Annotated in this window: 52 protein-coding genes (2 of these 52 running past the window's edge); 45 read left to right on the top strand and 7 right to left on the bottom strand. The window is 37.1% G+C overall.

Going from position 1 to position 57,671, the window contains the following annotated elements; genetic code table 11:
* From CLV94_RS12250 to CLV94_RS12240, 3 genes are all read right to left on the bottom strand, one after another.
* Positions 1-1,602, bottom strand: partial view of a lectin-like domain-containing protein gene (locus tag CLV94_RS12250; RefSeq protein ID WP_121376790.1) — the beginning only. It extends 6,288 nt beyond the left edge of the window; the window shows 1,602 of its 7,890 coding nt (coding positions 1-1,602); the start codon lies at positions 1,600-1,602; the stop codon falls past the left edge of the window.
* Between the two features lie 3 nt (positions 1,603-1,605).
* Positions 1,606-2,034, bottom strand: a complete 429-nt coding sequence (locus CLV94_RS12245; protein ID WP_147406624.1) for a hypothetical protein — start codon at positions 2,032-2,034, stop codon at positions 1,606-1,608.
* Between the two features lie 700 nt (positions 2,035-2,734).
* Positions 2,735-4,576: a tetratricopeptide repeat protein gene (locus CLV94_RS12240; RefSeq protein ID WP_121376788.1), complete on the bottom strand. Its 1,842-nt coding sequence runs from the start codon at positions 4,574-4,576 to the stop codon at positions 2,735-2,737.
* 400 nt (positions 4,577-4,976) lie between these two features.
* Here CLV94_RS12240 and CLV94_RS12235 point away from each other — a divergent pair, with 400 nt between their 5' ends.
* The 20 genes from CLV94_RS12235 to CLV94_RS12140 all read left to right on the top strand — a co-directional run bounded on the left by CLV94_RS12235 (position 4,977) and on the right by CLV94_RS12140 (position 28,742).
* Positions 4,977-6,368: a UDP-glucose 6-dehydrogenase gene (locus CLV94_RS12235; protein WP_121376787.1), complete on the top strand. Its 1,392-nt coding sequence runs from the start codon at positions 4,977-4,979 to the stop codon at positions 6,366-6,368.
* Positions 6,369-6,378: 10 nt separating this feature from the next.
* Positions 6,379-7,425, top strand: coding sequence for a dTDP-glucose 4,6-dehydratase (gene rfbB, locus CLV94_RS12230; RefSeq protein WP_121376786.1), 1,047 nt, complete (start codon positions 6,379-6,381; stop codon positions 7,423-7,425).
* Between the two features lie 34 nt (positions 7,426-7,459).
* Positions 7,460-7,999 carry a dTDP-4-dehydrorhamnose 3,5-epimerase gene (rfbC, locus tag CLV94_RS12225; protein ID WP_121376785.1) on the top strand — a complete coding sequence of 180 codons (540 nt, stop codon included), beginning with the start codon at positions 7,460-7,462 and terminating at the stop codon, positions 7,997-7,999.
* A 10-nt stretch (positions 8,000-8,009) separates the two neighbouring features.
* Entirely contained in the window at positions 8,010-8,879 is an 870-nt protein-coding gene (rfbD, locus tag CLV94_RS12220) for a dTDP-4-dehydrorhamnose reductase (protein ID WP_121376784.1), read from the top strand.
* Between the two features lie 27 nt (positions 8,880-8,906).
* Complete coding sequence (rfbA, locus tag CLV94_RS12215) at positions 8,907-9,794, top strand: glucose-1-phosphate thymidylyltransferase RfbA (protein WP_121376783.1); 888 nt, start codon at positions 8,907-8,909, stop codon at positions 9,792-9,794.
* A gap of 62 nt (positions 9,795-9,856) precedes the next feature.
* Complete coding sequence (locus tag CLV94_RS12210) at positions 9,857-10,825, top strand: SDR family oxidoreductase (protein WP_121376782.1); 969 nt, start codon at positions 9,857-9,859, stop codon at positions 10,823-10,825.
* Positions 10,826-10,910: 85 nt separating this feature from the next.
* A complete protein-coding gene (locus CLV94_RS12205) occupies positions 10,911-12,194 on the top strand; it encodes a nucleotide sugar dehydrogenase (RefSeq protein ID WP_121376781.1) in 1,284 nt (427 codons plus the stop codon).
* A gap of 53 nt (positions 12,195-12,247) precedes the next feature.
* Positions 12,248-13,711: a lipopolysaccharide biosynthesis protein gene (locus CLV94_RS12200; protein WP_121376780.1), complete on the top strand. Its 1,464-nt coding sequence runs from the start codon at positions 12,248-12,250 to the stop codon at positions 13,709-13,711.
* Positions 13,708-14,574, top strand: a complete 867-nt coding sequence (locus tag CLV94_RS12195) for a glycosyltransferase family 2 protein (RefSeq protein ID WP_121376779.1) — start codon at positions 13,708-13,710, stop codon at positions 14,572-14,574. Before CLV94_RS12200 ends, CLV94_RS12195 begins: the two co-directional genes overlap by 4 nt.
* 1 nt (position 14,575) lies before the next feature.
* Entirely contained in the window at positions 14,576-16,390 is a 1,815-nt protein-coding gene (gene asnB / locus CLV94_RS12190) for an asparagine synthase (glutamine-hydrolyzing) (protein WP_121376778.1), read from the top strand.
* Positions 16,391-16,392: 2 nt separating this feature from the next.
* The gene (locus CLV94_RS12185) at positions 16,393-17,589 is read left to right on the top strand and encodes an EpsG family protein (protein WP_121376777.1); all 1,197 of its coding nucleotides are present in this window, start codon (positions 16,393-16,395) and stop codon (positions 17,587-17,589) included.
* Positions 17,590-17,591: 2 nt separating this feature from the next.
* Complete coding sequence (locus tag CLV94_RS12180; RefSeq protein WP_121376776.1) at positions 17,592-18,686, top strand: glycosyltransferase; 1,095 nt, start codon at positions 17,592-17,594, stop codon at positions 18,684-18,686.
* Positions 18,686-19,864: a glycosyltransferase gene (locus CLV94_RS12175; protein ID WP_121376775.1), complete on the top strand. Its 1,179-nt coding sequence runs from the start codon at positions 18,686-18,688 to the stop codon at positions 19,862-19,864. Before CLV94_RS12180 ends, CLV94_RS12175 begins: the two co-directional genes overlap by 1 nt.
* Positions 19,851-20,993, top strand: a complete 1,143-nt coding sequence (locus CLV94_RS12170) for a glycosyltransferase family 4 protein (protein WP_121376774.1) — start codon at positions 19,851-19,853, stop codon at positions 20,991-20,993. The genes CLV94_RS12175 and CLV94_RS12170 overlap by 14 nt, the downstream gene beginning before the upstream one ends.
* A 2-nt stretch (positions 20,994-20,995) precedes the next feature.
* Complete coding sequence (locus tag CLV94_RS12165) at positions 20,996-21,598, top strand: sugar transferase (protein ID WP_121376943.1); 603 nt, start codon at positions 20,996-20,998, stop codon at positions 21,596-21,598.
* Complete coding sequence (locus CLV94_RS12160; protein WP_317125117.1) at positions 21,555-22,202, top strand: acetyltransferase; 648 nt, start codon at positions 21,555-21,557, stop codon at positions 22,200-22,202. The genes CLV94_RS12165 and CLV94_RS12160 overlap by 44 nt, the downstream gene beginning before the upstream one ends.
* A 7-nt stretch (positions 22,203-22,209) precedes the next feature.
* A complete protein-coding gene (locus tag CLV94_RS12155; RefSeq protein ID WP_121376772.1) occupies positions 22,210-23,358 on the top strand; it encodes a DegT/DnrJ/EryC1/StrS family aminotransferase in 1,149 nt (382 codons plus the stop codon).
* 228 nt (positions 23,359-23,586) lie between these two features.
* The gene (locus CLV94_RS12150; RefSeq protein ID WP_121376942.1) at positions 23,587-25,536 is read left to right on the top strand and encodes a polysaccharide biosynthesis protein; all 1,950 of its coding nucleotides are present in this window, start codon (positions 23,587-23,589) and stop codon (positions 25,534-25,536) included.
* Positions 25,537-25,590: 54 nt separating this feature from the next.
* Positions 25,591-26,370 (top strand): polysaccharide biosynthesis/export family protein, encoded by a 780-nt coding sequence (locus tag CLV94_RS12145; protein WP_121376771.1) that lies wholly within the window; start codon positions 25,591-25,593, stop codon positions 26,368-26,370.
* Between the two features lie 5 nt (positions 26,371-26,375).
* A complete protein-coding gene (locus tag CLV94_RS12140; RefSeq protein ID WP_121376770.1) occupies positions 26,376-28,742 on the top strand; it encodes a GumC family protein in 2,367 nt (788 codons plus the stop codon).
* A 45-nt stretch (positions 28,743-28,787) separates the two neighbouring features.
* Here the strand turns inward: CLV94_RS12140 and CLV94_RS12135 are convergent, their stop codons facing one another.
* The gene (locus CLV94_RS12135) at positions 28,788-29,522 is read right to left on the bottom strand and encodes a tyrosine-protein phosphatase (protein ID WP_121376769.1); all 735 of its coding nucleotides are present in this window, start codon (positions 29,520-29,522) and stop codon (positions 28,788-28,790) included.
* A gap of 206 nt (positions 29,523-29,728) precedes the next feature.
* Here CLV94_RS12135 and CLV94_RS12130 point away from each other — a divergent pair, with 206 nt between their 5' ends.
* From CLV94_RS12130 to CLV94_RS12015, 24 genes are all read left to right on the top strand, one after another.
* Entirely contained in the window at positions 29,729-31,012 is a 1,284-nt protein-coding gene (locus CLV94_RS12130) for an ABC transporter ATP-binding protein (protein WP_121376768.1), read from the top strand.
* Between the two features lie 7 nt (positions 31,013-31,019).
* Positions 31,020-31,826 (top strand): class I SAM-dependent methyltransferase, encoded by an 807-nt coding sequence (locus CLV94_RS12125; RefSeq protein WP_121376767.1) that lies wholly within the window; start codon positions 31,020-31,022, stop codon positions 31,824-31,826.
* A 12-nt stretch (positions 31,827-31,838) separates the two neighbouring features.
* A complete protein-coding gene (locus CLV94_RS12120) occupies positions 31,839-32,765 on the top strand; it encodes a glycosyltransferase family 2 protein (protein ID WP_121376766.1) in 927 nt (308 codons plus the stop codon).
* A gap of 29 nt (positions 32,766-32,794) precedes the next feature.
* The gene (locus tag CLV94_RS12115) at positions 32,795-33,619 is read left to right on the top strand and encodes a hypothetical protein (protein WP_121376765.1); all 825 of its coding nucleotides are present in this window, start codon (positions 32,795-32,797) and stop codon (positions 33,617-33,619) included.
* A 27-nt stretch (positions 33,620-33,646) separates the two neighbouring features.
* Positions 33,647-34,543: a glycosyltransferase family 2 protein gene (locus CLV94_RS12110; RefSeq protein WP_121376764.1), complete on the top strand. Its 897-nt coding sequence runs from the start codon at positions 33,647-33,649 to the stop codon at positions 34,541-34,543.
* A 12-nt stretch (positions 34,544-34,555) separates the two neighbouring features.
* Positions 34,556-35,578 carry a glycosyltransferase family A protein gene (locus tag CLV94_RS12105; RefSeq protein WP_121376763.1) on the top strand — a complete coding sequence of 341 codons (1,023 nt, stop codon included), beginning with the start codon at positions 34,556-34,558 and terminating at the stop codon, positions 35,576-35,578.
* The gene (locus CLV94_RS12100) at positions 35,575-36,648 is read left to right on the top strand and encodes a glycosyltransferase family 2 protein (protein WP_121376762.1); all 1,074 of its coding nucleotides are present in this window, start codon (positions 35,575-35,577) and stop codon (positions 36,646-36,648) included. Before CLV94_RS12105 ends, CLV94_RS12100 begins: the two co-directional genes overlap by 4 nt.
* 19 nt (positions 36,649-36,667) lie before the next feature.
* The gene (locus CLV94_RS12095) at positions 36,668-37,486 is read left to right on the top strand and encodes a polysaccharide pyruvyl transferase family protein (RefSeq protein WP_121376761.1); all 819 of its coding nucleotides are present in this window, start codon (positions 36,668-36,670) and stop codon (positions 37,484-37,486) included.
* Between the two features lie 5 nt (positions 37,487-37,491).
* Entirely contained in the window at positions 37,492-38,586 is a 1,095-nt protein-coding gene (locus CLV94_RS12090; protein ID WP_121376760.1) for a glycosyltransferase family 4 protein, read from the top strand.
* Positions 38,583-39,245, top strand: coding sequence for an acylneuraminate cytidylyltransferase family protein (locus tag CLV94_RS12085; RefSeq protein WP_121376759.1), 663 nt, complete (start codon positions 38,583-38,585; stop codon positions 39,243-39,245). Before CLV94_RS12090 ends, CLV94_RS12085 begins: the two co-directional genes overlap by 4 nt.
* A gap of 29 nt (positions 39,246-39,274) precedes the next feature.
* Positions 39,275-40,315: an N-acetylneuraminate synthase gene (gene neuB / locus CLV94_RS12080; RefSeq protein ID WP_121376758.1), complete on the top strand. Its 1,041-nt coding sequence runs from the start codon at positions 39,275-39,277 to the stop codon at positions 40,313-40,315.
* A 3-nt stretch (positions 40,316-40,318) separates the two neighbouring features.
* Complete coding sequence (gene neuC, locus CLV94_RS12075) at positions 40,319-41,440, top strand: UDP-N-acetylglucosamine 2-epimerase (protein WP_121376757.1); 1,122 nt, start codon at positions 40,319-40,321, stop codon at positions 41,438-41,440.
* Positions 41,441-41,511: 71 nt separating this feature from the next.
* Positions 41,512-42,399, top strand: a complete 888-nt coding sequence (locus tag CLV94_RS12070) for a hypothetical protein (protein WP_121376756.1) — start codon at positions 41,512-41,514, stop codon at positions 42,397-42,399.
* On the top strand, positions 42,389-43,780 hold the full coding sequence (locus CLV94_RS12065) for a glycosyltransferase family protein (RefSeq protein WP_121376755.1): 1,392 nt from the start codon (positions 42,389-42,391) through the stop codon (positions 43,778-43,780). Before CLV94_RS12070 ends, CLV94_RS12065 begins: the two co-directional genes overlap by 11 nt.
* Before the next feature lie 3 nt (positions 43,781-43,783).
* Complete coding sequence (locus CLV94_RS12060; RefSeq protein ID WP_121376754.1) at positions 43,784-45,217, top strand: MBOAT family O-acyltransferase; 1,434 nt, start codon at positions 43,784-43,786, stop codon at positions 45,215-45,217.
* Positions 45,218-46,177: an SGNH/GDSL hydrolase family protein gene (locus CLV94_RS12055; RefSeq protein WP_121376753.1), complete on the top strand. Its 960-nt coding sequence runs from the start codon at positions 45,218-45,220 to the stop codon at positions 46,175-46,177.
* A 24-nt stretch (positions 46,178-46,201) separates the two neighbouring features.
* The gene (locus tag CLV94_RS12050) at positions 46,202-47,074 is read left to right on the top strand and encodes a hypothetical protein (RefSeq protein ID WP_121376752.1); all 873 of its coding nucleotides are present in this window, start codon (positions 46,202-46,204) and stop codon (positions 47,072-47,074) included.
* Positions 47,071-48,216 (top strand): glycosyltransferase family 4 protein, encoded by a 1,146-nt coding sequence (locus CLV94_RS12045; RefSeq protein WP_317125116.1) that lies wholly within the window; start codon positions 47,071-47,073, stop codon positions 48,214-48,216. Before CLV94_RS12050 ends, CLV94_RS12045 begins: the two co-directional genes overlap by 4 nt.
* Positions 48,213-49,757, top strand: coding sequence for a glycosyltransferase family 2 protein (locus CLV94_RS12040; RefSeq protein WP_121376751.1), 1,545 nt, complete (start codon positions 48,213-48,215; stop codon positions 49,755-49,757). Before CLV94_RS12045 ends, CLV94_RS12040 begins: the two co-directional genes overlap by 4 nt.
* A gap of 108 nt (positions 49,758-49,865) precedes the next feature.
* On the top strand, positions 49,866-51,839 hold the full coding sequence (locus CLV94_RS12035) for a tetratricopeptide repeat-containing sensor histidine kinase (RefSeq protein WP_121376750.1): 1,974 nt from the start codon (positions 49,866-49,868) through the stop codon (positions 51,837-51,839).
* Positions 51,840-52,013: 174 nt separating this feature from the next.
* Positions 52,014-52,823: an SDR family oxidoreductase gene (locus CLV94_RS12030; protein ID WP_121376749.1), complete on the top strand. Its 810-nt coding sequence runs from the start codon at positions 52,014-52,016 to the stop codon at positions 52,821-52,823.
* A gap of 4 nt (positions 52,824-52,827) precedes the next feature.
* Positions 52,828-53,745, top strand: coding sequence for a helix-turn-helix domain-containing protein (locus CLV94_RS12025; RefSeq protein ID WP_121376748.1), 918 nt, complete (start codon positions 52,828-52,830; stop codon positions 53,743-53,745).
* A 15-nt stretch (positions 53,746-53,760) separates the two neighbouring features.
* The gene (locus tag CLV94_RS12020; RefSeq protein ID WP_121376747.1) at positions 53,761-54,093 is read left to right on the top strand and encodes a nuclear transport factor 2 family protein; all 333 of its coding nucleotides are present in this window, start codon (positions 53,761-53,763) and stop codon (positions 54,091-54,093) included.
* 12 nt (positions 54,094-54,105) lie between these two features.
* Positions 54,106-54,426 carry a nucleoside triphosphate pyrophosphohydrolase family protein gene (locus CLV94_RS12015; protein WP_121376746.1) on the top strand — a complete coding sequence of 107 codons (321 nt, stop codon included), beginning with the start codon at positions 54,106-54,108 and terminating at the stop codon, positions 54,424-54,426.
* 79 nt (positions 54,427-54,505) lie between these two features.
* Here the strand turns inward: CLV94_RS12015 and CLV94_RS12010 are convergent, their stop codons facing one another.
* Both CLV94_RS12010 and CLV94_RS12005 read right to left on the bottom strand, forming a co-directional pair.
* Complete coding sequence (locus tag CLV94_RS12010) at positions 54,506-56,116, bottom strand: T9SS type A sorting domain-containing protein (protein ID WP_121376745.1); 1,611 nt, start codon at positions 56,114-56,116, stop codon at positions 54,506-54,508.
* Positions 56,117-56,120: 4 nt separating this feature from the next.
* Positions 56,121-56,930, bottom strand: coding sequence for a hypothetical protein (locus tag CLV94_RS12005; protein ID WP_121376744.1), 810 nt, complete (start codon positions 56,928-56,930; stop codon positions 56,121-56,123).
* A gap of 105 nt (positions 56,931-57,035) precedes the next feature.
* Here CLV94_RS12005 and CLV94_RS12000 point away from each other — a divergent pair, with 105 nt between their 5' ends.
* Positions 57,036-57,371 (top strand): winged helix-turn-helix transcriptional regulator, encoded by a 336-nt coding sequence (locus CLV94_RS12000; protein ID WP_121376743.1) that lies wholly within the window; start codon positions 57,036-57,038, stop codon positions 57,369-57,371.
* Between the two features lie 138 nt (positions 57,372-57,509).
* On the opposite strand, the gene CLV94_RS11995 is transcribed toward CLV94_RS12000, so the two are convergent.
* Positions 57,510-57,671 carry the 3' portion of a hypothetical protein gene (locus CLV94_RS11995; RefSeq protein ID WP_121376742.1) on the bottom strand. It continues 132 nt past the right edge of the window, so 162 of the gene's 294 nt are visible here — the last part of the coding sequence; its start codon lies off the right edge, out of view; the stop codon is at positions 57,510-57,512.

The raw sequence follows: 57,671 nt of genomic DNA, 5'->3' as shown, positions 1-57,671 counted from the left end.
AAAGGCTAGTGCTGCAGTTGCTGCATTTGCACATACGGCCTGATTTGCTACAGCTGAAATTGTAGGATTGTTATTTGCTACAGTTGTAAACGTAACTTGTGGTCCGTAGCCAGTTCCTACAGAGTTTGTAGCATAAGCTCTGACATAATAAGTCGTTCCTGAATTCAATCCAGCCATTGAGCTTGTAAATGTGCCAAGACCAGAACCATCCGTTGTTACGCTATTTGCAATTGTCGGATTTGCGGAAGTGCTCCAGCAAATTCCTCTTGCCGTAACCGCTTGCCCGCCGTCAGAACCTATGGTTCCTCCTGATGCAGCCGTAATTGCGGTTATTGAACTCGCAGCTGTCGTAGCTGTCACATTTGGAATTGTATACGCTAGCGTGGTAAACGTAGTGTGGTAAATTGTTGAATAGGCAGGAACAGCATCTCGAGTTACAAAATACAATTCATAAGTTGTATTAGGAGATAGTCCTGTGATCGGAAACGCAGTTTCAACATTAGCAGGCATAGCAGAGGAACCATGGGCTATTGATGTAACAGATCCGTAGTTGGTACCTGCTTGGATTTGAGCTTCTGTTGGAGCTGTTGAGCCTTGCGGTACGACAATATAATAACCATTTACAGCATTTTCTGAAGTAGAATTAAAAACAGCTGAGGTATACGTGATATTATTTACGGCTCCGCTTGCTTGTGCAACATCTTCAATGATTTCATCAATATCAGCGATTGTTCCTGCAGCATAATACCAAGTGAACTCATCGCTAGCATTTACGGCTAAATTGTTGAAACGCACATAGAAACCATAAGAACCATCGGTAGTTCCTGAATTTACTACAGAAGTCTGCGGATTTTGATTGATGACATTATTCCAATCGCAACAACTATTTACGATTGTATTTCCTCTTGGAGAATTGGAATAAAAAAGAATAGCCTCGTCATTATTATAAATCTTTAATGCGGCGGATGACTGTGAAGGTATGGTATTCAATACAAAGGCTCCATTTACTAAATTTCCTTTTTGCTTTATATTGCTGTCTGTCAGACCAACAAAGTCGTCTCGGGTTCCTACCCAAATCCTAACATTGCTGATTGGTGCGGCACTCACATTTTTTACTTTTACTTTTACTTCGATGTAGCCAGCATTTTGCAAAAGACTAAAAGTGTTTTCGACTTCAAGAAGCGAACCACCCACATTTATATTTCCTTTCGATACGACTGTACCATACCCATTTGGAGCGGTAGTATACGTGAATCCTGAATAATCGATCGTTTGGTTGGTCAAGGCTGGATTTTGAACGATGGTTCCATTTAAATTCCATTCACTGGTTCCATCTCCTCCAACTGCATAAGCATTGTCAAGAGCATAATTGCTATATGTCAATTTTCGCCATTGTGCAGCAATTGAGTTGTAATAAAAAGGCTGCTGCATGTTTCCTGTGTTGTTGATAGAGTTTTCTGCACCATTTCCAACACGGAGTTTATTATTGTTGATGATTCTTTGCTGTGCTTCGGCTCCAGAAGAAGTTAAAAGCATAAAAGTTTGTATCGCCAACAAAGCCGTCAAGAATAATTTCTGAAAGTAATTTTTCCTATTTTCCATAAATTAGACTTTATTAATTGTTACTGAAGTTACCGTCCATTCAGAGCTATTTCTGTTAAGCTCTAGGTCAGCCCTGACAGCTTTTTTGCTTTGATTTTGGTCATAATTATAGACAAATGACACACGAGCTGTTTTTTCGTTAATCTCAAACAGCCAAAACAAAAAGTAAGAATCAGGATGCTGCATGTTGATTTCATTCTTGGATAAAAACACCAAAGATTTTCCGTTTTTTGAAGCATTGATTTCTTTACCAAATGAAACGCCGTGTTGCATAACATAAAGCGGCTGAGCCGTTTTTCCAGGCAAATAACCCTGGAGTTCTTTAAGGTCAATGCATTTTTGCAGTACCTTGTTTTGATCCTCGGGGGATTGTGCATAAGTAGAAGTAGCGCACAAGAGGACCATGAAGAGAATTAGTGATAATTTTCTCATGTTTAATTGATTGGTTAATATTTATTGAAATAGGGGACAGAAACAAAAATCATTGTTCCCAGCAGTTTATCTGTATTCGTTATTTATTAAATACTGAATGTGTTTAGAGAAGTAGCAGTCTGACAACTGTAAACAGAATTATGCCTGTAAAAAGATACAGTAAGAACCGCAGTCGGTAGGGGATTTTTTTTAGCATAGACAATCATGTTAAGAATTATTTTTTTGTTTTTTACTTCCGCTGGATATGCTTTCCTTCTCTTATAAACGGATGGGAAAGCCTATTGCCTTGAAAGCGCAATTAAAATAGATTGGGGTGTGGTATTTGTTAATGTTGTGACAAATTAAGCCTATAATTATGCGAAAAGACTTGAAAAGGATATAGATAAAATATAGACAACGGTATTTTTAGAAGAAGAAAATTGATGTGTAACTATTTGATTTTAATTGTTTTATAATTTAATCTATATTTTGTCTATAAAACAACAAAACCGAACACGTAATTTTTACGTATTAAAAAGTCATAATGACTTTTTAAACTTCTCATTTTTTGATTTTTTGCAGTTCGTCGAAGAAATAAGGAAGTTCGTCGTTTTTTTATTTTTACGATAGCTTTTTGTTTTGCTTATTTCAAAAAAAATACAGAAATCACGTAATAAAAAAGCCTGCATTTAGCAGGCTTTTTTTAGATGAAAATTTCAGTTTAGATTTCTGAAATTATTTTTTCAAATTCATTATCATCTTGAATTTGTATTTTTTTCTTGATACGGTACTTTTTTGTAATCACGCTTTCATGCGAGATTTGGAGCAGGGTAGCAATTTCTTTATTCGAAAGATTCAATTTTAGTAAAGAGCAGAAATTGATATCATTCTTGGTCAGTATAGGAAAACGTTCTTGAAGCTTGCCTTTAAAGTCAGGATGTATCTGCCCAAATTTAATTGAAAACTCTTTCCAGTAGTCTTTTTGCTTTATGAGTTGTTGTAATGAAGATTTGACAGTATTCGATTTCGGATCAGCATTTGAAGATTCGCTTTCAATGATAGAAGAAATTTGATCCTGTAAATTGGCAAGCTGCAGAGTCATAGATGTTAATTCCTGTTCGCGAAGCTGGATGATCTGTTTTTGATTATCGGTAATCTTCCTTTTATAGGCATTTCTTTCTAAAAGGTTATTTTTCTCTGCTTCAGATTCTCTCAGTTTTGCTTTTTGCAATTTATGCTTGAGCCAATAAGCTCTAGAGACAGCAAATCCGGCTATACAAAGAATTAGGATTCCAATTCCAATAACAAAATAGTTTCCTCTTTGGGCTTTCACCTTTTGGCTTAGCAGTTCATTTTTCCTTTTTAAAGAAATATTCTTTTCGTGCTGGATTTCTGTCTGGAATTTTGCTTGTAATTCTTTCGTGATGGTTTCATTATTGGCCTTAGCCAAAGAATCTTTGATGGTTATTGCCTTTTCTAATGCCTCGATTCCTTTGTCTTTTATATTAGTATGCTTAAAAGTGACTGCAGACACTTGGTAGAAAAACATTTGGTCTTCTGCATTGAACGTTTTTCTGTTTGGCGAATTTTCTACTAATTTGATGATTCCCAATGCTTTTTCGAATTCTTCAGTCTGATTCAAAAGCTGGATATATTCGGCGCCAATGAGCATGAATCGAAAAGAATTGGTGTTTTTTATCCCGTCAAATGCTTTTTTGTAATAAATACTTGAAAGGTCGTATTTTTTTTCCTGTAACGCTATTTTTCCTAATTTGCTATAAGCCAAGCTTATGAATTCCATGTTGTGAAAATCTTCAAGTCCTTCTGCAGCTTCTAAAAGCACTCTTTTTGCTTTAGAATTGTCTTTGACATACGTTAGGCAATCGCCATAATTGATAAGCGTTAGGTAATAATTTTTTAAATCCTTTACCTCTTTCATCGCCGGGAGGCATTCCTCGTAGAGATCAATAGCAAACTTGAAGTTTTCGACCTTAAAATAAATATTAGCCAGCTTCTGCTTTTGAACCATCAAACTTTTTTTGTCATTTAGCTTGCTCAAGATTTCGATGCCTCTCAATAAATATTTTGTGGCAGCTTTATTGTCGATCATATAAGCATAGTTCGAAGCCATTTCTCCATAGACAATCGCTTTTCCTTTTTCATTGTCTAAAGACTCATAAATTTTTAGAGCATCTTCCAGATAATCCAGCGAAGTTTTATAATCTCCTGTATTTCGATAAGCGATAGAAAGATTGATAAGGCTTCCAGCCCTATTTTTGGGATATTTGGCTGATGTTGATACGGCCTTATTAAAAAATATTTTTGCAGAATCGTGCTTAGATGTCAAGCTATAATAAATACCATAATTGTTATAGTTTTTAGAAACAACCGTGTCATGAAGTTGATGATTGTGCTTTAGCATTATGTCAAGATAAACCTTGGCACTGTCTGGTTTTGAAAAAATGAACTGGGTAATTCGCTCTTGTGTTTTTACGGGGTCAAATGGTTTGTTTTGTGCAAAAATTCCCATGGGGATGAGAAGAAAAAATACTTTTTTTATCATAAGTGGTAGTAATAAAAAGAATAAGTTTTTGAATTATGTTAAAGTTATAAAAAGGGGCAGTAAAATTAGAATTAATTACAATACTAAATAAAGTGCGCTTGTTAAATTGTTTGTATTTTTGGGTTAAATCACAAAAAGGTAATGAAATAAAATTTATGTCAATATCTATAGGCCAATCATGAGATTTTAAATTTTTCTATATTTAGAAATTGAATGATACTATAAATGTGTTATAATGTTAAAAAGCCTTACTTTTGCCAAGATTTATACTATACTAAAATAGTATTTATTAGGATGAACGTCATTAAGAATATACTGACATTCTCCCTAAAAAGAGCAGTAATAATGATAATTTGCTGTTCAAAATTTAAATTAATTGCAATAAGAACAAAAAATAAGAATGAAGATAACAAAGATTTGCTGTATTGGTGCAGGATATGTAGGAGGGCCAACTATGGCCGTTATTGCGCAAAAATGTCCTGATATTAAAGTTACTGTTGTTGATTTGAATGAAGCAAGAATAGCTGCTTGGAATGATAAAGACACCAATAATATTCCAATATATGAACCAGGGCTCGCAGAAGTCGTAGCCGAAGCCAGAGGTAGAAATTTGTTTTTCTCTACAGAAGTTGAAAAAGCTATCGACGAAGCAGAAATGATTTTCATATCTGTAAATACGCCTACAAAAACCTACGGTTCTGGTAAAGGAATGGCAGCTGACTTAAAATATATAGAGCTTTGCGCTAGACAGATAGCAAGAGTTTCAAAATCAAATAAAATAGTTGTCGAAAAATCGACGCTTCCGGTTCGTACAGCAGAAGCTATCAAAAATATTTTGGACAATACTGGAAATGGCGTCCGTTTTCAGATTCTTTCCAATCCAGAGTTTTTGGCCGAAGGAACAGCCGTGCAAGATTTGTTAAATCCGGATAGAATTTTAATAGGAGGCGATACAACAGAAGAAGGACAAAATGCTATAAACGCCCTGGTGGATGTATATGCAAACTGGGTAGCAAAAGAGAGAATTTTGACAACCAATCTTTGGTCTTCCGAGTTGTCTAAACTGACAGCAAATGCTTTCTTAGCACAAAGAGTGTCTTCTATAAATGCATTGTCAGAACTATGTGAAAAGACAGGTGCTGATGTCAGCGAAGTAGCCAAAGCTATTGGAATGGACAGCAGAATTGGACCTAAGTTTTTAAAAGCTTCAGTAGGATTTGGCGGTTCTTGTTTTCAGAAAGACATCTTGAATCTAGTCTATATTGCCAAAGCCTATGGCTTAAACGAAGTAGCTGATTATTGGGAACAAGTGATTATCATGAACGATCATCAGAAAAGAAGATTTTCGCATAAAATAGTTACTACGCTTTATAACACAGTTTCGGGAAAAAAGATTGCTTTTTTGGGCTGGGCTTTCAAAAAAGACACAAACGATACAAGAGAATCAGCCGCGATATATGTAGCAGATGACTTGATTAATGAGCAAGCAGAACTTTATGTTTTTGATCCAAAAGTAGCCGAAGGACAGATACTTTCAGACTTAAATTATTTAGATTCAAGAACTGCTGAAGAAAACAAGAAGCAAGTAACTGTAGCTGCCTCACCTTATGAAGCTTGCAAAGATGCCCATGCTATCGCTGTTTTGACAGAATGGGATGAATTCCGTGATTATGACTGGAAAAAAATCTATGACAATATGATGAAGCCAGCCTTTGTGTTTGACGGAAGAAATATTCTAGATGCAAAGCAATTAACAGAAATGGGCTTTATATACAAAGGAATTGGTTCATAAAATCAGAAAGATGAAACATATACTAATTACGGGAGGAGCTGGTTTTATTGGCTCTCATGTTGTCAGGAGATTTGTGAAGAGCTATCCTCAATACCATATCTTTAATCTAGATGCCCTGACGTATGCTGGGAATCTTGAGAATATTGCCGATATTGAAAATGAACAGAATTATACTTTTATAAAAGGTGATATCGTAGATGCCGATTTTATAAACGACTTGTTTGCAAAACACCAGTTTGAAGGCGTATTGCACTTGGCAGCAGAATCACATGTAGATCGTTCCATAACCGATCCTTTAGCATTTGTAAAGACAAACGTTATCGGCACAATGAACCTTTTGAATGCCTTCAAGGAAACCTGGAAAGGAAATTTCGAAGGAAAACGTTTTTATCATATCAGTACCGATGAAGTGTATGGAAGCCTAGGAACAGAGGGATTGTTTACAGAAACTACTCCATACGATCCAAACTCGCCTTATTCTGCGTCAAAAGCAAGTTCCGATCATTTTGTTCGTGCTTATGGAGAAACGTATGGTATGCCGTACGTCTTGACAAACTGTTCGAACAACTACGGGCCGAACCATTTTCCTGAAAAATTAATACCGCTTTTCATCAATAATATTATCAATAATAAATCCTTGCCCGTTTACGGCGATGGAAATTATACACGCGATTGGCTTTTCGTAGAAGACCATGCTGTCGCAATCGATTTGGTCTTCCATGAAGGTAAGAATCATGAAACTTATAATATTGGAGGATTTAACGAGTGGAAAAATATTGATCTAGTAAAATTGCTCTGCAAGATTATGGACAGCAAGCTCGGAAGGCCAGAAGGAGCTTCTGAAAAACTGATTACGTACGTAAAAGACCGCCCAGGACATGATTTGCGCTATGCTATCGATGCCTCAAAAATAAACAAAGAGTTAGGTTGGAAACCTTCCGTAACATTTGAGCAAGGTTTAGAAAAAACCATCGATTGGTATTTGTCAAATGAAGATTGGTTGAAAAATGTAACTAGCGGAGAATACAGCAAATATTACGAAAAGCAATATAATTAGTCATTCCAAGATTCCAATTGCAAAATACATTGAAATGAAAATTGAAAATACGCCAATAGAAGATTTGCTAGTCATTACTCCAAAAGTATTTGAAGATGAAAGAGGCTATTTCTTCGAATCTTATAATGAAGCACTATTCAGAGAAAACGGTATTGATATAAAGTTTATTCAGGACAATCAGTCCTTTTCAAAATATGGTGTAATAAGAGGACTTCACTTACAGTTGCCACCTTTTGCTCAGACAAAATTAGTGCGTGTTTTGCAAGGCGAAATTTTGGATGTTGCTGTAGATATCAGAAAAAATTCTAAAACGTACGGACAACATTTCAGCGTTCTTTTATCTGACGAAAACAAAAAACAGTTGTTGATACCGCAAGGTTTCGCACACGGTTTTTCGGTTTTGAGTCCTACGGCAGTTGTTTCTTATAAAGTAGACCAACTTTATGACAAGAATAGCGAAAGAGGAATTCGTTTTGACGATCCAAGCTTAAATATTGATTGGAAAATCGATAGTAAGGAATGCATCGTTTCAGCAAAAGATCAAATTCTTGGCGGACTGAAAGATTTAGAGTAGGAGCATCTATATGAAAAAAATACTAATAACAGGTTCAAACGGACAAGTAGGAAGTGAGCTGAGGGTTTTGGCTTCTCACTATCCTGCGTTTGATTTTGTTTTTGTAGACAGGTCTGATTTTTCTCTTGAAAATGAAGTAGAAATAACGACTTTTTTGAATAGAACAAAAGCTGATTACATTATCAATTGTGCCGCTTATACAGCAGTAGATAAAGCAGAAACAGAAATAGAACTTGCAGATTTAATCAATCACAAAGCTGTTGGCATTATAGCCCAATGGTGTTTTCAGAATAATTGCAAGCTAATTCATATTTCGACAGACTATGTTTTTGATGGCACATCAGCTGTTCCTTTAAAAGAAAATGACTCAACAAATCCTCAAAGCCAATACGGCAAGACAAAATTATTAGGTGAGTTAGCCTGTTTGAAAAATAATCCAAATAGCATTATTATCAGGACTTCGTGGGTTTATTCAGAATTCGGTAACAATTTTGTAAAGACGATGTTGCGATTAATGAAAGAACGCGATTCGATAAACGTTGTCAATGACCAAATCGGAAGCCCAACGTATGCGAAAGATTTGGCCGAAGCTATACTAAAAATTATAACATCTGAAGATTGGCATGAAGGTATTTATAATTTTTCAAATGAAGGAAAAATAAGCTGGTTTGAGTTTGCTTTGGCTATTAAAGAAATTTCCAAAAGCAACTGTGAGGTGAAAGGAATTCCTTCAACGGAATATCCGACTCCCGCAAAAAGGCCGGCCTATTCATTATTAGATAAGACTAAGATTAAAGAAGTTTACAAAATAGAAATTTCAGATTACAAGCATAGCTTAGAGAAATGCTTAGACAATATAAATAAAAACAATAAGTTTTAGGTATACTAAAAGCTTAAAAATACAAGTATGAAAGGGATAATATTAGCTGGAGGTTCGGGAACAAGACTGTATCCTTTGACAAGATCCATATCAAAGCAATTAATGGCGATTTATGACAAGCCGATGATTTATTATCCGCTTTCTGTTCTGATGTTGGCAGGAATTGACGAAGTTTTGGTGATATCGACTCCTCATGATTTGCCTAACTTCAGAAATCTTTTAGGAGATGGAGATGATTTCGGGATAAAGATCGAATATGCTGAACAGCCAAGTCCCGATGGATTGGCCCAAGCTTTCATTATAGGCGAAAAATTTATCGGATCAGATGACGTCTGTCTAATTTTAGGAGATAATATTTTTTATGGCCATGGTTTGACAGACCTGCTTAAAACAGCTGTTAAAAACGTTCAGATTGAGAAAAAAGCTACCGTTTTTGGATATTATGTGCAAGATCCAGAACGTTATGGAGTAGCCGAATTTGATAAGTCAGGAAATGTAATTTCAATCGAAGAAAAACCTAAAGAAGCAAAAAGCAATTATGCTGTTGTGGGATTGTATTTTTATCCGAACTCAGTCGTAAACATTGCAAAAACAATAAAGCCTAGCAATAGGGGAGAATTAGAAATTACGACGGTGAATCAAGACTACCTACATTCAAAAAATCTAAAAGTAGAACTAATGGGACGCGGTTACGCCTGGCTAGATACAGGAACCCATGAATCATTATTAGAAGCCTCGAACTTTATCCAGACTATTGAAAAAAGACAAGGGCTTAAGGTGGCTTGTCTGGAAGAAATTGCTTTTGAAATGGGCTATATCACAAAAGAAAAATTGATTGATCTAGCAACTCCATTACAAAAGAATGAATATGGACAGTATTTGTTACGATTGGCGAATAAAGATAAATACAAATAAGTTGGTCTTTTTATCAAATTGCCGTATTAAATGATTATTTTAGAATATTAAGAATAGTAAAAATGTTAAAGATACTTATTACAGGAGGGGCGGGATTCATAGGGTCCAATTTATGTGAACATTTTCTAGAAAAAGGGCACAAAGTTGTCTGTTTGGACAATTTTGCAACCGGACATAGGCATAATATCGAGCCTTTTTTGAACAACGGTAATTTTACTTTGATTGAAGGCGATATTAGAGACCTTGATACATGTAACCAAGCTGTTGATGGTATTGATTATGTATTGCATCAAGCGGCTTTAGGATCAGTGCCACGTTCTATAAACGATCCTATAACAAGTAATGAAGTGAATGTTTCAGGCTTTTTAAACATGCTTGTTGCTTCTAGAGATGCAAATGTAAAACGATTTATATATGCAGCAAGTTCTTCTACTTATGGAGATTCTGAAGCATTGCCAAAGGTTGAAGACAAAATCGGAAAGCCTTTGTCTCCTTATGCAATTACGAAGTATGTCAACGAATTATACGCTGATATTTTTAGTAAGACCTATGGATTAGAAACTATCGGTTTGAGATATTTCAATGTTTTTGGACGCCGTCAAGATCCAAACGGAGCGTATGCTGCGGTTATCCCATTGTTTGTAAAACAGTTTATGGACTATGAAAGCCCAGTAATAAATGGTACTGGAGATTTTTCCCGTGATTTTACTTACATCAAAAATGTAGTACAAATGAACGAAAGAGCAATTCAGGCAACAAATAAAGAGGCTGTAAATACTGTATATAATACAGCCGTTGGCGACAGAACAACTCTGAACGAATTAGTAGGCTATTTAAAAGAATTTTTGTCTGTTTTAGATCCAAAGATTGTTTCTGTCGAAATTAAGCACGGCCCAAACAGAAAAGGAGACATACCGCATTCTCTAGCCAGCATAGACAAGGCTCGAAAACTATTAGGATATGAACCAACGCATAAGATAAGAGAAGGACTAAAAGAGGCTGTCGATTGGTATTGGGAAAATTTGAAATAAAATCGTGTTGATTTTATGCAAAGCTTTAAAAAGAAAATAAAAAATAATCGCTGCATCTATGTGGGCGAATAAAAAATAAGTTTCAATGGGATTAGAAAAAATTGCCGTAATAGGTTTAGGTTATGTAGGATTGCCCTTAGCAAGATTATTTGCAACAAAATATCAAGTAGTGGGCTTTGATATAAATCAAAATAGAATTGACGGCTTACGTTCCGGTACTGATAGTACATTAGAAGTATCAGATGATGTATTGCAAGAAGTATTGGTAGATAGTTTTGATAACCATCCAAAAGGACTGTTATGTTCTTCTTCATTAGAGGACATTGCAAATTGCAATTATTATATTGTTACGGTTCCCACTCCTGTAGATAAAAACAACCGTCCCGACTTGACACCTCTCTACAAATCAAGCGAGACTGTGGCTAAAGTTCTGAAGAAAGGCGATATAGTCATCTACGAATCTACTGTTTATCCCGGTGTTACAGAAGAAGAATGTGTGCCAGTTCTAGAAAAAGTATCTGGATTGAAATTTAATGTAGATTTCTTTGCAGGATATTCTCCCGAGCGTATCAATCCGGGAGACAAAGAACATACCGTTGAAAAAATCCTTAAAGTTACGGCTGGATCAACGCCAGAAATTGGGCAAAAAGTAAATGAATTATATAAATCTGTAATTACAGCAGGGACGCATTTAGCGCCTACAATTAAAGTGGCTGAAGCAGCAAAAGTAATTGAGAATTCCCAAAGAGATATCAATATTGCTTTTGTGAATGAGCTGGCAAAGATATTTAACTGCATGGATATTGATACTCAGGCCGTTTTAGAAGCAGCAGGAACGAAATGGAACTTTTTGCCTTTTAAGCCAGGATTGGTTGGAGGGCATTGTATAGGAGTAGACCCCTATTATTTAGCTCAAAGAGCCCAAGAATTTGGATACCATCCAGAAATTATTTTGGCAGGCAGAAGATTAAATGATAGCATGGGGGAATACGTAGCTTCCCAAGTCATTAAATTGATGATTAAAAAAGGAATTGTAATTAATAATGCCAAGCTTTTGATGTTGGGCGTCACTTTCAAAGAAAATTGCCCAGATGTTCGAAATACCAAAATAGTTGATGTTATAGCCGCACTAAAAGATTACGGGATTGAAGTCGTAATTTATGATCCTTGGGCAAATCCAGACGAAGTCGCGCACGAATATGCTCTTGAAACTTCCCGTAGTTTACCTGCTGAAAAATTTGATGCAATAATGTTAGGTGTAGCGCACAAAGAATTTTATTCGATTGATTTTAATGTTTTACGAAAGGAAAATAGTGTATTATACGATGTTAAAGGCGTTTTGTCTACTGCAGTAGATGGCAAACTTTAATCGATTGTAAGAATTCAGATTAAAGCAGCTAGCAATTTAAAAAAAGTCAATAAATGAGTTTAAAAAATACAGTTATGTCAGGAATGTTTTGGACATTTTTCGACAATTTCATCTTAAAAGGACTGTCTTTTTTAACAACAATAGTGTTGGCTAAGATTTTAACGCCAGCAGATTTCGGGCTTATAGGCAGTATCTCAATATTTATTGCTATTTCAACTACGCTTGTTGACGGTGGACTCACAAGTTCTTTAATACGCTCAAATAACCTTGATAAAGATGATTACAGCACTGTATTCTATACAAACATTGTAACTAGTATAATTATATATCTTATTCTTTTTTTATCTGCAAGCTCAATTGCTACTTTTTTTAATCAGAAAATAATTGAAGATATTTTAAAAGTATATGGACTTGTATTTGTCATATCTTCTCTTTCTTCTGTGCAAACAACAATTTTAATTAAAGAACTCAATTTTAAAAAGCTTGCAGTTTTAAATATTCCTAGCGTAGTAGTAGGATCAGTAACGGCCCTAATTATGGGATATAATGGATATGGTGTGTGGAGTCTGGTTTTTATGTATTTAGTTGTACAAGTTGTTTCAGCACTATTTCTTTGGAGTTTTTCGAAGTGGAGACCAAACCTCAGTTTTTCCTTTCCAAAATTTAAAACGCATATTAATTACGGATATAAATTATTAATTACAGGTATTTTAGGGAATATTTTTAATAATATCTACGGAGTAGTAATTGGAAGATATTTCCCTATAAAAGTTTTAGGATATTATGATAGAGCCAATACTTTTTCTCAATATCCCGCTACAGTTTTAATTTTAATGATTGGTAAAGTTTCTTTTCCAGTACTTGCCAAATACCAAGATGATATTACAGCATTTACCTTGAACTTTAAAAAGTTTATATCCTACTCGCTTTATCTTACGGCTCCGGTAATGATTACGATTTCATTCTACAGCAAGCTGTTTTTTGTTCAGTTTTTGGGAGGTGAGTGGAGAGTAGCCGTTCCATACTTCATCATTTTATGTTACGCGGCAATCTTTCTGCCTCTACATTCCCTGAACACTAATGCATTGAAAATTTTTGGAAGAACGGATATGGTATTGAAATTGGAGATTATTATGAAAGTCCTGATTTCAATTACATTGTTAATAGGTTTCCAGTTTGGGATAATCGGTATTGTGTATAGTGCATTGGTAAATTCAATTTTGCTTATGGGATTAAACATGTATTTTGTTGGTTTAATTATACCGTATTCTTTTTTTGAGCAATTTAAAAGCATAATTAAAATAGCACTTTTGTCTGCAGTTTTAGTTCTCGTCTTTTATGGCACAACGTTTATTTATCCAGAAATCGAATTTTCAATTATTTATTTATCAATCTTTGCCTGCTTCAATTTTTGTCTTTATATTTTCCTGAGCAAGATTTTAAATTTTGAAGAGGCTATTTTTTTATTCGATATTATCAATAAAGGAATCGTTTTTTTTAAAAATAAAATAACATGAAATATAGTATAATAACACCCACATACAATAGAAGAGATCTTATTGCAAGGGCTATACAGTCGGTTCTAGCGCAGACTTATGAAGATTTTGAATTGGTTATAGTAGACGATGCGTCTACAGACGATACGATTCAGGTGGTTGAAAGTTTTTTATACGATAAACGGATAAAACTGATAAAGTGCGAAGTAAATGGCGGCGTAAATAAGGCAAGAAATATAGGTTTGAATAGCATATCTGACCAATCGGAAGCTGTTACTTTTCTGGATAGTGATGATGAGTTTGAGCCCAATGCCTTGGAGAATATGCTTGCAGAGATGAATTTACATGAGGATATAAATTATTTTAGATTTGGAGTAAAATATGAAGACGGTAAATTTGCTAATAATTTAAGTCATGTTGGCGTAAAAGCTGGATTTGATTATTACATAAAAAACCTTTTTACAATAGGAGAATGGGTTTGTACATTTAGAAGAAATATAATAGATAATGGATTCAAATATTCAACCGAGGTAAAAGCATTTGAAATTATCCCCTATATCGCACTAGCAAGACAGGAGGATATGTTTTTTTCGAGTAAAGTTGTAAGGAAATATTACACAGGGCACGAAAGCATTTCAAATCAAAAATTTTCTAAAGAAAAACTTGCTAATACCATAAAAGGTTATGAAATTATCTTAAATAATAATAGAGATATTAAAAACATTAGCTCTAAAATTTTTGGCATTTTAAATCATACACTAGCTAATTTGTATATACTTGACGGGAGAAAAAGAGAAGGCTTAAAGCTAACAATCAGGGCTTTTCTTGCCTATCCAGCTGATTTAAGAATTGTGAGGAATTTAATTAATTTTATAATTAAGTAAAATGTGCGGAATATATATAACAAATATCCCCTTTGAAAAAAATGAGATTGTCGACAAGCTAAAATCTATCGAATTTAGAGGGCCAGATAATCTTGGATATGAAAAAGTCAACGATTTAAGTTTCGGACATTTGCGATTGTCTATTTTAGATTTAGACGAAAGATCGAATCAACCGTACAGCTTTGACCATCTGAAAATTGTTTTCAATGGTGAGATATATAATTTCGAAGACATAAAGAAGGAATTAGAAGCATTAGGCTATACTTTTGAAACCACAAGCGATACGGAAGTTCTTATCAAAGGATATTCGGAATGGGGAAAAGAAATTCTGCCAAAACTGAACGGAATGTTTGCTTTCGCAATTTACGATGCGACAAACAATACTGTATTTTGTGCCCGTGACAGAATGGGCGTAAAACCATTTTTCTACTATTGGAAAGATGGGGATTTTGAAATATGTAGCCAATTAAGGCCAATTGTAAATGCTGAAAGTAAAATAGCAAAAGAAGCCGTTTCCATATATTTGGATTGCGGTTATATACCAAGTCCGTATTCGATCATTGAAAATGTTTATAAGTTGCCTCCAGGCAATTACATGGAGATAGATTTGGCAAAGAAGACAAAAAACATTTCTGAATTTTGGAACCTGAAGCCTGTCGAGATCAGAGATATTTCATACGAAGAAGCAAAAAAAGAATTACACGAATTGCTCATAGACGCTGTAAAAATAAGATTACAGTCTGATGTCCCTTTAGGTTCTTTCCTTTCTGGAGGAATCGATTCTGCTTTAGTATCGGCAATAGCCAGCAAAATATCCAAAAATCCAATCAATACTTTTACGATTGGATTCGAAGACCCTAAATTTGATGAAAGTAAAGTAGCTGCGCAATTTGCAGAAATTATAGGTTCTAATCATACGGAAACAATTTGCGGGCCTAATGATGCTTTGCAGATGCTATCAAAATTTGTCAAGGTGTATGATGAACCTTTTGCAGATAGTTCTGCTCTACCATCTTTGCTATTGAATTCAGTAACCAAACAATATGTAACAGTAGCATTATCTGGTGATGGAGGTGACGAAAGTTTTATAGGGTATTGGCATCTTCTCTTAGTTGAAAAATTTAAGAAAATCTCATTTATTCCTTATCCGATAAGAAAACTTTTGAATAAATTTAGCTGGTATAAAGTATTGAATACCAGACCAGAAACAATCAAAGGGATTTTAGGTGCTAAAGACGAGAATGAACTAATTGTTAGAATATTTACATCGTTTGATAGTCTCCAAAAAAAACAGGATTTAAGCTGGATGAAATATTATAAGATATTCAAGAGATTAGCGAAAGAACCTTTGCAGAGAGCAGCAGATTTAAATATAAAATTGTGGCTTGAAAACGATAGCAATGTTAAGGTCGATAGAGCCAGCATGGCTTCATCAGTTGAAGTAAGAAGTCCATTTTTAGACTATAGAATTATTGAGTTTGCAAGGACATTGCCATTAAAATACAGGTATAATAATGGCGTCACAAAAAAAATAGTGCGAGATATACTATCAGAATACATACCAGAAAAAGTATTCAATCAGCCTAAGAAGGGTTTTGCGATTCCTTTAGGAGATTGGATAAGGAATGAATTAAAAAAAGAAATTGTTGAAAATTTGAATGATGAATTCCTATTTTCTGTACCTAATCTGGATATCCAAAAATTTAAAAAGCAAATGAGCCTTCATATGGAGAATAAATATGATTATTCTTTTAGCATCTGGAAATTATTTGTGCTTTCTAAATGGTATAAAGAATTCAACCTGAAGCTTTCGTAAAAATGATAAAAAGAATTGACCTGCTAAATATTATGTTGTTTATAGTATCGCCTTTTTTGGCTATACCTTCAATAATTTCAGGCGTAATCCAAAGATCAAAGATAAGTTTGTTTTTGATGATATTGATTTTCGGACTGGTTAGCTATTTATATATACCCAATTATAGTGATGACAGGGCTAGATATTTTGAAGTATATGAAGATTTTCAAAACGCTTCATTTATTGAAATGTTCTCTTTTTTCTTTTTAAGTAGTCAAGATTTTATTCTCCAATCATTATTCTATTTTGCTTCTCAAATTGAAATCCCTTCGCAATTAGTTTTTGCAACGGTGACAATGATTACAGTAAGCATCGTTTTTTATATATATTATAAAATTATTAATGGGTTTCCAGTGTCTAAAACTTTCGGATTATTATCTTTAGTGTTAATCTTCCTCTCTTTTAGTTACCTGGATTTGCTTTCGGGAACAAGATTTATGTTCGCTACATCTTTTGTATTGCTAGCTTATTATTTAGGTATTGTAGAAAAAAAGAAATGGGCGTTTTTACTTTTGATTATAGCGGTATTCATACATTTTAGTACTCTGGTTTTTATTCCCATATTTTTACTTTTGAGATTCTTACCTAATAAAAATAATTTCTATAAAATAATTTTTATTGCCTCATTTGTTTTTCTTGTACTCCCGAAGACATTTGTGGTTTCAATTTTTGATTTATTAGGATTAGGAGGAGCATTACAAGAGAAAGGCAAAGTCTATTTAAATGATGATGACTTTATAACCCAAGGATTAACAGAGTCTGATAGTTCAGGCGGGTTGATTATATATTATATTTCTATTGTGAGCTTGTTTTTACTTTACGCTTATTTAATAGTTACTCATAAAAGAGCTGGGATTTACAGGAATATAACCCTTGTAGTAGCCGCGGTCATTAATGTTTTCTATTCTACGCCGACAATATTTTTTAGATATGCCCTTGTGTTTAAATTCTTTTTTGTGTTTATGTTGGTATATGAATTTTATATTTATAAAAACAAAAAGCATATATATATATTTATAGTAACTTTTTTAATGAATGTTATCACCCAAATAATAATTGCACGTAACAATATTGAAATAAGCTTTTTTAATAAAGAATCTTGGATGCTTATTACGATTATAGATAAAGAAAAAGTTTCGTCAAAAGATTTTATCTATTAAAAATGAAAAAGACATTATTTTTTGTAACTACGCTAAATTCAGGAGGTATTGAGAATTACCTGTTGAGGTTTCTAAGGTCGTTTGAAGGACAAATTGAACCTGTGATTATTTGTAAAGGCAATGAATTTGGAGAGTTGGAAGAGGAGTATAAAAAAATAAAAAATATCCGCCTTATAAAAATGAATGTTGGGTTTTTTGATCTGCCGTCTTACATTAAGATTTTTAAACTAATCAAAACCTCAAACTTTGATAGCGTATGTGACTTTACTGGGAATTTTTCAGGACTGACTCTTTTAGCAGCAAACATGGCAAAAGTCAAGAAAAGAATTTCTTTTTATAGAGGTTCGTCCAATCATTTTAAAGAAACCTTTTTCAAGTTGTCCTATAATAAACTCATGCAGTTTTTAGTGCAAAAAAATGCTACAAAAATATTATCCAATTCCAGAACAGCAATTGAATATTTTTATCCGCAGGTTAAACGTGACAACCCAAAATTCCAAGTGATTTATAACGGAATCGACGCTAGATTTTTTGAGGAAGTAATGCCTTTTACTAAAGAAGATTTTGATATTCCAGACAAATCATTTGTTGTAGGCCACACAGGAAGATATGATGTGGCAAAAAATCATCAGACCATTATAAAGATTGCAGAAAAATTATGTAGCCAACACGTAGATATTTATTTTGTTTTATGCGGAAAAGGCACAGATACATTCTTAAATTCTTATGTTTCTTCAAGCCCTGTTCTTGCTGGAAAGGTAAAAATATTAGGCTACCGTAATGATGTAAAAAGAATCCTGCCTGTTTTTGATCTTTTTTTATTTCCTTCAATAACAGAAGGACAACCAAATTCGCTAATCGAGGCAATGGTCCGCGGTCTACCGGTTGTAGCCTCAAATATTAATCCGATAATCGAGACAACTCCGGAGGAAATTCACCCCGATTTGGTTGCCCCTTTAGATGTAGCAGGATTCTGTGAAAAAATAGAAAGCTTTTATTTTAACCGAGCCAAGCTTGGTGAAAAAAACTATAGCCAATGGGCAAAAGGGAATTTTGACGGTGAGAAGCTGTTTAACCAATTTTTTAATGAACTATAATGAAGTTGGTATTTGTAACAGAAGCAAGGTTTGTTAAAGACAAAGAAGGAAATGTTTACGGGAGCAGTTCCTTTAATCTTAATTTGTGGAACAGATATTTGGAGGCATTTTCTGAAATCAGAGTTGTAGCCCGTGTTGATTTCGATCCAGATTACCAAGGAAATAAAGATGATTTAGCTTCTTCAAGCCAAGTGTCTTTTATAGAACTTCCACATTATATAGGTCCTCTTGACTATTTAAAAAAGCGCAAAGAGATTAATCAGGTAATCAATTCTAATGTGAATGAGCCTGATTCAGTATATATATGCAGAATACCAGGAAACATAGGCAGCCTCGTGATTCGAAGGATGAGAAAAATAGGCAGGCCTTTTGGAGTAGAAGTGGTAGGAGATCCGTGGGATGTTTTTGCGCCTGGTTCCATTAAGCACCCGTTGAGACCCTTTTTCAGAGTCAAAGGTTACTTGAGTTTGAAGAAAAGCGTTGCGGCTGCTCAAGCGGTATTATATGTCACCAAAGAAGCTTTACAGAAAAGATACCCATCTAAAACGGGTGCTTTCACAACATTTGCATCCGATGTGAAAATTTCAAAAAACATAATTGCACTGTCAGAAAAAAAATATGCTAAAAAAGAAGCATACTCTATAATTTCAATCGGTTCTTTGGACCAAATGTATAAAGGACCAGACACTCTGATAAATGCAATCAAAATATTAAAATCACACGGGTTAATATGTACTTTGACTTGGCTTGGAGACGGGAAATTTATGCAATCGATGAAAGACCTTGCTGCTAGTCTGGACGTTCAAGACCAAATATTTTTTAAGGGAAATGTTAATTCAGAAGAAGTTCGGGAGAATTTGAAAAACTCAGACTTATTTGTTTTGGCTTCAAAAACAGAAGGGTTGCCTCGGGCCATAATAGAAGCCATGGCAATGGGACTTCCCTGTATAGGGACAAATATTGGAGGTATTCCGGAATTGTTAGAACAAGATGTTTTGGTTGAAAAGAATAATGCTGAAAAACTAGCCCTGAAAATTTCATCTATTTTGCAAGATGAATCTTTCTACAACAAACAATCAAAGCGAAATTTAGAAGAAACCCAACAATATCTGCAGGAAAATTTAGATAAGAAAAGAGTAGAGTTCTATGAGTATTTAAAAAATAATGCGACGAGATAATATGCACATATTACACCTAATCAAGACGAGCGAAGGCGCGACGTGGGCGATAAACCAAATAAAAGAACTTAAAGAAAGACATCCTTCTCTTACTTTTAGCGTTATTTTGCCAGATAATGGCAAGCATATCGAAGAATATAGGGCGGTCTGTCGCAATGTTTATATCTTTGAATATAAATTGAATTTTTCTATTTTCAGCAAAGGAAAAATATTTAAAGAAATTGTAAAAAAAGATAACCCTGATGTAATTCATAGCTGGTTTACGCAAACCACATTATATGCCCGATTTTTTCTAAGAGGAATAAAAGTGCCAAGGCTATTTCAAGTAGTAGGCCCATTACATTTAGAAAACAAAATATTCAAATTCTTTGACATCAAAAGCGCCCAAAAAAATGATTATTGGATCGCAACATCACAATATATTTACGATAAGTACGCTGATTCAGGAGTTCCTGCTTCGAAACTTTTTCTGAACTATGCTTATATTGATGTCGAAGAAATGCTTGAAAAAAAGCAAATGACAGAAGTATGGGATTTGAGAAAGCAATACAACATTCCAGAAAATTATAACATAATTGGAACAGCTTCCTATATCTATCCTCCGAAATTTTATGAGAAAAAAGGATTGAAAGGACATGAAGAATTGCTCGAAGCATTTCGCGAAATCCTAAAAATAAGAAAAGATGTTGTTTTGATTATAGCTGGATCAACTTTTGGTGAAAATAAGGACTATGAAAATAAGCTGATTGAAATGGGTAAAGCCATTGATGAAAAAAGAATTTTTTTTACAGGGAAATATACCAATGTTTACAGCGTTATTGCTAATTTTGATGTCTTTGTGTATTTATCCAAATCAGAAAATCTTGGTGGTGTTTTCGAAAGCCTGCTGTTTGAAATCCCTACGGTATCTTCCAATAGAGGTGCGTTGCCAGAATTAGTGATTAATGGATTTTCAGGTTATAATGTCGAACTGGAGAAAAAAGATTTAATAGTAAGTAAAATACTGCAGACTATTAATACAGAAAACAAAGAAATGATTGCCAACGGAAAAAGCAAAGTGCAGGAACTGTTTCAAAAGGACAAGCTTATTCAGAATGCTCTTGAGATATACCAAAAAGTCAACCAATGAAAATATACAGAAACTTTTTTAAAAAAGTGATTGATTTTATCGCAGCTTTGATTGTCTTGATAATTTTAAGCCCTGTTTTTATTTTGGTTACACTATTTCTATTCTTTGCTAATAATAGCCAGCCTTTCTTTCTTCAAAAACGTCCCGGAAAAAATGGTAAGGTCTTTAAAATAATCAAATTTAAGACGATGAACGATAAGAAGGACAGACAAGGGCAGCTACTTCCTGACGCCGAACGTTTGACTAGGATTGGTTCCTTTGTCCGTAAGACTTCACTCGATGAGATTCCACAGCTAATAAATGTTATGAAGGGAGACATGAGTCTCATAGGGCCTAGGCCATTGTTGGTGCACTACCTCCATTTGTATTCGGATTTTCAGAATAGGAGACACGAAGTAAAGCCAGGAATTACGGGGTGGGCACAAGTTAACGGAAGAAACGCAATAAGCTGGGATAAAAAATTTGAAATGGATGTATGGTATGTAGACAATATATCCTTTAAATTAGATTTAAAAATCATTTTTATGACAATTCAAAAAGTGATAAAAAGTGAAGGAATAAATGCAGCGGATGCTGCTACAATTGAGCCTTTTAATGGGAAATAAAGTTTTATTATACGGAGCAAGTGGACACTGTAAGGTCATTATCGATTCTATTCATTTAATGGGCGATACAGTAGAGGTCGTATTCGATGACAATCCTCAAAAGACCAATATATTTGGTGTTCCGGTCATTCAAGCGAACGGACATAAAATTAACAAAGAAGATTTATTGGCGATTTCTATAGGAAATAATAGAGTAAGAAAGACCATTTCTGAAAGAATAAGCGCCAAATTTCATACGGTAATACATCCTACAGCAATAATCTCTAAATATGCTTCTATTGATGAAGGAACCGTGATTATGGCTGGAGCTATTATTAATCCGGATTCTGTAATAGGTAGGCATTCGATTATTAATACGGGAGCTATAATTGATCATGATTGCCATATAGGCGACTATACGCACATCTCTCCGAATGCTTCTTTAGCAGGGGATGTTGTAGTTGGTGAAGGAAGCCATGTTGGGATTGGAGCTTCTATTATACAAGGAGTACGGATTGGCAAATGGGCAATTATTGGCGCAGGAGCAGTTATCTTAAAAGATGTTGAAGATTATGCAGTAGTTGTAGGGAATCCAGGAAAAGTTATTAAATACACAGAAAAATAATACTAAAATGAGTAATCAAAAAATATGGCTTTCATCTCCCCATATGGGAGGAACTGAGCAAAATTATGTTAATGAAGCTTTTGAGTCCAATTGGGTTGCGCCATTAGGTCCTAATGTCACAGGGTTTGAAGCTGATTTAGAAAAATATATAGGACAGAATTCTTATGTTGGGGCTTTGAGTTCCGGAACTGCTGCCTTGCATTTGGGTTTGATAATTTTAGGTGTCAAAGCAGGAGATGAGGTAATCTGCCAAAGCATGACTTTTTCGGCTTCAGCTAATCCGATTATGTATCAGGGAGCAACACCAATTTTTGTCGATAGTGAAAAGGAAACATGGAATCTTTGTCCGATTGCTTTAGAAGAGGCAATAGTTGATAGAATTGCAAAAGGGAATAAGCCAAAAGCAATAATAGCAGTTCACCTGTATGGAATGCCTTATAAGGCGGATGAAATACACACTGTTGCGAACAAATATCAAATTCCAGTCCTAGAAGATAGTGCTGAAGCACTAGGAAGTCATTATAAAAAACAAATGTGCGGTACGTTTGGTGAGATTAGCGCTTTATCTTTTAATGGCAATAAGATTATAACAACTTCTGGAGGAGGGGCAATTGTAGCAAAAAATAAAGAAGTAAAAGAAAAAGCTGTTTTTCTTTCTACTCAAGCCAGAGATAATGCGCCTCATTATCAGCATAGTGAGGTTGGGTATAATTATAGAATGAGCAATATATGCGCAGGAATTGGCCGGGGTCAGATGGAGGTCTTGGACAAGCATGTTGCTTTGCGAAGAAAAATGAATGAGTTTTATGTAGATTATTTTAAGAATATCGACGGAGTGACAGTACTGGCTGAGCCAAATGATGATTATTTCTCGAATCACTGGCTTTCGGCCATTATCGTTGATCCGGAAAGAACTCATGGGAAGAATAGAGAAGATATGCGATTGGCCTTAGAAAAGGAAAACATAGAGAGCCGTCCATTATGGAAACCTATGCATTTACAGCCCGTTTATGAAAAATATCCTTACTATGGGAAGGATGTAGCAGAAAAACTATTCGAAAAAGGACTGTGTCTGCCTTCAGGTTCTAATCTTACCGAGGATGATAGAAGTCGTATCGCCAATGTACTGAATATTTTTTTTGAAATAGCTAGATAAGTAATTTGTTATAAATTTAACCTATAGCTTGTTAATGAGTTCTTTTGATGTGTAAAAAATATAAAATTAAGAAAAAACGTTAATGAGTATTTAAAATTTTAATAATCACTTAACATTGTTGTTTTTTGTATAACTTTGCGCAAAATTGCAAGAGCATTTTTGGAATTCCCCCGAATTAAAAACTTTTGAAAATTGAAAGAATTAGACAAAAAAAATTTTACGTCTGATATGCGAAATGCTATACCGGGACGGAAATTAAGCTTTAGTTTTAAGAATTTGGGATATCTTCCCAGATGGGTTGTTTTATTACTCGATTTGGGAATTGTATTTGCTGCAGGTCTTATAACCTACTTGTTGCTGAAAGGAATCAAGCTGACTTATATCCCTGATGGCTATCTCTTTTATGGAACAATCCTTTATTTTGTAGTAAATATTTTTTTCTTTTGGGTCTTTCGCACTTATTCGGGAATCATAAGGCATTCTTCCTATATTGATGCTGTTAAGATATTTTTTGCCCAATTTTGCGCCCTAATTACTCTTGTGTTTGTCAATTTTGTATTCCTTCTTGATCACGAATATAAGATATTTTTAAATACAGGTATATTTATTAATGGGGTTCTTTCGTTTTCTTTTCTGTTTTTTTACAGGATAGTTGTAAAGCAAACTTTTGAAAAATATCTTAATATTTCGAGAAAAGATGGGCAAATGAGAGCACTGATTTATGGATTTGACAATAATGCCATAGCCGTTGCTAATGCTTTGAGATCGGAAAACCCAAGCCGATTTAAACTTATTGGTTTTATTGATAAATTTAGCCAGAATAGTTCAAAAAGGATTCTGGATCTCCCTATCCTGCAACTCAAGAGAAGAGTTCCTGTAGTAATGCGTTCTGTTGGTGCTGAGGCACTTATTATAGCAGATAAATCTCTTACTAAAGAGGAAAGATTAGCTATAGTCGATGAATGTTTGGAATACAACTATAAAGTGTATACAATACCTTTAATTACTGACTGGGAAAATCAGGAAGAAATTTCAAAAAATATTAAAAGCTTTGAGATTCAAGATTTGCTAGAAAGAAAGCCGATTGTTCTTGATACACACTCTATATCTTCTCAATTAAGAGGCAAGACCATTATGGTTACCGGAGCGGCTGGTTCTATTGGAAGTGAAATTGTAAGGCAAGTAATAGGATTTAATCCAAAGACTATTGTTATTCTGGATCAAGCTGAAACACCATTACACAGCCTGTCATTAGAAATTGCAAATTGCAATCCTGAAATAACGATTCATAACGTTTTGGCCGATGTAAGAAATAAACAGGTGTTAAAGCAGGTTTTTAAGCTATATCAACCGCAAGTTGTGTATCACGCAGCAGCATACAAGCATGTCCCATTAATGGAAGAAAATCCTTCGCAGGCTGTATTTACAAACATATTAGGGACTAAAATCCTTGCCGATTTATCTCATAAATATAAAGTAGAACGTTTTGTGATGGTTTCTACAGATAAGGCTGTAAATCCAAGTAGTGTGATGGGCGCAAGCAAAAGAATTGCAGAAAAATATGTTCAGTCCTTAAATTATAAACATAGGAATGATTCTGAAAATAATGGCACTAAGTTCATAACTACACGATTTGGAAATGTATTAGGGTCAAATGGCTCAGTGGTACCACTTTTTAAGAAACAAATCGAAGAAGGCGGGCCAATTACAATTACACACCCTGATATTATACGATATTTCATGACTATTCCCGAAGCTTGTCAGCTAGTTCTTGAAGCTGGTGCAATGGGTAATGGAGGCGAGGTATATATCTTCGATATGGGAGACCCAGTTAAAATTATTGATCTGGCGAGAAAAATGATTAAGCTGGCAGGATTTATGCCTGATAAGCAAATCAAGATCAAAATAGTAGGTTTGCGCCCTGGTGAAAAATTATATGAAGAATTGCTTAATGATACAGCCAAAACATTGCCTACACATCATGAGAAGATTATGATTGCTGAAGAAACTTTTGATGATTTTGATGCGGTGAGTGAAGCCATACATGACTTAATAGATACTTCGGAAATTACTTCTAATGAAGGAATTGTTGCTAAAATGAAATTTATTGTGCCAGAATTCAAAAGTATGAATTCTGTTTTCGAAACGTTAGACAAAAATCACGCCAACCAAATTTAGTCCATATCTAGGCTTTTAATCCTTAAATAGCATCTTTACACAGAAAATTCCAATATGAAACGATTCTTTTTCTTCAGGCCGATAATTTTAATTTTGACTTCTATTTTTGTTTTTTCTTGTGCTTCAAGAAAAGGAGTAGCATATTATCAAAATATTGATCAATTGCCAAACCTTGAAAATTCTGCCTCTTACGAAACACATTTGCAACCAGATGATTTATTAATGATTGTTGTCATGGCTGAAAATCCAGAAGTAGCAGCGCCTTTTAATCTTCCATCTGTAGTCATGCAGTCAAATACAGAATTTGAAACACAACAACTGCGAATGAATAGCTATCTTATCGATTCTAATGGATTCATACAATTTCCTATAATTGGAGCAATTAAATTGGGAGGATTGACTAGAACGGAAGCTGTTGGAAAAATGAATCAAGAGCTCTCAAAATATATAACAAAACCATCTGTTAATCTGAGAATACTAAATTTTAAAATTACTGTTCAAGGAGAAGTAACACAGCCTGGAGTTCATAATATTACAAGTGAAAGAATAACCTTAGCTGAAGCCTTAAGTTTATCTGGAGACTTGACTGTCTATGGCAAAAGAGAAAATATTTTGATAATAAGAGAAAAAGACGGAAAAAAACAAGCTACACGTGTTGATATTACCAAAGCTGACTTTTTGAATTCACCATATTATTATTTATCACAAAATGACATTGTATATGTGGAGCCGAATAAAACAAAAGTAAATTCTTCTGTTGTAGGGCCAAACACTTCTATTGTTATCTCTGCCGTTTCTTTAATTGTTACTATTATAGCCTTAACCGTTCGATAAATATTATGAATAATAATCAAGAATTATCGCAAGAAAATCAAGAATCTGACTTTAGTATCCGTGAACAGATAGAAAAATATCTTGCTCATTGGAAATGGTTTCTCTTTACAATTATTATTACTCTTGTATGTGCCTTCATTTATCTTAGATATGCAACGCCGCTCTATAGAGCAAATGCTACAATTTTAGTAAAAGATGATAAAAAAGGCGGGCTTGCTTCGGAATTTTCTGCCTTGTCAGATTTAGGAGTACTTGGAGGTTCTAAAAGTAATGTGGATAATGAAGTAGAAGTCTTGAGATCCAGAACGCTAATTTACAATACTGTCGAAGAGCTGAAGTTAAACGTCTCTTATATTAATCATGGAAGAGTAAAATCCGTAGAATTATATAAAAATTCTCCTATCGTATTTCTCTTTTTTCCTAAAGCGAAAGACAAGAAATTCAAAAAAACAATATTTCAAGTAGGATCGGTTAATAAAGACACTTATAGACTGACTTACGCTGATAAAGAAATTGGAATTTTTCGATATAATAAATTAATTTCTTCTACTCTTGGAAATATTTTAGTTACAAAATCCACTCGGGAAGATTCTAAACTAAATGGAGAATTCTCGATTGATTGTGAAGTTTCTCCGTTAGCTAAAAAAACGCAGAGTTTTAAATCAAGATTAAATGTAAGTCCACTAAGTAAGAATACCAGCGTTGTAGAGCTATCAATAGTAGATGAAGTTCCAGAAAGAGGCGAAGACTTTTTAAATACTCTAGTAGAAATTTACAACCAGAATGCAATTGAGGATAAAAATCTTGTTGCTGAAAAAACATCGCAATTCATTAGCCAACGTTTAGAATTCATTACCAACGAATTGTCTGACGTAGAAAAAGATGTAGAAGGTTTTAAAAATCAAAACCGTCTTACGGATATTGAGTCTGAGACAAAATTGTTTTTAGAGAATGCATCAGATTATGAAAAGCAAAAAATTGAAACAGAGATTCAACAAAACGTAGTTGCTTCAATGATTTCATTCTTGAAAAGTAGTAAATCAGAAGATTTGGTTCCTACGAATATTCTTTCAACAGGTACTGACTCTGAAGCAGGAAGCCTTATCGCAGAATATAATAAATTAGTAATAGAAAGGAATAGAATTGCTACAGGTGCAACCTTAGATAATCCTGTCGTAAAAAATGCTGACAAAAGAATAGTTGCACTCAAATCGAATATTCAACAAAGTCTTTATAGGTTACAATCTTCTTTGAATATAAAAAGGAGGAATCTTGATAGAGAAGGGGCAGAAATAGGAGGCAGAAAAGCACAAGTGCCCCGTCTCGAAAGAGAATTTAGAATTATTGATAGGCAACAAAAAGTAAAAGAAGCACTCTATTTGTATCTTCTTGAAAAACGTGAAGAAACAGCTCTGACGTTGGCTGCAACAGAACAAAGTGCAAAAGTTATTGATTCCGCTTTAAGTTCTGAAGTACCAGTTTCGCCAAAAAGAATGATAATTTATTTAGGAGCGCTTCTTGCAGGATTGGCTATTCCTTTTGGGATAATTTATATAATGGACTTGCTTAATACTAAAATCAAAACTAGACAAGAAATAGAAAAACGTCTGGCAATTCCATTCCTAGGAGATGTTCCTAAATCTGAATCACATGAAGAAATGATCAATACCAATAGCCGCTCTAGTTCAGCTGAGGCGATCCGAATTGTGAGAACCAATTTAGAATTCATGTTGACAGGTGTTCAAGGCGATAAAGGAAAGGCAATATTTGTAACTTCAACAATTCCAGGGGAAGGAAAGACTTTTATTTCTGTAAACTTAGCTGGTACTATTGCGCTGTCTGGAAAAAAAGTATTGTTGGTGGGAATGGATATTAGGAACCCGAAATTAGCAGAATATATACCAATAAAATCTGAAGGAGTTACAAACTATCTTTCGAAACATGACAGAAATCTAGAAAGCTATATTACTAAACTAGATAATTTTGAAAATTTCCACGTATTATCTTCAGGAGTTATTCCGCCAAATCCAGTAGAACTTTTGATGAACGACAAGCTTAATAAAATGTTTACAGAGTTGAAAGATACGTATGATTATATTATCGTAGATACAGCTCCGGTTAGTGTTGTTACAGATACACTTTTGATTGCTAATAATGCGGATGCATTTATTTATGTAGTTAGAGCCAATTATCTAGACAAGCGTATGCTGCATGTCCCAGAAATGTTCTATAATCAAAAGAAATTGCCAAACATGTCTCTTGTATTAAATGCTACAGAGATAATGAAGAAAGGCTATGGCTACGGTTACGGCTACGGTTATGGAGTTCAAGAAGAAGTAAAACCTTGGTACAAAAACATATTCAAGAAATAAGTATCTTACAGAAACAGAAAAGCCCTTTTTAAAGGGCTTTTTTTATTATCGTTTAAAAAAGTTATTGTGTTTTATTGCTTCTTTCAATGCGGTTGTATCTGAGAATAATAATTTTTTGTCAAAACTTCTCAAGTGATTTTCGTGATGCAGGTCAGAACCCGTAAAATCAATCATTCCTTTTTCTAGAAGCTTTTGTGCAACCTTGGCAACGCCTGAGCCATAATATCCTACGGTCGACAAGAGGTTTAATTGAAAGAAACAACCGGCCTTCTTTAATTTTTTATACTCGTCAAAATTATTGTGATAAAAAATATACCGTTCTGGATGCGCCAATACAGGCTGATATCCCGCCACACGTATGTTGAAGATGATCTCATACAATTGTATGGGTGGATTGATATAAGACATTTCCACAAGAATATAATTGTCTTTTAGCGTAAGCAATTTCTCGGATTCGATTAGCTTTGAGAAAGAATCATCCATCATGTATTCTGCGGCGGCATTAAACGATGGATTTATATTTTCTTGTGCAAGCTTTTCAGTTGTTGAAGCAAGAAGCGTTTCAATTCCAGACCTTGAATTGTCCCAGATATTTTTGATGACATGAGGAGTCGTGATGAACTGCTCAAAACCTATTTTCTGTAAAGATTGGACCAGAAAAAGTGTGGTTTCAAAGTTTTTAGAGCCATCATCTATTCCCGGTAACAGATGAGAATGGATGTCTACATAGCTCTCAATAAGGTCTTTAAGAATCGGCTTGTTTTTAGTAAAGAAGAACAAAGTTGTATGGATTTAAGATTCAGTTGCAAATTTATGGCATAAATTTAATAATCCTTATTTTTTATAACAGAATATATGAAATGGTGCAGTCTTTAGAGGTATTTTGACAAGACGTAATCGTTTAAATTAAATTTCTTATTGCATTATAATTGTTATATTTGGCAGGCCACATTACAATCGCAACATTTTAAGTTTCTACCACAAAAATGAGCAATGAAATAATACTGAAAGCTGAAGGAATTTCAAAACAATACCGCTTAGGTAAAGTGGGAACAGGAACACTCAGCCATGATCTTAACCGCTGGTGGGCAAACATCCGCGGCAAAGAAGACCCTTACCTTAAAGTAGGCGATGTCAATGATCGTTCCTCAAAAGCCACATCAGACTATGTCTGGGCTTTACATGATATTAATTTTGAAGTCCATAAAGGCGAAGTTTTAGGCATAATTGGCAAAAATGGAGCCGGCAAATCAACACTGCTCAAAATACTTTCAAGAGTTACGGCACCGACAACCGGAGTCATAAAAACAAAAGGGCGCATTGCTTCTCTACTGGAAGTCGGCACGGGTTTTCATAGCGAAATGACCGGACGGGAAAATATTTACCTGAACGGAGCCATTCTCGGAATGACCAAAAAAGAAATCAAATCTAAAATTGATGAAATCATTGAGTTCAGCGGCTGCCAGCGCTATATTGATACACCTGTAAAAAGATACAGTTCTGGAATGACTGTTCGTCTAGCATTTGCCGTCGCTGCCTTTTTAGAACCTGAAATTTTAGTTGTCGATGAAGTGCTGGCTGTTGGTGATGCCGAATTTCAGAAAAAAGCCATTGGAAAGATGCAAGACATTTCAAAAGGTGAAGGGAGAACGGTTTTGTTCGTGAGCCATAACATGGCAGCGGTCAAGGGTTTGTGTACTAGAGGAATTCTGCTCGAAAAAGGACAAGTTAGTTTTGAAGGTGCGGTGGAAGACTGTATTGACCGATATTTAAAAAATGCCGAACAGCAGCCGTATAGAGATTGGAGTATTGAAGAAGCTCCGAGTTCCGATTTTATCAAGCTGAAGGAAGTTAAAGTTTTAGATTCTACGGACAAAGTAGCGCTAAACCATCTGATGTCGCAGGATATAAAAGTAGAATTCACCTATGAAATTTTAAAAAAAGAGCAGCGGTTTACGCATGGTTTTAATTTGTTCAACAATCAAGGACTGCATATTTTGAGTTCACATGACAAAGACTCTTCAACTTTAGAAGAACCTCTTTCTTTAGGAGTGCACAAAAAGACCATCACCATTCCTAAATTTCTTTTAGCCGAAGGGAGCTACACCTGCAGTTTTGCCATCATGCGCTACAAGCCCTTTTTTGTAGAATTTCATGAAATGGATATTGTAGGCTTCAACGTGATAGAAATTAAAAATGATACATCCGCACGGGGTGATTATTCAGGAAAAATACCTGGAGTAGTCAGGCCGTTATTAAACTGGGAATAAAAGCATAATGAAAAACTGGACAGGAGAAAGGCTGGAAACTTTCGTATATAACAGGATAGCAATCGAACATCTGCACAGGTATTCTATTGCAACAGAATATTGCAGTGATAAGATAGTCCTCGATATAGCTTGTGGCGAAGGTTACGGTAGCCATTTGATGAGCGAAAAAGCTTCTTTTGTTTATGGAGTTGATATTGACAACGAATGCATTTCACAGGCAAAGCTGAAATACAAAAAACAAAATATTGAGTTTTTAGTCGGCAGTACGAGCAAAATACCTTTAGAAGATAATTCGGTTGATATTGTCGTAAGTTATGAAACGATCGAACATCATGATGAACATGATGAAATGATGACGGAAATAAAAAGAGTGTTGAAACCAAACGGCCTATTGATTATTTCTACTCCAGATAAATTGTATTATTCTGACATGAGGAAACTGGAAAACGAATTCCATGTGAAAGAATTGTACAAAGAGGAATTTTCAGACTTAGCATCTCGATATTTCAGCCAAACACAATTGCTGTCGCAAATTTATAACAATGGCAATTCCATGGTGCTGGACGAGCAGTATCTCAAAGAATTGAAATTCTTTTCAGGAGATTATGCTGCAATTAGAGAAAAAAAATGGAATGCACTCTTTTTAATAATTATAGCTTCTGACGGCGATTTTAAAAGACAAAATATTTCAGTTTTTGACGGAGGAAGCATCAGCAAGAAAGAATTGGTGAATGAAATCCAAAATAGCGCTACCTATAAAGCGGGACATTTTATATTAAGTCCGTTTAAGTTTTTGAAAAGAAAATTAAAATAAAAGAAGTAGGATATGTCGGAATCTGCGTCCATGGATCATAAAATATATGTCATAATTGTGACCTATAATGCCATGCGTTGGATTGAAAAATGTGTAAATTCTGTTCTAGATTCCTCTTCCAAGGCTACGTTAGTAATCGTCGATAACAATTCGTCAGATGCTACTGTAGAAACCATTAAAAACAAATATCCGCAAGCCATTCTCGTAGAAAATAAAGAAAATTTAGGCTTTGGGAAAGCAAACAATATCGGACTGAAAATAGCTTTGGAAAAAGGAGGAAACTATTTTTTACTGCTAAATCAAGATGCTTACCTGAAAGAAGACACGTTGCAGAAATTGATGCTTCAAATGGAAACTCATAAAGGCTATGGAATCTTGAGCCCGATTCATTTGGATGGACAAGGAAATCAGATTGATTTGTATTTCCAAACCTATATCAATCCAAGCAATTGTAAGAACTTGTATTCTGATGTTTATCTGAATAAAAAAATGAAGTCGGTCTATGATGTCAGGTTCGTCAATGCCGCTATTTGGCTGCTTTCCAAAAAAACGTTGCAAGAAGTAGGAGGCTTTAATCCCTATTTTTTTCATTATGCTGAAGACAACGATTATGTCAACAGATGCAAGTTTAAAAGCTTAAAAGTTGGCGTTGTACCCGATGCTTTCGCCTATCATGACAGAGAGCAGCAAGTCAGAAATTCTAATCCTAGAAATTTGGCAAATCTTCAGGATTTAAAGCTCATGAATCCTAATAGTAATTTATCTGCAAACAAAATGATACGACTGACCTTCAAGAAAACAATTAAGGCACTGGTCAATTGGAATAAATCTGATTTTTTAGATTCGATACGATATCTTAAAAAACTCTATAGCACAAAAAAACAAGTTGCAAAAATTAAGAATGAAATAAAAAATAATCCTTATCCTTTTCTTAACTAATTCTCTCGAATAGTAAATAACTTCACCAAATGAATCAAGATTTAACCAAAATCTTAGCTGTATTAGTTAATTACGGAAGCGAGCAACTTCGTTTTCTGGAAAGAGTCGTGGCCGAATTAAAAAGCTTTAAAAAATATGACGTTACGATAATCGTAAATTCGAATATCGACCTAGATATCGACGGAATTGACACAGTAAATGTTTTTACATTAGACGATTATCAGTTATTGCCTTTGACTTGCCGAACGACTATTTGGGAAAACAAGGATGATTTTGACGTGTTTTTATACGGAGAAAACGACCATTTGTTTACCGAAAAGCATATCGACAACCATTTGAGCTATTCCAAAATACTGCCTAAAAACAGGATTACGGGACTGATACAATTTGAAGAAAACGAAACAGGAAAATATTATCCAGCTTATCATTTGGATTTTGAATGGGATTTTAATTCTGTTGAAATTTATAACGGAAAAAAGTTTGCTCATTTTTCAAACCTTCACCAAGCCACCTTTATTTTGACTAAGGAGCAGCTGGCAAGAACCGGAAAGCAGCTTGATTTTAAAGAATTGGTAATAGAAAATACTTTGTATTCTAGGGTAGTCAGAAAAATTAAAAAAGCACTAGGATTAAAAGTCGAAAGAACCAACAAATACAGCAGTAAATGTAAAGTCAATACCGATGTTTTCCAATTTGGAGGCATGAAAAAAATGATTTGCATCTCTGATTTTGAAGACAACCTGATCCACCATCTGCCTAACATTTATATCGACGGACTGCACGGAAGAAGCAAGCTCCGTTCTGATGAAAAAAGAATGACAGAATCTCTGGCAAAATTATTAGGAACCCAATAATATCCGCTGTTTACAGCGCTACTGTTCATGCTTGCAATTGTTATTCCATATTATAAAATTCGCTTCTTTCAAGCAACCCTAGAATCTTTGGCTGAACAAAGCAATAAAGATTTTAAGGTGTATATAGGCGATGATGCAAGTAAAGAAGACCCAAGCGTTTTGCTGGAAAAATATAAAGGCAAAATTGACTTTTCCTATCAAAGATTTGATGCCAATTTGGGAGGCAAATCGTTAGTCAAGCAATGGGAAAGGTGTGTCGCATTAGCAGAAAATGAAGAATGGGTAATGATTTTGGGCGATGATGATGTGCTGGGTGAAAATGCCGTTGAAGAATTTTATAATCATTTCCAAGAAATCCAAGACGAAAAAATTGCCGTTGTCAGGTATGCAACCTATAAAATAAATGAAGAAGTAAGCCTCATTTCTGCTGTTTATCAGCATCCAAGAATCGAGAATTCAATTGATTCGTTCTTTAGAAAGACTAGAAGCTCATTAAGCGAATATATTTTTAGGAAAGAAAAAATACAAAAAATCAGATTCAAAGATTTTCCATTAGCATGGTTTTCAGATGTATTAGCCGTAATGGAATTTTCGGATTTTAAAAACCTATTTACGCTAAACAACGCAGCGGTTTATGTGAGAATATCTTCCGAAAGCATTTCAGGTAGTTCTTCTTTCAACGCCCAAAAACTAGAAGCAAGTTTCAGATTTTACATCTATTTGTTAGACAAACATTCGCACTATTTTAATCCTGCCCAAATTAATTACTTTCTAGAAAAGACACACAATTGCTATTTAACCAATAAAAAGGTAATTTCGTTTCTGTTGAGGATAACAAAATTGCATCTAAAAAAAGGATGGATACGAAGCTATTTCAGTTTCATTACGACAATTGTAAAAAGAGTCTTGAGGCAATCCAAATAATAAACGACAGGTATGCGAATAGGATTTAATCCACATAAAGATAAAAAACAAGAGGCCTCAGAGTACTTCCATCAGGTCGTGATTCCTGTTTATATTCCCAACCAAGACGATTATTTTAAGGACAGCTTTGCAATATTAAAATACTGTATGGAGTCGCTGTTGCTGACCAGCCATAAAAAGACGTATTTCACGATTGTCAATAATGGAAGCTGTCAAGTGATTGTCGATTATTTGAACAACTTGTTTGAAGAGCACAAAATTCACGAGGTCATCCACTGCCCAAGCATCGGAAAACTAAATGCTGTATTGAAAGGCTTATCAGGGAATAATTTCCAACTGGTTACCATCGCAGATTCCGACGTGCTGTTTTTGAATCACTGGCAAAAGGAAACCTATGCTGTCTTTAATGCGTTTCCAAAAGCGGGAGCCGTTTGTCCGACACCGTCGGCGAAATCCTTCAAAACCTATGCAACCAATATATGGTATGAATTGTTCTTTTCTGAAAAATTATACTTTACGGATGTAAAAAATCCCAAAGCACTAGAAGAATTTGCTAACAGCATCGGCTATCCAGGATTCTATAATAAGTACCAATTAGATAAATACCTGACTGTTTCCAATAAAGATTTTAAGGCTGTTGTCGGAGCGGGACATTTTATTACGACCTATAGAGGAGCGATATTTGAAAAGCTGGATAAAAAGTACTCAAGCTATAAGCTCGGAGGCGATAGCGAAAAGGAACTGTTGGATCTTCCGGTTGTTAAAAAAGGACTATGGAGGTTATCTACGCTGGATAATTTTGCCTATCACATGGGCAACAGTAAAGAAGACTGGATGCAGCACAAATTAGACGAAATCCAGCCTAATGAGTATGTAGCAGAAAGCAAATTGAATTTAAATACGATTCCTTCAACCCAGTTGGGATATTGGATAAAAAATAAGTTATTTGCCAAGTTCTTTTTGAGAAAAAAAATATTAACTCAATGCTTAAGATATAAAGGGCTTTCCAAAGAAGCTGCAGAACATTATTTATGATAACCATTGTTTACCCTTACCGAAACCGTGAAATAAAGCGCATCCAGCGTTCTATCGATTCGTTGGCGCAGCAATCGAAGCAGAATTTCAAGGTAGTATTCATAGACTATGGTTCTGAGGAAAAATCGGCGGAAGCAGCGGAAACCTTGCTCAAGAAATATAATTTTGCTTCCTATACCTACCTTCCTGTAAAAGACCAGCCTTGGAACAAATGCAAAGCTTTGAATTATGCCGTAAAAAAGATGGATTCCGGCTATTGTTTTGTAGCGGATATTGACATGATTTTCCACTCGCAATTCACGGCTGTTTTAGAACAGCATCTCGACCCGAATAAAGCTACTTATTTTCAAGTAGGATTTCTTTCCGAACAAGAGACAAAAAAAGATAAGACCTTTGAGTCTTATGAAATTAATTTCAAGACCAACGAAGAAGCTACAGGAATGACACTTTTTCCAGTTTCCTATCTAAAAGAAATAAATGGCTTTGATGAGTTTTTTCATTTTTGGGGAGCCGAAGATACCGACATCCACAATCGCTTAAAAAATGACGGATGTCAGGTTGAATACTATGATGAAAAGCTCTTAATGTTGCACCAGTGGCATCCTAATTATAGAAAGAGAGAAACCAAGACGCTGAACAAAGAACTGCAATTGTCTGGAATTGTAGAAATCAACCACCAGCATTTGTTGCATAATCTAAAGACGAAAGCCACCAAAGTAAATCCTAAAGGTTGGGGAAATGTTATGGTCGACATAGAACTGAACGAATTGCAATCTTTTCCAGTATCCACTCTCTATAATGAGAAGAAATTGATAGACTATTTCCTCTACCAACAGCTTTCCAATGCTAAAAACCAAATCTTGGCGATTGAGATTAAAGAAAATCCTGTTCACGCTACGGCCAAATACAAGCTGAAGAAGCAATTGGGCAAAAAAGTACCGCAGTTCTACAGCCTTAAAGAAATCAATGACCAAATCCTGCTACATATCGTTTCATTTTACCATACAAACCCCTATATTTATCAGGTCAAAGAAAACCCAAGCAGTATTATTTTTAAAATAAAAACCTAAAGCTAATCTTACCCGGTTTATGTCCCAAAACGGAAACATCAGGCTTTTTTGGTGGAGTGAAATCCACCTTGCCGGCAAGAAAAAAGAAAACTACGGCGATCTCGTGGGATGCTATCTTGTCGAAAAGATTTCTGGAAAAAAAGGGATGTGGACCCATCCTAAAAAGCGTTCTCTTTTGGATACATTCAAGACTATCTACCTGACCGCAGGAAGTATTTTGGCTCAAGTAGAAGGAAAATGCGTAGTCTGGGGAAGCGGCATCATTTCAAAAGAATATAAAATAAAAAAAGCCGTATTTTTAGCCGTCCGTGGACCGCAGACCAGAAAGCATCTGATGGCGCAAGGTTATGAAGTTCCTGAAGTATATGGAGATCCGGCGCTTTTGTTGCCGCGATTTTATAATCCGAAGAAACAGGCAAAATACGATTTGGGAATCATTCCGCATTATGCCGATTATAAGCTGGTAACAGAAATGTATAAAGAACACAGCAATGTTCTTATAATCGACCTGATGACCAATGATGTGGAGAGCGTGACCGATCTGATCTTGCAATGCAGAAGGATTATTTCGTCTTCCTTGCACGGAATTATCATTTCGCAGGCCTATCATATTCCGGCTGTCTGGGTCAAGTTTTCCGACAATGTTTTTGGAGACGGAATCAAATACCAAGATTATTTCGAGTCTGTAGGCATCGAGAATTATGCTCCAAAGTTTGTATCGGAAAAGTTGGAAGATAGTCAAATCGAAGCTCTTTTTAATGCCGTCCAATCGACTGCCACACCAGAAAAAATTAAAGAAATACAGGATGGCCTGATGGAAACCTGTCCGTTTAAATAATAGTTATGGCTAAAGTAATTTTGATATCCCAATTCCCGCTACCGTATTCCAAGATTGGAAGCTGGACTACTTTGTACCAAAACTACATGGAAGGCAAGCACTCCATCGACTATATCATTTGCGAGCAGCCCGAAACCCGATTCCCAAACATACACTATGAAATCGTAGGGCAGACGCTGACACTCAAGCTCAAGAAAAAATACCATAAAAATAATTATATCGGCTATCTCGAAGCGCTTGAAAAGATTCTGGCAACGGGAGAAAAGCATATCATCCAGATTGTTGATAATTTCGGAATCATCAAGCCGCTACAGGAATTTCTTGCCTCCAAAGGATTGAGAAACCGATGCTACATACAGTTTTTTTATCATGGCTTCGCGCCCTTTTATGGCAATCTAGACAGCCGAAATTTCTACGAGTTTATTGATGAAATGGTACTCTTGACTTACGACAGCTATAAAACCCATAAAGAATATTATACGATATTGCCGTGCCGATTTTCGGTATTGCACAACGGAATTAATACCGACAAATTTTACAAAATAACTCCTGAGAAAAAGAAAGCGCTTAGAGAGAAACTAGGATTTACCTCCGAAAAAATCTTTATCTGGTGCTCGCAGGACCGACCTAAAAAAGGACTGGATCTGATGCTGGATGTATGGAATCGCATACAGGAAAAGCATGACAACTGTACATTGCTTGTCATAGGAACCAATAGAAAAGAGACTATAAAAGGCGTTGTTTTTTTAGGGAAAATCCCTAATAGCGAGCTTCCTGACTATTACCAAGCTGCCGATGCCTATCTGTTTCCGACACTATGGCACGAAGGATTTGGATTGAGCTTGATCGAAGCAATGCATTGCGGCTGCTATTGCATTGCTTCCGCTTTGGGCGGTGTTCCGGAAGTACTGCAGTATGGTAAATTAGGCAGGCTGATTGAAAACCCGCATTTTATTTCAGAATGGATAGAGGCGATTGAAGAATTTCTGTCAGAAAGCAGTAGTTATCCTTCTATACCCAAAGAACTTTATTCCAAAGAAGATTGGAATCTGGGCATGGAAGAAAGAATCTTTGATGCTAAAAAAAGCCTAGAACGATGAAGACGATAGCCATTATTCCAGCGAGAGGTGGATCTAAAAGACTGCCAGGAAAAAACAGCATGCTGTTGGGCGGTATCCCGCTCGTGGCGCATAGTATTTTATATGCCCAAGCGGACAGCCATATTGATGCTGTTTATGTCAGCACAGACGATACCGAGATTAAAAAAATAGCCATAGCCTATGGTGTGCAAGTAATTGATAGGCCGCAACATTTGGCAGGCGATCTAGAACCGACAGTGACTGCCTTAAAGCATGTACTGGAATCATTAGAATCGAAGCCTGAAACAGTAGTACTGCTGCAGCCGACCAATCCGCTTCGGCCTAAAGATTTGCTGCAGAATGCTCTTGAGATTTATGAAAAAGGAAGATACGAAAGCCTTTTTACTGTAACCCAAAGCCACCAAAAACTAGGCAAAATTAAAGAGGATAAATTTATACCATTCAATTACGAACCGGGACAACGAAGCCAAGACCTAGAGCCTTTGTATTTTGAAAACGGATTGTTGTATATCTGCAAATCGGAACTAATCCTTAACGATACGATTATCAGTAAAGAAGCCTATCCAATGTTAATCGACCATCCTTTTGGCAGTGTCGATATTGATACTTTAGAAGATTTTGACTATGCAGTTTACCTGCATAAAAAGCATACCCTATAAAACATAGAAAAACCCCTGAACATACAACAATGAATCCATACATAGAAATTGCAGGAAGAAAAATCGGACCTGATTATCCGCCGCTGGTAATTGCAGAAATAGGCATCAATCATGAAGGTTCTCTGGCTGTTGCAAAAGAAATGGTAGACGCTGCACATCGAGCGGGCGCAGAAGTAGTAAAACACCAGACCCATATCGTGGAAGATGAAATGAGCGGAGCCGCCAAAAAGGTAGTGCCGGGTAATGCCACGGTTTCTATTTATGAAATCATGGAACGCTGCGCTTTGAACGAAGCAGATGAGTGGGAACTCAAGGAATATGTCGAAAGCAAAGGCATGATTTTTATTTCGACACCTTTTTCTCGTGCTGCAGCCGAACGCTTGAAACAATTTGATATTCCAGCCTATAAGATTGGCTCCGGCGAATGCAATAATTATCCGTTGCTCGAACATATTGCCAGCTTTGGAAAGCCGGTCATCTTAAGTACCGGAATGAATACCATCGAAAGCGTCAGTAAAGCAGTTGCTATTTTTGACAAACACAATATTCCAGTAGCGCTTCTGCATACGACCAACTTATATCCGACACCGATTCATTTGGTGCGTTATGGTGCCATGACGCAACTGCATGAGGCATTTCCGAATAAGGTTTTCGGTCTGAGCGATCATACGCTGAACAACAATGCCTGTCTGGGTGCCGTGGCCTTAGGCGCTTCCATCTTAGAAAGGCATTTTACGGATCATATGAACCGAACAGGACCCGATATCATCTGCAGTATGGATGAGACGGCTTGCCAAGAACTGATAGCAGGCAGTCATGAAATCTGGCAGATGCGAGGAGGCAGCAAAGAACCCGCAAAAGAAGAACAGGTTACTATCGACTTTGCTTTTGCTACGGTCTGTTCTATCCGACCTATAGTAGAAGGGGAGGTTTTTACAAAAGAAAATATCTGGGTAAAGCGCCCTGGAACCGGAAAGATTCTTGCCGAGCATTTCAATAATATTCTAGGAAAAAAGGCAACAAGAGCCATAGAAAATGATGAACAGCTAATTTGGAACGATATTCAGTAAGCCGTGAAAAAAATACTTTTCCTTACCGGAACCCGAGCTGATTTCGGGAAAATCAAATCTCTGATCCAAATATTGGAAAAAGACTCAGGATTTGTGCCCTATATTGCCGTGACCGGAATGCACCTACAGGAAGAATACGGGTATACGCTTATTGAAATCGAGCGCTGTGGCTTCCAGAATATCCATACGTTCTCTAATCATACAGACGAGACGACGATGGATCTGACTCTCGCAAAAACTATAGAAGGATTGTCTGCCTACGTAAAAGAATGCCAGCCCGATCTGATTGTTGTTCATGGCGACAGAGTAGAAACCTTAGCAGGAGCTATCGTAGGTTCTCTCAATAACATTTTGGTGGCACATATCGAAGGAGGAGAAATTTCGGGAACTGTTGACGAACTGATCCGCCATAGCGTTAGCAAGCTGTGCCACGTGCATTTTGTGTCTAACGAACAGGCTGCCAAAAGGCTGATTCAGATGGGGGAGATGGCTTCTTCTGTCTTTATCATCGGTTCTCCTGACGTAGATATTATGTTTTCTGAAAATCTTCCTGAGTTGGAGACTGCGAAAAGTTACTACGGAATCGGGTTTGACGATTTTGCCATTGCGATGTTCCATCCCGTAACGACCGAAGCAACACACATGATTCAGTATTCGGATAACTTTACCCAAGCTTTGCTCAACGACCATCATAACTATGTCGTTATCTATCCGAACAACGATTTGGGAAGCAAGGCTATCCTAAATTCTTATGAAAAACTAAAAGGGCATCCAAGGTTCAGGATATTTCCGTCCTTGCGTTTTGAATATTTCCTTACGCTGCTCAAGAACAGCCAATTCATCATAGGAAACAGCAGCGCTGGAATTCGGGAAGCGCCGTATTATGGCATCCCGATTATCAATATAGGGACGCGTCAGCAGAATAGGGCCGTGCATTCTGATATTATAAATACAGATTACAGCGTTGAAAGTATAAGCGAAGCGCTCAAAATTGTCGACAGCCATCAAGTACAGCTGCAGCAAGAAGATTTTGGTGCAGGGAATAGTGCGGAATTGTTCCTTGATTCCCTAAAAAATGAAGATATTTGGCAATTGAACCATCAGAAACAATTTAGAGACTTATAGATGATATTGGATTCGCCCAAAAACGCATTTTTACAATCTGCAAAAGATAATATCTTTTATCTTCCATCCTAATGCAGCAATTTATAAGAAAAATAGGTGTTATCCTGCTGACAACTGTGCTGTTGCTTTGTCTTTTTGACTGGGCTTATACAGAAGTATACGTATGTTCTATTCCGCGAAACAAAACAAAATATGTGCTGGGCCTAAAGGACCAGAAAATCGATTATGTATTTTTAGGATCTTCAAGAGTTGAAAACCATATAGATACTCAACTTATCAAAACATTGACCTCGAAGAAAGTCTTGAATTTAGGAATACAGGGTGCCAAATTAGATGACAATTATCTTTTGCTCCAGCTGCTTATCCATAACAATGTGAAAATAGGAAAACTTTTCCTGCAGGTCGATTATATTTTTAATACAGAATCTATATCGACTATCGTAAGTTCGGAATCGCTTCCCTATATCCGAAAAAACGAAATAATCCGCAATCACCTCGAAAAAAGCAACCCCGATTACTTGGCTTACTATTACCTTCCGTTTTATCGTTATCAGGTGAATGATTATAAGATAGGCTTCCGCGAATTCTTTTCTTCGGTGATAAGCAAAAAAAGCAAGACTGATTTTACAGACGGTTTTGTCCCAAAGCAGGTCAAGTTCATAAAAAACAACAATTTCAGGTTGCCAGATAGCATTATTGCCCAAAACAAGGTTTTTAATCAGATCGATCAGCTTTGCAAAGATAAAAACATCGAAGTTATTTATTTTTGTGCTCCGTTTTGTTCTACTGTGCGGCAATCGGATTATATTGATAAGCTCAAGCGCAAGATTCCCAGCCTGAAAGATTATTCTAAAACGCTCGATGATACGCTTTTTTATAATTGCGGACACCTTAATGGCGAGGGCGCCAAAGTTTTCACAAGAATGCTAGTCAAAGATTGTATGCAACATGAAAAATAAGATTTTTATATTGTTACCCGACGGGATAGGATTACGCAATTTTGCCTATTCTCATTTTTATGAATTGGGACTGAAAGAGGGTTTCGAGCCTGTCTTTTGGAACAATACGCCTTTTGACTTGACTGCCGAAGGCTATCAGGAGGTAAAAATACGACATGCGAAAACACATCCGTTGACCGACATCTATAAAAATGCGCGGAAGCATATCGAGCTGAGCTTGAATATCCAAAAAAGCAATGACAAGGTATATGACGATTATCGTTTTCCTTTTTCGTATAAGAATATAAAAAGTGCCATCAAGAGCAGTGCGACACGTCTACTGATAGCAACACATACTTCAAAAAGCGGACTGGAAAGGGCACGCGAAAAAATAAAAAAACTGGAACGGACCACTCCGTTTTACCAGTATTCGCTTGAAACGCTCCAAAAAGAAAAGCCAGCTATGGTGTTTTGCACAAACCAGCGTCCGGTATTGGCCATTGCTCCACTTTTGGCTGCAAAGGAATTAGGTATCCCAACGGTTTCCTTTATCTTTTCTTGGGATAATCTTCCGAAGGCCACGATGGTGGTAGAAACGGATTATTATTTTGTCTGGAGCGAGCACATGAAAAAAGAGCTTTTGTATTATTATGATTATATCCGACCAGAGCAGGTTTTTGTGACAGGGACTCCTCAGTTTGAACTTCATGCCGACCGAAATGGCTTGCAGTCAAGAGAAGCGTTTTTTGCGACCAACGGATTGGATATTGCCAAAAAATACATCTGCTATTCGGGAGATGACATTACGACATCGCCAGACGATCAACAATACTTGTCGGATACAGCCAAAGCCGTTCGGCAATTGAATGCTGAAGGGCATAATCTGGGCATTATTTTCAGACGCTGTCCGGTAGATTTTTCAGCTCGTTATGATGCTGTTTTGGAAGAAAACAAAGATCTTATCACCAGCTTGTCACCGCTTTGGAAAAAAATAGGCGAAGGCTGGAATACCATATTGCCAACAAAAGAAGATATCTTGTTGCAGCAGTATACCATCTTCCATACAGAAATGGTTGTGAACCTAGGTTCGTCTATGGTTTTTGATTATGCGTGCTATGACAAGCCGTGCAGTTTTGTCAATTATGATACAGCCCGTACGGCGAATACGAGCTCTTCGGTCAAGAAAATTTATAATTATGTACATTTCCGTTCCATGCCGGCTACTGAAGCCGTAGTCTGGCTACATTCGCCTGAAGCAATCGCGGACCAAATCCGAACAACATTGCAAAACCCAAAATCTAACATTTCTCATGCGAAAGAATGGTTTGCGGTCATCAACCAGCAGCCGTTCCAAGATGCATCCGTAAGAATCTGGAAAGCCATTCGCAACATAATCCACTAATCTATGTTTTTTAACTCCTTATCCTTTGCGATATTTCTCCCTATAGTTTTCTTTCTGTACTGGTTTGTTTTTAACTCGTCGAAGAAGGCACAAAATACGTTGCTGATTATTGCCAGCTATTATTTCTATTCTTGCTGGGACTGGAGGTTCTTGTTCTTGCTGGTCTTTTCGACCGGGCTGGATTATTTCACGGCATTGAAAATAGAAAACAGTCGCTCTAAAGCGGAAAGAAAAACTTGGTTCTGGATCAGCGTGGGTGTCAACCTAGGGTTTCTAGGCGTCTTTAAATATTATGACTTTTTCGCGGTATCATTTTCCAAACTGATTGAGGGTTTTGGTATGCAGGCGAATCCGTTTCTGCTTAACCTGGTCTTGCCAGTAGGTATTTCATTTTATACTTTCCACGGACTTTCTTATATCATCGATATTTATAAGGAACGGATCAGGGCAGAGCGTAATTTTATTGATTATGCACTTTTTGTAAGTTATTTTCCGCTCTTGGTTGCAGGTCCTATTGAGCGGGCCACGCATTTGCTGCCACAGGTCAAAGTCAAACGCAGTTTTGACTATCAGCAGGCTAAGGAAGGAATCCACCAGATCTTGTGGGGATTGGTCAAAAAAATAGTGATTGCCGACAGCTGTGCACAATATGCCAATGCTGTTTTTGATAATTATGAGAGCATGAACAGCCTGTCTTTGGTTTTAGGGGCGGTTTATTTTGCGTTCCAGATTTATGGCGACTTCTCGGGCTATTCTGATATTGCTTTGGGTACGTCTAAGTTATTCGGCATCAACCTGCTTAAAAATTTCGATTATCCTTATTTTTCAAGGGATATTGCCGAGTTTTGGCGCCGATGGCATATCTCGCTCTCGTCGTGGTTTCGGGATTATCTTTATATTCCGCTAGGAGGAAGCCAAGGAGGCACGTGGATGAAGATTCGAAATACGTTTATCATTTTTCTGGTCAGCGGCTTCTGGCATGGTGCCAACTGGACTTTTCTGGCTTGGGGATTCTTAAATGCCCTATATTTCTTGCCATTGCTCTTGAGCAACAAGAACAGGACGCATACCGGAAATATTGAGGGTGTAAGCTTTATCCAAGGCATGAAACTGATTCCGCAAATCGGGCTGACTTTTGCACTGACCTGTTTGGCCTGGATCTTTTTCAGAGCCCGAACAATAACAGACGCTTTCGGTTATATCAAGAGAATGTTTTCTAACTGGCAATTCAAGCCTCAATATTTTAACATCGAGCGGTATAACTTTGAACTGGTCTTGATGCTGGTGCTATTTGTAGGTTTTGAATGGTTTAACCGTTATAAGATCGAGCCGATTTCAGGAAAATACAGCTATCCTAAAATCTGTTTGGCCATCATAGTACTGCTGCTGTTTGGCGTCTATTCGGAATATAAAAGCTTTATTTATTTCCAGTTTTAGATGAAACAGTTCTTGCTTTATATAGTACAGATTCTTGTCGGCTCTTTCCTGCTGTCTTATGCGGTACAGCTTGCGGCTGATTCTGGATTAAAGAAAATGAAGAACACGCTGTTTTCAGAATGGAATGCTATCTTAAAAGGTACCATTGATGCAGACATGGTAATCTTAGGATCTTCAAGAGGCGTGGTTTCTTATGATCCAGATTTGCTTTCTGCAGCTTCAAATAAAAAAGTGCATAACCTTTCTTTTAACGCTGGTTCTTATAATCTGCAAGAATTGAAATATAGCCTGTACGCAGAACACAATAAAAAGCCTAAAATAATCTTGCAAAATGTCGACTTGGCTCATTTTACTCTTTCTGCCCAGCTTCCAGAAGAACATCAATTCTTGCCCTATCTAGACGATCAAGACCTTAAAAAAGGATTAGGTTTATTTGATAGCCGTTATTTGTGGGTAGATCGTATTCCGTTGCTGAAATACAATACCCAAAAAAGGTTTCTTGGAATTGGTTTAGGGTCTTTTTTGGGAAAGAAGTTTAAAAATAAGGATGCTGTAACTGACGGGTTTTCTCCAAAATCCATTGCCTTTAAAAGGGACGGCCATAATCTCAAAAGACTTTCGGATCCTGCTTTTAAAAGGTCTTATGAAAAAGACTTGGCACAGATGAAATCGTTTGTGAAGGCAAGGATTAAAGATTCTATTGCAGTTATCTTGGTTTGGGCACCAGAATATAAAGAAAGACTAGCAGTTGGCAGACGTCTGACACAGCCATTAAAACAGGCGCTGGCTGATTTTGCTAAAGAGCAAAAGGGAGTTTACTTTTTGGATATGTCTGAGGATTCCCTATCGCAGTCTTCGGATTATTTTTATGACACCTTTCACCTGAATACCAAAGGGGCTCATTTGTTTTCCGCTACATTAGCGCAGAAGATTAAGGATTTGGAACGCAATGCATATTAATTTGAGACCCAGGCTTTTCTATCCATGAAAAAATTTGTCTATTATCTTTTAGGTTTGTTGCTCGCCATTTTGCTGGCCGCTTACTTGCTGGATTATACTTTTACTGCATTTTATACCAACAGCAAGCCTCGCAATAAGATTGCCTTGGCGTATACTGGTACTGCACAAGAATATGATGTAATTTTCTTGGGTTCGTCGAGGGCAAATAATCATTTTGTACCGCAATTGTTTATCGACAGAGGACTTACGGCTTATAATTTCGGAATGAGCGGCTCGCGGCTGGAAGAAAGCGCATTACTGTTGCAACTGCTCTTGGCAAAAGGCGCAAAAATAAAGAGCCTTATCGTTGAGGTAGACCTCAATATTAATTCCAACGGTTATTCTGAAGGAACACGGGCTAATTTTTATCCTTATCTGAACCAATCAGACTTGATTAGTAGCTATTATAAAAATATAGCTGATTTTGACAAATTGTACTACCTTCCTTTTTACCGCTATCTGAAATACGATGCGAAAATCGGGATGCGGGAATTATTTTTTACGGTTGCCAAACGGCCTTCTAAAAACTTGCAGCATTATGGGTTTTATCCTTTAAAAAATACAGGAAAGGACATGAAGTATGACCTTTCGAAGCATTATCCAAAAAAAAATCGGGCCTATGAGACAATCAAAAAAATATGCAGCGAAAACCACATCCGATTGATTGCCGTAACTACGCCTATGTGCGAGAACGTAAAAAATATCGCTTATTTTGAAGAAGTAGTGCAATTGTATCCAGAAGTTCATAATTTTGAGGATGTCGTGACGGACGAAGATTGCTTTTCTTCTTGCGGGCACATGAACGAAAAAGGAGCCAAGGTATTTACCCAATTTCTGCTTGATAAATTTTTTAAATGATGCACATCGCCTTTCTTACACCCGAATATCCACATGAAAAAGTCTTGCATGCTGCCGGAATCGGAACTAGCATCAAGAACCTGGCTACGGCATTGGTACAGGAAGGAGTTGCTGTCTCGGTTTTTGTCTATTCTCAAAAAACAGATACTGTTTTTGTAGAGGATGGCATAAAAATACATTTGATACGGCACAAGAAGTATCGCTATTTTGGGTGGTTTTTCTATCGCAAATACTTACAGGATTATCTGAACCGATTTGTTTCTCTTGATAAAATTGACCTTATCGAAGCTCCCGATTGGACAGGTATTGCTGCTTTTATGAACTTGAAGGTGCCTCTGGTTATTCGTTTTCATGGAAGCGATGCCTATTTCTGCCATCTGGAAAACAGGAAACAGAAACTAAAAAATTTATGGTTTGAAAAGATTGGAATGGCCAAAGCGAAAGCGTTTATTGCTCCTACACAATTTGCAGGGGCGCTTACGCAACAGCTCTTCGGAATCAATGATAAAGTGATACGTGTTCTGCATTACGGAATCTTGCTTTCTGATTTTGCCAACGAAACTCCCGAAGATTTTGAACCGGGACTGGTGGTATACGTAGGGACACTTATCCGTAAAAAGGGCGTGCTGGAGCTTCCTGCTATTTTAGAGAAAGCAGCCGAAACCTATCCAAACATAAGGCTGGTCTTGATCGGCGCTGATTCTTTTGATATCCAGACAGGGTCGCCTTCTACATGGCAACTGTTATATTCCATGTTGGACGAATCGCTAAAAAATAAAGTCAGCTATCTAGGCAAGGTACCTTATGCTCAAGTAAAGGGCTACATGCAAAAAGCCAATGTATGCGTCTTTCCGACTTTTGCAGAAACACAAGGCATGGTTACCATCGAATCTATGGCCATGCAGAAAGCGGTTGTCAATAGCAATATTGGCTGGGCACAGGAGCTTATCATAGACGGTGAAAGCGGATTTCTGGTGCATCCGAAGGATCATGTTCTTTATGCTTCCAAAATCACGGCACTGCTGGCAGATAAAGAGCTTGCGCTACAAATAGGCCGTAATGCCCGAGTGCGTACCGAGCAGGTTTTCGACATACGAAAAACAGTCTTGCAGCATATCGAATTTTATCAGCAGCAGCTATGATTATCCTCTATCATAAAAATAATAGGGTGACAGAGGCTTGGAATGATTCGGATTCTAAGGCGGTGCTTATAGAGGCAGTTTCTATTGCCCAAGCGCTTTTTGAGATTGCACGTACGTTTCCTGATTCTTTGGTGCTTTGGTGCCATGAGTCGCAAAGAGAGCATCTCAATAAGGAACGTCTTTCGGAAGTATTCCACCATAAAAAAATAATGGCTTCGTATGCTCCGTCGTCTGGAAAGTATCTTCCAGAAATTATCGGATATGCAGACGAAAGTCTTTTTGCTAACCCAGACCTGAATTCGACCTTTGCCAGCTGGCGAATGAGTTCTATGGTTGGAGGGCTGCATAGCAGCGTACTGCTGTGTCTTGAAAAACACATAGTGCCTGATCGCGATTTTGATTATTTCTTGCATTCTCTTGCAAAACTTGCTATGCCTCTAGGGCTATTGTGCTATTCTGAACCTCGGCTGCTCGCGAATGGGAGTGCTGCTTTTGAAATAGCGCCGGCTGGCAAACCGAATGTGTTTCGATTCGTAAGTCAGCATTATCGGTTACGATGGGTCTTTTTATTGCTGCTTAATTTTGTAGTGCATGAAAAGAAACTGCCGCTGTTTTCTTTTTTTAAGAGCTTTTTTTATCAAAAAAGAAGGTTGCCGAACACTATTTTTGATCAGATTCCGGTGCAATCTTCCAAAGAAATTATGGATTCAGCGACTTTTGATGTGGTGATTCCTACTATAGGGAGGGAAAAATACTTGTATGATTTTTTGCGGGACTTATCGGAGCAAACGCTGCTGCCGCAACGAGTCATTATCGTAGAACAGAACCTTGAAGCGGAGAGCCAAAGTGGACTGGCGTATCTGCAGTCTGAGTCTTGGCCCTTTTTGGTTTTGCATACATTTACGCACCAAGCGGGAGCCTGCAATGCTAGAAATTTAGCTTTGGTCCAAGTAGAAAGCGAATGGGTTTTTCTGGCCGATGATGATATTCGCATCAGTAATGATTTCTTAGAGCAAGCGGCTGTCGAGATACGGCAATATGGGAATGCCGCATATACATTGCAATGTTTGCAGGCGGGCGAAAAGGCCGTTTTTGACAAGGTATTTCAGTGGAAGACTTTTGGTTCGGGATGCAGCATCGTCAAGAGGAGTGCCTTAGAAGGTCTTCAATTTGACATGCGTTTTGAATTTGGTTTTGGCGAGGATGCTGATTTTGGAATGCAGCTACGAAAAAGAGGACATGATATCTTGTATCTCCCGCACCCGCAGATAATGCACCTCAAGGCACCGATAGGTGGCTTTAGAACAAAACCGAAATTAGCTTGGAAGGATGATAAGCTATTGCCTAAGCCATCGCCTACGGTTATGCTCTACAAGCTGTTACATGAAACATCTTGGCAATTAAATGGCTATAAGACAATTTCCTTTTTTAAGTTCTATAAGCATCAGCCCATACGCAATCCTTTTGCCTATTTTAAAAACTTCAAAGCCCGATGGGTAGCCAGTTTGCACTGGGCGAATAAGCTGCGCGACAAAAAATAGCTTCGACGGAGTGCATTGTTGGCGTAAACCTAACATTCCAAGCCAACAGCTATTCTTTTAATTTTTTATATTTGAGGCTCAATTTAATAACCGTATCTATTTTCCTCCATGCATAGAACAACCAAACGAACTGCATTAGTAGTACTCTTATTTGCATTTTCTGTTTCCTATTCCCAAGACAAGATTATCGATTCGATAAAGACCTTAGTAAACAATCCCAAGCTTCACGATACGACCAAACTAAGAGCAGTATCGAATGCCATGGATTACTATAGTGAGCACGACAAGAATTATTATGTCTTGAATGCCATGCTGGGAAAGATTGCAGTAAAGAATTATAAAAAAAACAATCCTCCTGAACTGAAGAAAAAATATACCATGTGGCTCTCTGGCTACTATTCTACTGTAGGAACGGAGTACTCTTTTACAAAAGAACGCGAAAAAGGATTGGCATATCACGACAAGAGCATTGCCCTTCTTAAATCAGTAAAAGCGTATGATGAGATGTACAGCGAAATGATCGTAAAAGCATCACTTTATGTGCGGATGAACCAAGACGATAAGGCAATACCGCTGATATTTTCGGCAATCAAATATTTTGAAAAAGATAAAGAATATTATGTAGATGATATGGCCTATGCGTATTCTGCTTTGGGACAGATTTATATCGGCCAGAAGCAGCATCAAAAGGCAATAGCCTATAATGAAAAAGCCATTCTGTATTATGAAGATTCGTATGCACAAGAGCCAAATGACCACACCAGCTATCTTAAATGCTTGGCTTATGGCAATATAGCGTATTCCTATTCGTCGCTCCATCAGTTCGAAGAAGCAATAGACTATTGCAACAGGGCATTGCAAATATCCAGAAAAATAAAAAACCATACCATTACAGGCCTTCTTTTATCTCGATTGGGAAATGCTAAAATGCATCTCAATAAGGTTGACGAAGCAGAAAAAATATTTAACGAGATCTTGTCTATAAAAGAGTTGGCAGAGGCCACAAACGATGCTGCCTTAGCCAGTGCTCATTTCGGACTTGCTAGTTTATATATCAAAAAAGGAAATCTCACCCAAGCAGGTCTTGCTGCAGAAAAAGGTTTTGCGCTAAGCAAGAAAACAGGAAGCAAAGACCTTCAAGAGCAAGGTGCCCATCTTATTTATGATATCAGCAAAGCGACTAAAAATTTTGAAAGAGCGCTTGAAATGTACCAATTTCATGAGAAGATAGTCGATTCCAGTCAGATTCAAGCCTCTAAAAATGAGCTGGAACAACAGCTTCTTAAATACGATTTCGAGAAAAAAGAATTGAACTACAAGCTGACTACGCAAAAGAAAACCGCAGCCAAAAACAATTGGCTCATCGGGCTTTCCGGAGCACTTCTGGCATTGCTATTAGGAGGCTATTTCTATTACAGAAATACCAAACAAAAGCAGGCGATTGCGGGATTGGAGAAAAACCAGATCAAGCAAAAACTGCTCATCACGCAGATGAATCCGCATTTTATTTTTAATTCGATTAGCAACATCCAAGCATTGATCCGTGATAAAAAAGACGAAGATGCTATAAACTATTTGAATAAATTTTCAGTATTGACCAGACAGATTCTGGAGAATTCAAACGAAAATTATATTTCGTTAGCCGAAGAAGTGGGAATGATGGAAAATTATTTGCTTATCCAGCAGCTCTTATACAGCAACAAGTTTGGCTTTACGATTGCAATCGAAGAAGGAATCGATACCGAATCGCTGTTTTTACCGCCAATGCTGACACAGCCGTTTATTGAAAATGCCATAAAACATGGCTTGGCAGACAAAGACCAAAATGGTACCATTGCCATCCGCTTTTACCTAATAGACGCCAAGTTGTTTTTTGAAATCTTGGATAACGGGAAAGGATTTGACAACTCAAAAACAATAAGCAATCACAAATCGCTAGCCATGACCATTACCAAAGAAAGATTGATTAATTACACCAAAAACCAAGATTTTGTCGTGCAGACCGATACTATAAAAGACCAAGACGAGAAGGTTGTAGGAGCCAAGGTTGTTTTTGAAATACCTTACATTTACGAAGAGTAAGATTATCCGCAAAACAAAAGCCCGACATGAAAGTGTCGGGTTTTTTTGTAAAAGCTATTAATAGCTAGTGCTTAGGGACATCCGTCATTTTGGCTACTACAAATGGAATTATGGCAACATGGGGGCGATGGCTTCTGCTGAACTTTGTCCTATAACTTTTAAACAACAAAAAAAATGCAAAAGACAATTTTTATTACAGGCGCATCATCAGGATTAGGCAAAGGAGTTGCCAAATTATTTCAAAGCAAAGGCTGGAACGTTATTGCTACCATGCGAAACCCTGACAAAGAAACAGAACTCAACTTACTAGAGAATGTCACGCTCTTGCCCTTGGATGTTACGAATGTAGCCAACATCCAAGAAACCGTTAAGATAGCGACGCAACAACATGCTATTGATGTAGTGTTTAACAATGCGGGCTATGGGCTTATCGGAGCACTGGAAGCTTTGTCTGATGAGCAGCTGGTACGCCAGATTGATACGAACTTGTTAGGAGTTATCCGAGTGACTCAGGCTTTTGTTCCGTATTTCAGAGAAAAAAAGGAAGGCTTGTTTATTACTACGACTTCTATCGGCGGACTGCTGACATTTCCTCTGGATTCTATCTATCATGCGACCAAATGGGCACTAGAAGGTTGGAGCGAAGGCATGTCATATGAGCTAGGACTTCATAACATCGGAATCAAGACAATTGCTCCTGGAGGCATCAAGACTAATTTTGCAGGAAATGCCTTGGATGTGGCCCGACACCCTGCATATGAGGCGGGTCTGGAGAAATTGTTCGGATTGATGAATCCGTCTAATTTTGAACCCGTAGAATGGATTGCTGATGTAGTGTATGAAGCCGCTACCGACGGCAAGAACCAGCTGCGTTATGTTGCCGGAGAATTTGCCAACGAATTGTATGCAAGAAGGCTAGAAATCGGTGCCGAATTAGCGGTAAAAGAAATGAACGCGATGGTATTCGGGGATTTAGTAAATTAGCTATATGAAAAAAGAGTCTAACAGTCCGGTAAAAATAAATTCGATTTCGGAGCTGCATCAGATGCTCGGATTGCCGAAACCGCTGCATCCGCTGATCAGCCTGGTTGACAATACCAAGATGGTATTGGACAGGTCGTATCTTAAAAGTTCTTTTTTGTTTAACTTCTATAAGATTTCCTATAAGAAAACGCTGAAAGGAGTTATCGGTTACGGACAAGGGTATTATGATTTTGATGAAGGCGGCATGGTTTTTACGGCTCCGAACCAGTTGATCTCAATCATCGGCGATGATACGGAATATAAGGGATATTCGTTATTGATGCACCCTGATTTTATCAGAAATTATCCTTTAGGAAAGAACATCAAATCCTACGGTTTTTTCTCGTATGAAGCCAATGAAGCCTTGCATTTATCGGATAAGGAAAGGACAATTATCCTTGGAGTGCTAGATAGCATAGAGCAAGAACTGAACGGAACGATAGATGATTTTAGCCAAGACCTGATGATTTCGTATATCGAAGTACTGCTGAATTATTGCAATCGTTTTTATAAAAGGCAGTTTATTACGCGCAAAGCGGTAAATCACGACTTGCTGGCCCAGATGGAAGAAGTGCTAGAGTCCTATTTTGAACAAGAGGAGCCTTTGAAAAACGGACTGATAACGGTAGACTATCTGGCGCAGCACCTAAATGTATCGCCAAGATATCTGAGCGATATGCTGCGTTCGCTGACGGGACAGAATGCGCAGCAGCACATCCATGAAAAGCTGATCGAAAAGGCGAAGGAATACCTTTCTACTTCCCAGCTGTCGGTAGCAGAAGTAGCATACCAACTGGGTTTCGAGCATCCGCAGTCGTTCAGCAAAGTCTTTAAAAAGAAGACGAATGTAACGCCTTTAGAATTTAGGGCTTCTTTTAACTAATACACAACTACAGGAATGGATATCACATCGTTTGTTTCAGATTGGATCAATAAAGGCAATGCTTACGATACCGAAGGCTATCTGGAAAGTTATTGGGAAGATGCCGTACTAGACGACCCGTCTGTCGGGAGAACGTTTAAGGGTCATGTCGGAATTCGGGAGTATTTTACGAGCTATTTTATAGGATACCAGACACAGACCCGACTCGTCAAGTTGGACATTCAAGATAACAAAGCACATCTGGAAGTGGAATTTACCGAAACGTTTCCCGAAGGAAAAATAGGAGGACTGTTTGACCTGACCTTTCGCGAGGGAAAAATAGCAACAGCAAAAGCGGATTTACTTTAATATATTTAAAAAATGGAAGAGAACAATCTTGACACTATCATAGCGCGCTCTTTGGCGTTACGAAAAAAATATCATGAGCTCGAAGTAAAGCATCATGGGAGCGAATGGACCGTAGAAGAAGATGCTTTGGCATTCTTGACCGATGCGGGTCTAGTGGGCCGCCATACGATGTCACAGCAAGGCCGCTGGCCAAAGGGAGATACGGCTACGGAACTGGAACATAAATTGGGCGAAAGTATCTGGTGGCTTATTGTTTTGGCGGATAGGATGGATGTCGATATCAAAAAATCGCTGGATACTTTTTTAACCGAGACGGAAGGACTTTTAAAATAAAAGGTCATTCTGCTAGCTATAAAACAAAAATCCTGATACTATCAGGATTTTTTTTAGGCTTATAATTCTCTACAATTAGTTAGTTTACACTGACGATTTTTGAGAGCTGTTTCGTACCTAGATTTACTTTTAGTATGTAATTTGCTTTTGATAGCTGTTGCACGTTGACTTGCGGAGTGCTTTCTTTTAGGATCAGCCTTCCAAATAAATCATAGAGTTCCCAAGAGACTAATTTTTCCTTGCCGGTATCTATGTTAAAATAAGAATGTGCTGGATTAGGATATATTTTTATATCGGTAACGAGCGTTTTATCCTCGACTGCCTTTTGGTTTCTCATCGCGATTTCACCTACTGGCGCTTTAAAGGCTGGCAAGACGCTATTGCTTGTATAGGCATAAAAATAACCATTGTCTATAAGAGTATTGGGTTTGATCAGCAGGTCGCCCGTTCCTTCAATCTTGATTCCGTTCCAATTTTCATTATCTGCAGAGCTAATGTTTCCCGATTCTATAATATAATGGCTGTCGTTCTTGACAATGACGCGGCTTTCGGCAGGCATGATCATGTTGCAGGTGCTCTTGAGTGTCGCGCCATTTTCTACCTGTACGTTGGAATAGATTCTGAAATTCAAGTCCCAAGTTTCGTCGGAGTTGACCTTAAAGACATCGTGTGTATAGGAGTCTTCCGTAAAATATTGCCTTACGCTAGAGATAGAAGCGTATCGGTACATCTTTCCGATTTCATCCTTGCTGATGTAATTGTGGTTGGTATTCCACTGGGCATTCATCACATGATCGTTGCAGCCTTGATGGTATAACATGAGGCTGTGTCCGAGTTCATGCACAAAGCTAGAATAACCTACTCCCACATACCAGCCTCTGACATCGCTCCAAGGGTAGCCTTGCTGGGTGACGCAGTGTTTCATAGACAAGTATTTGGTGTACATGTCCGGCCAAAACTGCCTTGACTTTTGGCTCAGGTTGTATTCGCTAGGAAATTCTGAAGCGGCCCAGCCTGTTTCTGCAATGCCCGATGCACAGTTGCCTTGTGCCAGCTGTTCGTAAAGTTCGCCATTATTAGCGAATACGACATTGATGCCTTCGCGGATAGTCGGGTCGTTGTCGTAATAGGAGTAATAATAATTATAGCCGGGTATCAGGATACTATTATTACTGTAAGGACCTTCAGAAGGAACGTAGCCTGTCACCAGAAAATTCCATGCCGGATCAACCTTCCAGACTCTGTTGACAATTACTCTTATCCTAGAATCATAGACATGGTTTGCCGGATTGGGATCGTAATTGTAGCAGGTCACGTCTTGCGGAATTTCAATATGGCCCAGCCTGTAATTCATATTGGCAATAATATCGTCCCAGACCAGCTGGTGCTCAAGGTTGTTTTCTTCAAAGTTGCCGGTGCCATCTGGTTTGGTCAAGAAGATAAAGTTCAGCTTGATGTAGATGATATCCTGCGTAGGCTTTGGGACATAAAGGCTGTTCTGGCTGTAGTATTGGGAAGTGTTTCCGCAATAGGAAAAAGGCGTGTTTTTCTTCTCCAACAAATTGTTGCTGTCTAGATGTTCGTGATCTGCTTTATCAGATATGCATTGCATCCTCAGCAGATTTTCTGGCGGGTTTTGCGCCCAAGCCGCACAAGAGCAGAAGAATAAAAAAAGTTTTATTTTTTTCATACTGCTATTGTTTAGAAGCGTTGTTTTCTAAGTTTTTGATCTTGGCATTGCTTTCTTCCAAGTCTTTGTCTAGCTTGATGACATAGAGTGTAAGCTCTTCTATCTTTTTTAATAGCAGGGCGTTGAATTCTTTTAGTTCCAGTCCATTGTCTACGACTTCTTTGGCAGTAGGGACTTCTGGCAGGTGTTTGTTTTCGTTTACGAAAGCTTCGAGTTTTTTAAGGTCCATCAATTCGTACTCTTTTTCGAATACATAATCGGCCCAGCCATGCTGGTCTGCAAATTCTACTTTTATTTTTTCGGTCTTGATTCCTTCTTTGACAAAGAGACGGTAGCCGGTACATTCGGCACAGTCTACATTGATGGTACCAAGGCCTAGTTTGCCGTTAGCTTTTAGCGTAAAGAACTGCTCATATTGCGTAGGGCTTGTCATGCCAGAAACATCTAGCACGCCAGGGTTTTCTGGCTGGTATTGGGTATATCGCAAAAAGAGAAGCGACATTCCGTTGCCGATGTTTGTAGCATTGTTTCCGATGTAAAATGCATCGCTGTTGACGTCGGCAACAACTTGAGTTCTGCCGCCTACTTTAAAAGAAATAGTAGGATCGGGTGCTGTGGCTACACCAATACTTCCGTTGGCGGCTACGCGAAATCTTTCTTTGTTGGCGGTTTTGACTACCAGATCGGTAGCATCGCTAGTTCCTACATATTCTGAAGTAGGATTGGTGCCAGAGTTTCCGGTGAGTTTCCAAGATTGGGCAAGAGCAACATTAGCTGCGATTAAAGCGCCCGCGATAAATAGTTTTTTTTTCATTTGGTATGATTTAGGGTTGTTGTTCCTACTCTGTTAAGGCTTTTCGGATACCGCCTAGAATTGATTTATTTTTCCTAAATTTCCGTTAAAAAAAAATACAGTGCAATGAGTCAAAAAAATCTGACTACCGAAAAGTTGCTGAATACCATAGAGATATGTCCGGCGCAAGGGCTTCTGCGAATGCTTTCGGGCAAATGGAAACCTGAAATATTTTATCTGGCGATTGAGTCGGATTTGCGATTTAATAGTTTGCTGCGTATGATAGAAGGTTCTAATAAACAGTCGCTGGCAGTGGCTCTAAAAGAGCTGGTAGAAGCAGAGCTGCTCGAAAAGGTGGTCGTCAAGCAGAAGCCGTTGCATATTGAGTATTTTTTGACGGAAAGAGGAAAATCGCTGATTCCGGTGTTTCGGCAATTGGAACGTATTGCTGTGGAGCGGTAGGTATGGGTTTGTAGTTTTTTTTGTAGTGGCATCTTATGCCTTGTTTTTCAACACCTTAAAAATGCCAAGTTGGATTAAAGAATAAAAAATTATAGCGATGCAGATATTAAAAATAAGACCGTTTTATTATACCTAATGTTATTTACAAATTGGAAAAACAATCTTATAAAAATCTAAATTTCTTTTCTTTGAAAAATTAGTTTTTTTATGGTTTGGAGATAAATTCTTTTCATTGTAGAAATCTAGTCTCACAAAACAAAGCAAGAAACTATTTACTGAGGCATTTAATTTTCTAATAAT

The organism is Flavobacterium endophyticum (assembly GCF_003634455.1).
Classification (GTDB): domain Bacteria; phylum Bacteroidota; class Bacteroidia; order Flavobacteriales; family Flavobacteriaceae; genus Flavobacterium; species Flavobacterium endophyticum.
The sequence above is the reverse complement of the archived record's forward strand: the minus strand, read 5'-3'. Positions and strand labels throughout refer to the sequence as shown.

Excerpts from the sequence above, each read along its gene's own strand:
- CLV94_RS12025 (WP_121376748.1), top strand. The coding sequence starts at position 52,828 with ATGAAAAAAGAGTCTAACAGTCCGGTAAAAATAAATTCGATTTCGGAG.
- CLV94_RS12010 (WP_121376745.1), bottom strand. The coding sequence starts at position 56,116 with ATGAAAAAAATAAAACTTTTTTTATTCTTCTGCTCTTGTGCGGCTTGG.
- neuB (WP_121376758.1), top strand. The coding sequence starts at position 39,275 with ATGAATCCATACATAGAAATTGCAGGAAGAAAAATCGGACCTGATTAT.
- CLV94_RS12110 (WP_121376764.1), top strand. The coding sequence starts at position 33,647 with ATGCTTGCAATTGTTATTCCATATTATAAAATTCGCTTCTTTCAAGCA.
- CLV94_RS12120 (WP_121376766.1), top strand. The coding sequence starts at position 31,839 with ATGTCGGAATCTGCGTCCATGGATCATAAAATATATGTCATAATTGTG.
- CLV94_RS12050 (WP_121376752.1), top strand. The coding sequence starts at position 46,202 with ATGAAAAAATTTGTCTATTATCTTTTAGGTTTGTTGCTCGCCATTTTG.
- CLV94_RS12130 (WP_121376768.1), top strand. The coding sequence starts at position 29,729 with ATGAGCAATGAAATAATACTGAAAGCTGAAGGAATTTCAAAACAATAC.
- CLV94_RS12005 (WP_121376744.1), bottom strand. The coding sequence starts at position 56,930 with ATGAAAAAAAAACTATTTATCGCGGGCGCTTTAATCGCAGCTAATGTT.
- CLV94_RS12155 (WP_121376772.1), top strand. The coding sequence starts at position 22,210 with ATGAGTAATCAAAAAATATGGCTTTCATCTCCCCATATGGGAGGAACT.
- CLV94_RS12105 (WP_121376763.1), top strand. The coding sequence starts at position 34,556 with ATGCGAATAGGATTTAATCCACATAAAGATAAAAAACAAGAGGCCTCA.
- CLV94_RS12100 (WP_121376762.1), top strand. The coding sequence starts at position 35,575 with ATGATAACCATTGTTTACCCTTACCGAAACCGTGAAATAAAGCGCATC.
- CLV94_RS12060 (WP_121376754.1), top strand. The coding sequence starts at position 43,784 with ATGTTTTTTAACTCCTTATCCTTTGCGATATTTCTCCCTATAGTTTTC.
- CLV94_RS12245 (WP_147406624.1), bottom strand. The coding sequence starts at position 2,034 with ATGAGAAAATTATCACTAATTCTCTTCATGGTCCTCTTGTGCGCTACT.
- CLV94_RS12000 (WP_121376743.1), top strand. The coding sequence starts at position 57,036 with ATGAGTCAAAAAAATCTGACTACCGAAAAGTTGCTGAATACCATAGAG.
- CLV94_RS12140 (WP_121376770.1), top strand. The coding sequence starts at position 26,376 with ATGAATAATAATCAAGAATTATCGCAAGAAAATCAAGAATCTGACTTT.
- CLV94_RS12170 (WP_121376774.1), top strand. The coding sequence starts at position 19,851 with ATGCGACGAGATAATATGCACATATTACACCTAATCAAGACGAGCGAA.
- CLV94_RS12020 (WP_121376747.1), top strand. The coding sequence starts at position 53,761 with ATGGATATCACATCGTTTGTTTCAGATTGGATCAATAAAGGCAATGCT.
- CLV94_RS12180 (WP_121376776.1), top strand. The coding sequence starts at position 17,592 with ATGAAAAAGACATTATTTTTTGTAACTACGCTAAATTCAGGAGGTATT.
- CLV94_RS12185 (WP_121376777.1), top strand. The coding sequence starts at position 16,393 with ATGATAAAAAGAATTGACCTGCTAAATATTATGTTGTTTATAGTATCG.
- CLV94_RS12240 (WP_121376788.1), bottom strand. The coding sequence starts at position 4,576 with ATGATAAAAAAAGTATTTTTTCTTCTCATCCCCATGGGAATTTTTGCA.
- CLV94_RS12045 (WP_317125116.1), top strand. The coding sequence starts at position 47,071 with ATGATGCACATCGCCTTTCTTACACCCGAATATCCACATGAAAAAGTC.
- CLV94_RS12235 (WP_121376787.1), top strand. The coding sequence starts at position 4,977 with ATGAAGATAACAAAGATTTGCTGTATTGGTGCAGGATATGTAGGAGGG.
- CLV94_RS12070 (WP_121376756.1), top strand. The coding sequence starts at position 41,512 with ATGCAGCAATTTATAAGAAAAATAGGTGTTATCCTGCTGACAACTGTG.
- CLV94_RS12090 (WP_121376760.1), top strand. The coding sequence starts at position 37,492 with ATGGCTAAAGTAATTTTGATATCCCAATTCCCGCTACCGTATTCCAAG.
- CLV94_RS12195 (WP_121376779.1), top strand. The coding sequence starts at position 13,708 with ATGAAATATAGTATAATAACACCCACATACAATAGAAGAGATCTTATT.
- CLV94_RS12145 (WP_121376771.1), top strand. The coding sequence starts at position 25,591 with ATGAAACGATTCTTTTTCTTCAGGCCGATAATTTTAATTTTGACTTCT.
- CLV94_RS12065 (WP_121376755.1), top strand. The coding sequence starts at position 42,389 with ATGAAAAATAAGATTTTTATATTGTTACCCGACGGGATAGGATTACGC.
- CLV94_RS12160 (WP_317125117.1), top strand. The coding sequence starts at position 21,555 with ATGCAGCGGATGCTGCTACAATTGAGCCTTTTAATGGGAAATAAAGTT.
- CLV94_RS12095 (WP_121376761.1), top strand. The coding sequence starts at position 36,668 with ATGTCCCAAAACGGAAACATCAGGCTTTTTTGGTGGAGTGAAATCCAC.
- rfbA (WP_121376783.1), top strand. The coding sequence starts at position 8,907 with ATGAAAGGGATAATATTAGCTGGAGGTTCGGGAACAAGACTGTATCCT.
- CLV94_RS12115 (WP_121376765.1), top strand. The coding sequence starts at position 32,795 with ATGAATCAAGATTTAACCAAAATCTTAGCTGTATTAGTTAATTACGGA.
- CLV94_RS12125 (WP_121376767.1), top strand. The coding sequence starts at position 31,020 with ATGAAAAACTGGACAGGAGAAAGGCTGGAAACTTTCGTATATAACAGG.
- CLV94_RS12210 (WP_121376782.1), top strand. The coding sequence starts at position 9,857 with ATGTTAAAGATACTTATTACAGGAGGGGCGGGATTCATAGGGTCCAAT.
- CLV94_RS12030 (WP_121376749.1), top strand. The coding sequence starts at position 52,014 with ATGCAAAAGACAATTTTTATTACAGGCGCATCATCAGGATTAGGCAAA.
- rfbB (WP_121376786.1), top strand. The coding sequence starts at position 6,379 with ATGAAACATATACTAATTACGGGAGGAGCTGGTTTTATTGGCTCTCAT.
- rfbD (WP_121376784.1), top strand. The coding sequence starts at position 8,010 with ATGAAAAAAATACTAATAACAGGTTCAAACGGACAAGTAGGAAGTGAG.
- CLV94_RS12055 (WP_121376753.1), top strand. The coding sequence starts at position 45,218 with ATGAAACAGTTCTTGCTTTATATAGTACAGATTCTTGTCGGCTCTTTC.
- CLV94_RS12200 (WP_121376780.1), top strand. The coding sequence starts at position 12,248 with ATGAGTTTAAAAAATACAGTTATGTCAGGAATGTTTTGGACATTTTTC.
- CLV94_RS12205 (WP_121376781.1), top strand. The coding sequence starts at position 10,911 with ATGGGATTAGAAAAAATTGCCGTAATAGGTTTAGGTTATGTAGGATTG.
- CLV94_RS12035 (WP_121376750.1), top strand. The coding sequence starts at position 49,866 with ATGCATAGAACAACCAAACGAACTGCATTAGTAGTACTCTTATTTGCA.
- CLV94_RS12150 (WP_121376942.1), top strand. The coding sequence starts at position 23,587 with ATGCGAAATGCTATACCGGGACGGAAATTAAGCTTTAGTTTTAAGAAT.
- CLV94_RS12175 (WP_121376775.1), top strand. The coding sequence starts at position 18,686 with ATGAAGTTGGTATTTGTAACAGAAGCAAGGTTTGTTAAAGACAAAGAA.
- rfbC (WP_121376785.1), top strand. The coding sequence starts at position 7,460 with ATGAAAATTGAAAATACGCCAATAGAAGATTTGCTAGTCATTACTCCA.
- CLV94_RS12040 (WP_121376751.1), top strand. The coding sequence starts at position 48,213 with ATGATTATCCTCTATCATAAAAATAATAGGGTGACAGAGGCTTGGAAT.
- CLV94_RS12085 (WP_121376759.1), top strand. The coding sequence starts at position 38,583 with ATGAAGACGATAGCCATTATTCCAGCGAGAGGTGGATCTAAAAGACTG.
- asnB (WP_121376778.1), top strand. The coding sequence starts at position 14,576 with ATGTGCGGAATATATATAACAAATATCCCCTTTGAAAAAAATGAGATT.
- CLV94_RS12015 (WP_121376746.1), top strand. The coding sequence starts at position 54,106 with ATGGAAGAGAACAATCTTGACACTATCATAGCGCGCTCTTTGGCGTTA.